The sequence below is a fragment of the Isoptericola sp. NPDC056605 genome (assembly GCF_042792795.1).
Classification (GTDB): domain Bacteria; phylum Actinomycetota; class Actinomycetes; order Actinomycetales; family Cellulomonadaceae; genus Isoptericola.
In genome coordinates, this window is record NZ_JBHTVT010000019.1 from 1 (window position 1) to 57,482 (window position 57,482).

Consider the following 57,482-nt stretch of genomic DNA (forward strand, 5'->3'; position numbering starts at 1 on the left):
GGCCTCCCCTCCGGCCGCGGCCTCCCTCCGCCACCAGCCGCCGGGGCCCCCCCCCTACCCCGGGCCCCCCCCTCCCCGCTTCGTCGGCGCGGTCGCCGTGCCGCGTCAGCCTGCCGCGGGACCGGGCGGGAACTCGGGCCGCTCGAACGCGTCGCGGATGCGCAGGCGGATGGTCGAGTCCATGGCCTGCAGCTTGGCCGACGCGCCACGCTGCGTGACGTCCGAGATGTCGGTCACCACGTAGCCGATCTCACCGCGGGTGGCGAGCATCTGCGCCTCGATGTTGGCGCCGTGGTCGGCGAAGACCTGGTTCACGCGGGCGAGGACACCGGGCACGTTGCGGTGCAGCAGCATGATGCGGCCGACTCCCGTGTGCGCGAGCTGGAGGTTCGGGAGGTTCACCGACAGGGTCGTGGACCCGGTCGACATGAAGTCCCGCAGCTTCTTGGACACGAACTCGCCGATCGCCTCCTGGGCCTCCTCCGTCGAGCCTCCGACGTGCGGGGTGAGGATGACGTTCGGCAGCCCGCGCAGCGGCGACGTGAAGCCGTCGCCGCGCTTTTTCGGCTCGGTCGGGAAGACGTCGACGGCCGCGCCGCCGAGGTGACCGGAGAGGATGTGCTCCCGCAGCGCCTCGACGTCCACGACGAAGCCGCGCGACAGGTTGAGGAAGACCGCGCCGGGCTTCATGCCGGCGAACAGGTCCGCCCCGAAGAGGCCGGCGTTCCCCGGCCGACCGTCCACGTGGATCGTCACCGCGTCGGCCTCGGCGAGCAGCTCCTCGATCGTCTCGACGCGGTGCGCGTTGCCGAGGGCGAGCTTCTCGGCGGTGTCGTAGAAGACGACCCGCATGCCGAGGTTCTCGGCGAGCACCGACAGCTGGGAGCCGATGTTCCCGTAGCCGATGATGCCCAGCGTCCGGCCCCGCACCTCGTGCGAGCCCTCCGCCGTCTTGTCCCAGACGCCGTCGTGCAGCGCCTTGTCGCGCACCGTGAGGCGGCGCGTCAGGGCGATGATCTCCGAGATCGCGAGCTCGACGACGGAGCGCGTGTTCGAGTACGGCGCGTTGAACACGGCGACGCCGTGGGCCGCGGCGGCGTCGAGGTCGATCTGGTTGGTGCCGATGGAGAAGGTGCCGACGGCCTGCAGGCCGGGGACGCTCTGGAGGACCTTGCGGGTCACGGTGGTCTTGGACCGGATGCCGAGGATCTGGAAGTCCTGGAGGGACTCGATCAGCTCGGACTCGTCGAGCGCGCCGGGGCGCGTGACGACCTCGATACCCGCATCACGAAGATTCTGGGCAGCGACGGGGTGGACGTTCTCGAGAAGGAGGGCTCGCAGCACGAGGCCATGGTGCGCTGTGCGGGCCCGCGCCCACAAACGCGTCTCACCGTTGCGGCGTCACGTCCGGTGTCACGCGGCGGCGAGCTCCACGATGCCGGTGGGCAGGGCGCGCTCGTGCACGACGACGAGGCGCTGGGTGGGGCGGGTCATCGCGACGTACAGGTCCGACGCCCCGCCGGGCCCCTCGGTCACGGCCGCCGGCTCGACGAGCACGACGGCGTCGAACTCCAGCCCCTTGGCCGCGCGCGGGTCGAGCACGCTCACCTGGGCGTCCTCCGGTCGCTGGGCGAGCAGTCGCGCCCCCTCGTCCGCCCCGAGCGCGTCCGGCAGGACGGACTCGACGGCGACCCGGAGCGCCTCGACCTGGTCGGCGGCGGCCACCACGGCCACGCGGCCCGCGCCGTCTGCCCCGACGAAGCTGGCCGCGAGGGAGGCGACCTGGTCCACGACCTCCTGCACCAGCACCGGGCGCGCCGGTCCCGACGGGGTGACGGGGGTGAGCTCCAGCGCGTCGTCGACCTGGCGGGCGGCGGTGAGCGGCGAGACGGGGAGCGCGGCCTCGGCGGCCATCCGCTGCGCGGCGTCCGCGACCGCGGCCGGGGTGCGGTAGGAGACGGTCAGCTCCTCGAGCCGCCAGGAGTCGCCGAGCACCGGGTCGAGCGCGCGGGCCCACGACCGGGCGCCGGCGGGCGACGACGTCTGCGCGACGTCGCCGACGATCGTCATCGAGCGCGTGGGCACGCGGCGCACCAGCATCCGCCACGCCATGGGCGACAGCTCCTGCGCCTCGTCGACGACCACGTGGCCGTACGTCCAGGTGCGGTCCTCCGCGGCGCGCTCCGCCGTCGTCAGCCGCGGCCCCGTGGACTCGAACCGGGAGGCCAGCGTCTCGGCGTCCACCAGCCCGCCGCCCGCGCCGGTGGACTCGAGCACGGACCGGGCGTACTCCAGCTCCGCGGCGCGCTCGGCGGCGCGTGCCCGGGCCTCCGCGCGGGCGATCGAGCCGTCCTCGCCGAGCAGCTCGGCGGCCTCGTCGAGCAGGGGCACGTCGGCCTCGGTCCAGGGCGCGTCCGGGTCGCGACGCAGCGCCGCTCGCTCGCTCGCGGACAGCTCGGGGGCGGCCTCCGCCAGCCGGTGCGGCTTGGCGAAGAGGTCGGCGAGCAGCTTCTCCGGGCTGATCGGGAACCAGGCCAGGTTGAGCGCGACCCGCACGTCCCGGTGGGAGCGCAGGTCCTCGGTGACCATCGCGACGTCCTCGGGAGCGAGCTCGGTGTCGGCCGCGGCGCGGTACTGGTCCACGAGGCGGGCGAGCATGTCGCGGACGAAGGCGGCGCGGGCCTCGTTGTGGGGCTTGTGCGTGCGACGGGCGCGGCCGATCGCGTCGCGCACGTCCCGGCGGCGCACGACGAGGTCGTACCCCTCGAGACGGAAGCGGACGTCCCGCTCCGGGACGCGCTCGCGGGCGCGCACGGCGCGGCGCACGACGTCCCGCCACAGCAGGCGGCCCTTGATCGCGGTGGCCGCGGGGGTGTCCGCCACGTCCGCCCGGATCCCGGGAAGCAGCTCGCCCACCGTGGTCGCGACGACCCCCGTCTCGCCCAGCGAGGGCAGCACCTGGTCGATGTACCGCAGAAAGGCGCGGCTCGGCCCCACGAGCAGGACGCCGCTGCGCTCGAGCACGCGCCGGTGCGCGTACAGGAGGTAGGCGGCGCGGTGCAGGGCGACGGCGGTCTTGCCGGTGCCGGGTCCCCCCTGCACGACGAGCGCGCCGGCGAGGTCGGCGCGGATGATCCGGTCCTGCTCGGACTGGATCGTCGCGACGATGTCGGTCATGCGGCCCGTGCGGCGCGCGGCCAGCGAGGCGAGGAGGGCTCCCTCGCCGGAGAGGGTCGACGCGGCGAGGGAGCCGTCGGCACCCTCGGCCCCGTCCGCCAGGGCGTCGAGGTCGAGCACCTCGTCCTCGAGCCCGGTGACCGTGCGTCCCGTCGTCACCAGGTGCCGACGACGGCGGACGCCGGCCGGGTGGAGGGCCGTGGCCCGGTAGAACGGCGTCGCGGCGGGCGCCCTCCAGTCCGTGAGCAGCGACCGGTGCTCGGCGTCCGCGAGACCGAGGCGGCCCACGTACCGGGTGTCGCCGTCGTCGAGGTCGAGGCGACCGAACGCGAGCCGGTCCTCGACGGCGTCCAGCTGCGCCACCCGGTCCTCGTAGAGGGTGGCGAAGGCGTCCCGCTCGCTCCGGTTCTGCGGCGACCCCGACGGTCCTGAGCGCCGGACCTCCGCGAGCCGGTCGCGCGTCGCGCGTCGCAGCTCGTCCAGTCGGGCGTAGAGGCCGTCGACGACCCCCTGCTCGCGTGCCAGCTCGTCCTGCCTGCCTGCCACGCATCCTCCCAGCGTCCTTCGGGCCGCGCTCTCACGACGGCGCGGTCCCGGCGGCGGACCATCATTGCAGATGCCGGGAGCACCCGGGCGCACCGTCCGGCGCCGGGCGGCGACGCGCCGGGCTCCCGGCACCTGCCCGGAGCGGGGGGCCGGGGCTAGGATCAGGCCCATGAGCAGCGGCGACGTCCTGCGAGCCGGGTCCGACGGACCCGCCGAGGACGCGGCCGCCACCGTTCTTCTCGTGGAGGACGACGACGGGGACGCGCTGCTCGTCACGGAGCTGCTCGAGGACGCCGAGGTCACGGTCGTGCTGCGTCGGGCCCGGTCCGTGGCGGAGGCGGTGGACGCCCTCTCACGGCCCGGCGGGACCCCGGGGGTCGACTGCGTCCTGCTCGACCTCGGGCTGCCGGACGCCGTCGGGCTGACGGCGGTGTCGCGGCTGCGCGAGGTCGCCGAGCGCGTGCACGACGTCCCCGCGCTCGTGGTGCTCACGGGCCTGACCGGCGGCGACCAGGGGCTGCAGGCGGTGGCCGCGGGGGCCGACGACTACCTCGTCAAGGGCGAGACGGACTCCGGGCTGCTCGGCCGGTCGCTGCGCTACGCGCTCCAGCGGCGCCGGTCCGCGGCCCAGCAGCGCGCGCTGTACCGCAGCGCGGTGCGGGCGGAGGAGACCGCGCGGCTCGAGCGCGCCCTGCTGCCCAAGCCTCTCGTGGGCGACGAGCGCATCTCCGTGATGGTCGGCTACCTGCCGGGCGGCGGGGGCCTGCTCGGAGGCGACTTCTTCGACACCGTGGAACGGCCCGACGGCTCCGTGCTGTCCGTCGTGGGCGACGTCGCCGGCCACGGCCCCGACGAGGCGGCGCTCGGGGCGACCCTGCGCACCGCCTGGCGCACCCTCGTCCTCACCGGGACGCCGCCCGAGCACGTCCTCGAGCACCTGGAGCGCGTGCTGCTGACCGAGCGGGCCCGGCCGGAGGTCTTCGTCACGCTGTGCCAGGTGGTGGTCGCCCCGGACCGTTCCGGGATCGACCTCTACCTGGCGGGCCACCTGCCGCCGCTGCTCATCACCGGGCCGGTGGGAGACCTGCGCTGCGAGCTGCTGCCGCCCACCGGCAGGGGCCGGGCGCTCGGCGTCCCCGTCGACGGCGGGTGGGAACCGCGGCGGATCGGCCTCGACGGGCCGTTCGCCCTCATGCTCTACACCGACGGGCTCGTGGAGGCGGAGGTGCGCCTCGGTGCACCCGGCCCCGACCCGACGAGCGGCCGGCCGGCCGGCACGGTGATCGACCCGGAGCTGGACGGGCTCGGCCGGGACGCCCTCGGTCTCGCCGAGCTGCACGGGGAACGGCCCGCGCGCGTGGGCCCGCTGCGGGCGCGGGTGCCCCGGCTCGGGCAGTCCGGGCTGCACGACCTGGTGCGCGAGGACCTCGAGCGGCACGGCATCGTCGGCGTGGTCGAGCGGGTGCTGCGCAACGTGCGCGCGCTGCACGGCGGCCCGCTCACCGACGACGCGGCGCTGCTCGTCGTCGGGTGGACCGGGCACGACACGCCGTACCTGGGGGAGCGGTCCTCGACCCTCGCTGACTCGGCCGAGTGGGCGCGCCCGTGAGGCGCGAACGCCCGCTCCACGACGTCGTCCTGCGGCTGCTGCTCATCGTCGGCGCGGTGCTGCTGCTCGCGCTCGCCGTCGCGCTCGTCGCGATCCAGCGCTCGCTGGTGCTGCTGCGGGTGGGCGCAGGCGACGAGGCCATGGACGCGGCCCACGCGTGGAACCTCACCCTGCTGGTCGTGGTGATCGTGCTCGTGCTGCTCGTGGTCGTCATGGGTCTGTTCATGTGGCGCGCCCTGCAGCGCGGCGTGACCCGTCCCCTGGCACGGCTCGCCGACTCGGTGCGCGCCGCCAGCACGGGCGAGCACGAGCACGAGATCCAGGTGGAGGGCACCGGCGAGGTCGCGGCGCTCGCGGCCGACGTTGAGCACATGCGCCGCGAGCTGGTGCAGCAGGTGGCGGAGGTGCGCGCGTCGCACGCCGAGACCGAGCGCACCCACGCCCAGCTCGCGGAGCAGGCGCGCGAGCTGGCCCGCTCCAACCAGGAGCTGGAGCGCTCGAACCGCGACCTCGAGCAGTTCGCCTACGTGGCCTCGCACGACCTGCAGGAGCCGCTGCGCAAGGTGGCGAGCTTCACCCAGCTGCTCCAGAAGCGCTACGGCGAGCAGCTGGACGAGCGGGCCGACCAGTACATCGCCTTCGCCGTCGACGGCGCGCGCCGCATGCAGCGGCTCATCCAGGACCTGCTGAGCTTCTCGCGGGTCGGGCGCTCGGGCAGCGAGCCCGAGGACGTCGACCTCGAGCGGGCGCTCGAGCAGGTGCGGCACGACCAGGAGGGCCGGATCCTCGAGGCGGGTGCGGAGATCACGCACGACCCGCTGCCGGTCGTGCGCGGGGAGAAGGCGCTGCTGACGATGCTGCTGGCGAACGTCGTGGGGAACGCCGTGAAGTTCCGGGACCCCGAGCGCCCGCCGCGCGTGCACCTGTCGGCGCGGCGGGTCACGGGGCCGGAGCCCGGCTGGGAGCTGTCCTGCACCGACAACGGGATCGGCATCGACCCCCAGTACGCCGAGCGCGTCTTCGTCATCTTCCAGCGGCTGCACCCCAAGGACGTCTACTCGGGCACCGGCATCGGGCTCTCGCTGGTCAAGCGCGTGGTCGAGCACCACGGCGGGCGCGTCTGGCTGGAGCCCGCGCCGAGCGGCGGGACGTCGGTGCGATGGACCCTGCCGGACCGCGACGAGGCGTCGGACGGCATCGTCGGTTAGGCTCGGTAGACGTCGCTGACCTGCGACGATGCTGCAGATGGAATGGCAGGGGCACGCCCCGACCGGGCGTTCGACGACGAGGGAGCGGGCATGACGGACCAGCAGACGGGGATCGAGGTCCTGCTCGTCGAGGACGACCCGGGCGACGTGCTCATGACCCGCGAGGCGTTCGAGGAGCACAAGGTCGCCAACCGGTTGTCCGTGGTGGCGGACGGCGTGAGCGCGATGGCCTTCCTGCGCAAGGAGGGCGAGCACGCCCAGGCGCCGACGCCGGACCTCATCCTGCTGGACCTCAACCTGCCGCGCATGGACGGCCGCGAGGTGCTCGCGGCGGTCAAGGCCGACGAGCGGCTGAAGCACATCCCCGTCGTCGTGCTCACGACGTCCGAGGCGGAGGAGGACGTGCTGCGGTCCTACTCGCTGCACGCGAACGCCTACGTGACGAAGCCCGTGGACTTCGACCGGTTCATCCAGGTGGTCCGACAGATCGACGACTTCTTCGTCACCGTGGTGCGGCTGCCGCACCACTGATCGGGGCCGGCGGGGCGCGGGAAGGATCCGGGGCGCGGCACGGTTGTCACTCCTGCGGGCGCGAGCCCGCCGGCACGAGCCGGAGAACCGAGGAGGAGACCCTTGCTGGACCCGCAGAGCATCTACGAGGTCGACGAGGCCGCCGTTGCGCGCGTCCTGCCCCACCAGGGGCCCGACGCGGCGCCGACCGGTACCGGACCCGTGCTGCTGCACGCGCTCGACGGTTTCGTCGACGCGGGCTCCGCGGGGGAGATCGCCGTGGAGCACGTCACCGAGGAGCTGACGACCACGCGCCTGGTGACCTTCGACGTCGACCAGCTCCTCGACTACCGCTCGAAGCGGGTCGGGATGACGTTCGACGCCGACCGATGGTCCGCCTACGACGAGCCCTACCTCGCGATCGACCACGTCGCCGACCGCGAGGGCACCGGCTTCCTGCTGCTGCACGGCTCGGAGCCCGACCTGCAGTGGGAGCGGGTCGTGGCGGCCGTGAAGGGACTGGCCGAGCGCTTCGAGGTCTCCCTGACGGTCGGCTTCCACGGGATCCCCATGGGGGTGCCGCACACGCGGCCGCTGTCGCTCACGGCGCACGGCACGCGTCCGGGCCTGGTCGAGGACTACACCTCGTTCTTCGGCACCGTGCGGGTGCCCGGCTCGCTCGCCGCGCTCCTGGAGTACCGCCTCGGCGAGGCGGGGCACGACGCGATCGGCTTCACCGTGCACGTGCCGCACTACCTCGCGCAGTCCCGCTACGCGCCGGCGGCGGTCGTCGCGCTGCGGCACGTGGAGCGCGCCACGGGCCTGGACCTCGCGACGGGCCTGCTCGCGGAGGCCGCGGCGGACGCGACGATCGAGGTCGAGAAGCAGGTGGGGGAGTCGGGCGAGGTCAAGGCCGTCGTCAAGGCGCTCGAGGAGCAGTACGACGCCTTCACGAGGTCGGTGGGGCGGCCGAGCCTCCTCGCCGAGCAGGCCCCCCTGCCCACGGCCGACGAGCTCGGCGCCGAGTTCGAGCGCTTCCTGGCCCAGCAGGACGACGACTGACCCGGACGCCCCCGGGTGCCGCTCGTCCGCGGTGCGCACTCCGCCCGTCCCGAATGGCCGATGCGCGGCTTCCGCGGCTTATCCGTGGCACGTCGGTGTGGTCCGTGCCACACTGACCGCGTTGCAGAGGCGCTCCTTCGCACGAACCGGCGGTGCGGCCTGCAGCGACGGGTGGCCGCCCGGCCCGCTCGTGCCCGTTGTGACGGAAGGTCGAAGGATCAGCATGGCGCAAGGTTCTGTGAAGTGGTTCAACTCGGAGAAGGGCTTCGGCTTCATCGCGCAGGACGACGGCGGCGCCGACGTCTTCGTGCACTACTCCGCGATCCAGACGCAGGGATACCGCACCCTCGACGAGGCCCAGCGGGTCGAGTTCGAGATCACCCAGGGCCCCAAGGGGCCGCAGGCGGAGCAGGTCGTGCCGCTCTGAGCACCCGGCTCGCCTGACGACGGCCGCGTCCCCGGGAGGGGCGCGGCCGTCGTCGTGCCGGGCGCGACCGGCGCTCGCCAGGTGCTCGCCCTGTCGCCCGAACAGTGCTCGACCGGCGGACGTCAGGCCCCGGCGAACCTCGTGAGCTCGTCACCGACGAGGAGGCGGGTCGGGACGGGCAGGCTGCGCAGCCGTCGCGCGAGGCCGGCGTCGTGCAGGTCCACCACCTCGCCGGTGTCGTCGGGCGCGGCCCGCACCGCGACGAGCACCACGTTGCCGTACCGGCGGCCCTTGAGGACGGCGTGCTCCGCGACGACCCCGAGCCGGCCGTCGGCAGCCGCGCCCGGTCCGAACGCGGCGGCGAGCGTGGCGGTCTCCCGGCGCGCGAGCGACAACGGCGGGCGGTCCGCGCAGTTCGCGAGCAGGACGCCGCCGGGGCGCAGCACCCGGTGCGCGGCCGCGGCGAACGCGTCGTCGGCCAGGTGGTCGGGCGTGCGGTCGCCCGCGAAGACGTCGCGCACGACGACGTCGAACGAGCCCGGCGCCAGCGACGCGAGGGCGTGGCCGGCGTCGTCGGCCCGCAGCCGGAGCCGGGGCGAGCGCGGCAGCGCGAACCAGGACCGCACGAGCTCGAGGAGGCGGGCGTCGACGTCGACGCCCAGCTGGCGCGAGTCCGGTCGCTCGTGCTCGACGTGCCGCGCGAGGGCGCACCCCGCCGCCCCGAGGTGCAGCACCCGCAGCGGGCCGTCGGGCAGCCCCGCCAGCACGGCGGCCATCTGCTGCATGTACTCGAAGGCGAGGAAGCCGGGGTCGGCCAGGTCGAGGGCGGAGCTCGGCACGCCGTTGACGTGCAGCGTCACGCGGTCGGGGTGGTCCGGGTCGCGCTCGACGCGTGCCGTGCCGGTGTCGATCGGCACCTCCTCGTCGGGGAGTGTCGGTGCGTCGGAGGATGCTGGGTGGCGTCGACCGGACCGGCGCTCGGGGCGCGATCCACCTCGGGAGGAGCGGGACATGCGACCAGTCTCCCCGCTCCGGAGGGTGGGGAGGGCCCGGGCCGGCGGTTGACAGGTTCGAACAGGTGTTCGACACTGGACGGGCGCGGGGAACCGCGGAGCACGGGAGGTGCAGGATGTCGGCTCGCACGAGATCTGCCGGTGCGACGGGCGGTCGTGGTCAGGCGGGCCGAGCAGGTCATGGCGGCGCGGGCGCGGCGCTGCCCCCGAGCCCCGAGGTGACCCGGCTGCTCGACCGCTCCGACGCGGAGCTCGCGGCGGCCGCGACGGCGACGGACCCGGCCGAGCGCTTCGTGCACGCCCACCTGGCGGCGCTGCGGGCGGCCGCCGCCGTCGTCGCGCTGCGCGGCCGCCCGTCGGCCCGGAGCCGGGCGCGTTCGGTCTGGGACATGCTGGCCCTCGTGGAGCCCGACCTCGCCGCGTGGTCGGGCTACTTCGCCTCCGGGGCCCGTGTCCGGGCGGCGGTCGAGGCGGGGCTCGAGCCCGACGTCGACGCCCGGCGGGCGGCCGAGATCGTGGCGTGCGCGGAGGACTTCCGGGACGAGGTCGGCCTCCTGGTCGACCCGGGCGCCGGGTTCGCGCGACCGCTCGCCCTCACGCCGGCGGCGTCGTGAGCCGCGGCCCACGGGCAGCGGGGGCGTTCCGGGACTGGGGCAGCGACGAGTCCGGCACCTCCGTGCTGCACGTCGACATGGACGCCTTCTTCGCGTCCTGCGAGCTCGCCCGCCGCCCCGAGCTGCGCGGTCGTCCCGTCATCGTCGGGGGGCGGGAGCGGGGCGTGGTGCTCGCGGCGACCTACGAGGCCCGGGCCTTCGGGGTGCGCTCCGCGATGTCGATGGCCGCGGGACTGCGCCTGTGCCCGCAGGCCGTCGTGGTGCCGGCCGACCACACGCTGTACCACGAGGTGTCCGAGTCGGTGATGGCGATCCTTGCCACGATCACCCCGTTGGTCGAGCGCGTCTCGGTCGACGAGGCCTTCCTGGACGTGAGCGGGGCCCGGCGCCGGCTGGGCGCGCCGACGGCGATCGGGGCGCGGCTGCGCGAGCAGGTCCGGGCCGAGCACGGGATCACCTGCTCCGTCGGGGTCGCGCGCAACAAGTTCGTGGCCAAGCTGGCGTCCACCCACGCGAAGCCGGACGGGATGATGCTCGTGCCGGCGGACGCGACCGTGCCCTTCCTGCGGACGCTGCCGGTCGGTGCGCTCTGGGGGGTGGGTGAGAAGACGGAGGCCGCCCTGGCGCGCTGGGGCATCACGACCGTCGCCCAGCTCGCGGACACCGACGTGCCGACGCTGCAGGCGGCGGTCGGGTCGGTCTCCGGGGCGCACCTGCACGACCTCGCGTGGGGGCGTGACCCGAGGCCGGTCGTCCCGGGGCACGAGGAGCGCAGCGTCGGGGCCGAGACGACGTTCGAGCGTGACCTGTGGGACCTCCGCGCGGTGGAGCAGCGTGTCCTCGAGCTCGCGGACCGGGTCGCGGCCCGGCTGCGGCACCAGGGCGTGGTCGCGCGGACGGTGTCGATCAAGGTCCGCACCAGCGACTTCCGGACCCTGACCCGGTCCCGCACCCTCGACGGCCCCACGGACGTGGCGCGCGCGATCTTCCTGGTCGCGCGCGAGCTGCTGGGTGCGGCGGACCTCCGCGGTCTGCCCGTGCGCCTGGTCGGCGTCCGCGGTGAGAACCTGCAGGTCAGGTCCGGTCTCGCCGAGCAGGTGACCCTCGACGAGGCCGTGGATCCGCGTCAGGAGGCGCGTCGGGAGGCCGAGCTGGCGCTGGACGCCGTACGCGAGCGGTTCGGGCGATCCGCGATCAGCCTCGGTGCGGCGCCGGGCCGTCGCCGAGGTTCACCCCCGCCGACTACCATGCCGGGCGGCTCAGGCATATCCTGAGGGCGTTACCGTTCCACCGCGAGACCCGGGGGGACTCGATGCCACTGTCCGAGTACGAGCAGCGAGTGCTGGAGCAGATGGAGCGCGCGCTGAGCAGCGACGATCCCCGTCTGGCCAACACCCTGCAGCAGGCGCGCCGCCGGTCGCCCCTGCGCTATGTCCTGGCCGGCGTAGGAGTCGTCGCAGGGTTGCTGCTGCTCGTGGTCGGTGCCGCGACGTCGCAGGCCTGGGTCGGAGTCGCCGGCTTCGTGCTGATGTTCGCCGGGGTGGCGTACGCGTTCGCGGCTCCCCGCAAGAAGGGCCCGACGGGAGTCGTCCGGCCGGACGGGACGATCGACCCCCAGACCAACCCCGATCGCTCGCGCCCCGGGCAGACGGCGACCCGTCCCAGCACGGCCGCCAAGAAGGAGGGGTTCCTCGCGAGGCTGGAGGAGCGCTGGGAGCGCCGACGGGACCAGGGCCGCTGAGGTCCGGAGCGTCACGCTCGACCGAGCCCGCCCCGCTCTTCCCGAGCGGGGCGGGCTCGTGCGTTCACACCGTGGGCCACCCGCGCGACACGCCCCGCCCGCGACCCGCACGCGCCCCCGACGCGGCCGCAGCGGTCAGCGCGTCGACAGGGTCTCGCCGAGCCCAGAGGTCACCGCCGTCGCGAGCCGTTCGAGCTCGTCGGGCTCGGGTGGCACGGACTCTCTCGCGTACCGGCTCGCCTCGGCCGCCCGCGCGAGCGCGCCGAGGTCCTCGCGCACCTCGGGGCTGAGCTCGCGGCCGGTCCGGGTGGTCACGGCGGACGCGATGGCGTCCGGGGCACGGCGCAGCGTCGTGGCGGGCGGCAGCCGGACGCCCTCGGCGGCGAGCGCGGCGAGCACCTGCTGCCAGGCGAGCTCGGGGTCGAGCTCCAGCGAGGCGCGCCGCCGCCTGGCCAGGAGCAGCACGAGGCCGCCCACCAGGACGACGACGAGGCTGCCTGCCGTGATCCACACCCATCCGGGGAGGCCGGTGTCGACGACGGGCGTGACCGCGGCGGCGGTCGAGGCCGAGGGCGTCGCCTCGTCGTCGGTCGAGGTGCTCCCCGCCGAGGGCTGCCGCTCGCGGAGGTCGTTCGACGTGGGCACCGCGGCCGGGTCGCCCTGGACGCGCGGCATCGTGTACGCGGGCGGGCTCCCGGTCTGCTGGGCGGGCGTCGGCTCGAAACGCACCCACCCCGTGCCGGGGAAGTAGATCTCCGGCCAGGCGTGCGAGTCCTGGCCCGTGATCTGCCAGGTGGTCTCGCCGGTGCGGTCGCCGGGCAGGTACCCGACCGCCAGGCGCGCGGGGATGCCGAGCGACCGCGCCATGACCACCATGGTCGTCGCGAACTGGATGCAGTAGCCCGTGCGGTGCTGCAGGAAGTCCCAGACGGGGTCTCCCGTGCCGCCGCGGGGGATGGTCGTCGAGTAGGTGAAGCGGGTGGGGTCGCGCAGCCAGCGCTGGAGGGCGACCGCCTGGTCGTAGGCGGTGTCGGCCTCGCCCACGGCTTCGCGCGCGGCGGCCTCGACGTCTCCCGCGTGCGCCGTGTCGGGGACCTGGGTGTAGACCTCGTCGAGGTCGGCCGCGGGTGCCTCCCGGAGGGCGGCGGGGTCGAGGTCCCGCTCGTGCACGGTGAGGGTGTAGGAGTCGCCCGCCGCCGTCAGCCCACCGACCACCTCGTCCCGGGCGGGGTCGTAGCCCCACCCGCCGCCGTCCGTGGCCACCTGGCGAGGGTCGATGCTGATGGGCAGCTTGTCGTCGCGGAGCTCGCCGACGTCGAGGGCGACGCTGCGGACGTCGCCGCCCGACGGCGGGTCGTCGGGCCACAGGACGTCGCGTTCGGCGAACTCGCGGCCGCCGCGCTCGTCGCCGCGCTGCCACCGGCGCCCGTCGAAGGCCGTGGCGGTGTAGCTGCGCAGCGGACCGACGTCCGCCTCGGAGCCGGTGTCGTAGGACAGCACGACGGAGCGGGACCGTTCGGTCAGGCTCCGCAGGATGTCGAGGTCCTCGGCGAGGCGGATGGTGTCGCCCGTGGTCGTGAAGGTGCGGTACCAGCCCGCGGGACCTCCGGGGAGCGCGGCGGACGCGGTTCCGACGAGGCCGGCGACGACGGCGAGGACGACGGCGCCGGCGGTCGTCGCGACGGCGCGGGACCGCTCGGCGCGCCGCACCGGCGCGGGCGTGCGCTCGGCCCGTCTCGTCCGCGCGACCAGGGGACCGTCGAGGGTGAGGAGCAGCAGCAGGGCCGTGACGGTCACGACGAACACGCCCCACGGCACTCGTCCCGTGAGCACGAGCGGCGGGGCCCAGAGGGCGAGGAGCGGCAGGCCGACCGCCGCGGGGCGGCGCAGCGCGCCCGCCAGCGCGTCGGCGAGCAGGAGCACGAGCAGCGTGCCGCCGACGGTGAGCAGCCCCATGGGGACGCTCCCCGTCACGGGGGCGACCTCCGACCGGGCGATCTCACCGGCCTCGCCGAGCCGGGCCACGACGCGTGCCACGTGCTCCGGGGTGACCAGGAAGGTGGGATCGGCGGTGGGGCCGCCGTACCGCGCGAGGACGAACCAGGCGGCCACGACGCCGCCCAGCACGCTGGGCCATGCGGAGCCCGACTCCTTGGTGCGCAGCCCCCGGGCGCGGGCCCGTCGCTCGATCACCACCCGGGAGGTGACCGTCGTCGCGCTGACGAGGACGATGCCGAGGAGGGCCGCGCGCGTCCAGCCGCCCGGGAGCACGATGCTCGAGAGCGAGAGCATCGACGCGGCGACCGCCACGGCGACCAGGACCCCGGAGGCGATGGTGCGGGCCGTCGGGCCCGCGTGGGCGGGGATCATGCCGCCCCCTCGGCGAGGAGCGCCCAGGCGCGGTCGGGCGCCGTGCCCGGGGGGCAGGTGGCCACGCGCCAGCCGGCGGCGCGCAGCGCGCCGACCGTGACTCCCGCCGTGCCTCCCGCCGTGCCACCCGCCGGCGTCGGACCCGCGCCCGGGGCGTCGGCCGGCGCCACGACGAGCGCCCAGCAGATGCCCTCGACGCCGAGCTCGGCCATCTCGCGCAGCGCGGTCTCCGCCTGGGGGCCCAGCACGGCGACGACGATCTCCTCCTGCGAGCGCGAGGCGCGCAGGGCGCGGACCGTCTGCAGGACGGCGCGCTCGGCGTCGGCGGACCCGCGGTGCCCGCGCAGGTCGACGGTCCCGTCCAGGATCGTCGCGCGGCCGGTGCGTGCGCCCGCCGCGAAGGGCACGGGCGCGGGGCCGGAACCGGTGGGCACCAGCCGCGCGGGGTGGCCCGCGTCGAGGAACGAGGTGGCGACCGAGGCGGCCAGCTCGACGGCGAGCTCGCCCTCCGCGTGCGTGCGGGAGCCGCGGGCGGACGGCCAGACGCCGGTGCGCGGGTCGACGGGCGGCGGCAGCAGCGACCGGTCGAACAGCACGGTCACGGGCCGCACGCCGGCGCTCTCGTCCGCCCGGACCATGAGCCGGCCCTGGCGCGCCGAGCCCGCCCAGTGCACCCGGCGAGGGTCGTCGCCGGAGACGTACTCGCGCAGGACGGAGTCGTCCGTGGACGCCAGCCGTGCGCCGGTGGCCGCCCGCTCGACGTCGCCGAGCACCCGCGTGCGCGTGGGCAGCCCGACGGTGCGGGGCCACACGGCGACCCGGGTCGGGGCGCCGAGCGGCTGCGTCGTGCGGACCAGCCCGAAGACGTCGGTGCGCGTGGTGAGCAGGGGGCCGAGGGCCCAACGGCCCCGGCGGGACGGGGTGAGCGCGTAGGAGACCGCGATGCGGTCCGCGTGCGCCGTCACCCGGGCGCGGATGCCGTGCGGCCCCGCCAGCTCGTGCGCGGCCTGCTCCGACAGCCGCAGCCGGGCCAGCCGCTCGTAGGCCGCGCCCGTGCGCGCGCGGGCTCCGACGACCAGGCGCACCGCTGCGGTCTGGTCCCGCACGACGGGGTTCGGCGTGAGCTCGCGCGTGACCACGAGCGCCCCGCGACCGGCGTCGAGGCGTTGCACCCCCATCAGCACCCAGGAGAGGAGGACGGCCAGGACGGCCGCGGCGCCGAGGCCCACGACGTCGGGCAGGTCGAGCAGGGTGCCGACGGTCGCGAGCACCAGGCCCGCGACGAGCAGGGCCAGACCGCGGCGGGTGGGCCGGACGCGGACGACCCGTCGCAGCGCCGGGTGCCGGGTGTCGTGCGGGCCGCCCTTCCCGGCCCTGCGCTCGGTGGTGGCCGGGACCGCGCCGGACTCGTCGTCGCCGGACATGGTCGGTCCTACCGGCCGCGTTCGCGGGAGGGCCGCGCGAACGACCCCGCGGGCGGGGCGACCGCGACGCGGACGCCGGGCACGGCGGTGCGCTGCACGATCTCCTCGATGACGTCCTCGGGCGTCACGCCGCCGAGCCGCGCCTCCGTGCTGAGGATGAGGCGGTGGGCCAGGACCGCGACGGCGAGGGACTGCACGTCGTCGGGCAGCACGTGCTCGCGGCCCGCCATGGCGGCCGCGGCCTTGGCGGCGCGCAGCAGCTGGAGCGAGGCCCGCGGCGACGCGCCGAGCCGGACCCCCTCGTGCTGCCGCGTCGCGCCCACGAGGTCGAGCACGTACTGCTTGACGGGTCCCGCGGCGTAGACGGCGCGTACCGCACGGGCGTACCGCACCATGTCGGCGCCGGTGGTGACGGGGGACAGGTGGTCCAGGGGATCGGCGGACTCCTGGCGGTCGAGCATCTGCAGCTCGGCGTCCGTGTCCGGGTAGCCGACGGTGAGCCGGGCCATGAACCGGTCGCGCTGCGCCTCGGGCAGCGGGTACGTGCCCTCCATCTCCACCGGGTTCTGCGTCGCGACGACGAGGAACGGCCGCGGCAGCGTGTGCGTGGTGCCGTCGATCGTCGTCTGGCCCTCCTCCATGCACTCGAGGAGCGCGGACTGCGTCTTGGGCGAGGCGCGGTTGATCTCGTCGCCGATCACCACGTTGTTGAACACCGGTCCGGGCCGGAACTCGAAGTCGTGCGTGGCCGTGCGGAAGATGTTCACGCCGGTGAGGTCGCTCGGGAGCAGGTCGGGGGTGAACTGGATGCGGCCCACGCGGCAGTCGATGCTGCGGGCGAGGGCCTTCGCGAGCGTCGTCTTGCCGACGCCGGGGACGTCCTCGATCAGGAGGTGACCCTCGGCGAGCAGGACGGCGACGGTCACCTCGGCGAGGCCGGGCCGGCCCAAGACCACGGAGTCGACCGCCTCCCGCACCCGCGTGGTGGCGGCGACGAGCTCGTCGAGATCCCTGGCCAGGGCGTCGAGGTCGGCCCCCGTCGAGGGGGTGGCGCCGTCCCTGCGGTCCTCCGTCTCCGTGCGTGCGCCGGCGAGCGTGGGGGAGACGGGTTCTGGGTGCACGGGTGACCTCCGGTTCACGTGCTCGTGACGGTTCTCGCAGCCTAGTGGAATCGGGGCCGGACGTGACGACGATCACCCGCTCCACCGCCCTCCACGACGCCCCCCGCGGGCGGTGGGCGCGTGCCCGCGGCGCCTGCCTGACCCGGAGGTGCGCCTCGTGCGACACGCGTCGGAGGGCTCCTGCTCCACCGCCCTCCACCGGCGCCCCGTTCCCGCCCGACGCGCTGACCTGCGGCGATGTGTGGGGACTGTGGGGGGAGGGGGTGAGATGGGGAGAACTGCCCATCGTTGGCCGCGCCCGGTGGAGGAAAGTGGAGTAGCGTGGAGGCTGCGGGAGCGCGAGGGGAGGTGCGAGCCGTGGCAGGTCTGGAGGACACGTTTCCGGGGGCCGGGCTGCTGCTCGGCACCTACACCCCCAAGCTCGACGAGAAGGGCCGGCTCATCCTCCCCGCGAAGTTCCGTGCCCGACTCGCTCCCGGCCTCGTCATGACGAGGGGACAGGAGCGCTGCCTCTTCCTCCTCCCGATGGACGAGTTCGGCCGCATGTACGAGCAGGTGCGGCAGGCCCCCGTGACCAGCCGACAGGCGCGCGACTACCTGCGCGTGTTCCTGTCGGGTGCCAGCGACGAGCTGCCGGACAAGCAGGGGCGGGTCGTCATCCCGGCCGCCCTGCGCGCGTACGCCGGCCTCGACCGGGACGTCGCCGTGATCGGCGCCGGCACCCGCGTGGAGGTCTGGGACCGCACCACCTGGGAGACCTACCTGGCCGAGCAGGAGTCGTCGTACTCCGAGACGTCCGAGCAGATCTTCCCGGACCTGCAGTTCTGAACCAGCAGCACCGATGGACGACCAGCACCGATGGACGACCAGCACCGATGGACGACCGGCAGCACCCACAACCGCACAGCAGACGAGCAGCAGCAGGGCCCCGCACGACGAGGCCTCCTCCCGCGAGGGTCTGGCGCACTTCCCCGGCGCCAGAACGGCGCGGAGGGAGACCTGGCCGGGCGGGGCCCCGCCGACCACGTGGACCGAGCACGTGGACCGAGCACGACACGAGCAGGACGAGCACGAGACGAGCACGAGAGGAGAGGCACCGATGAGCACACCGGACGACGCGCGATCCGCGGGCGACCGCCACCTGCCCGTGCTGCTGCAGCGGTGCGTCGACCTCCTCGCTCCGGCGCTCACCGAGCCCGGGAGCGTGCTGGTCGACTGCACGCTGGGCATGGGCGGGCACACCGAGGCGGTGCTCGAGCAGGTTCCGACCGCCCGCGTGGTGGGGATCGACCGCGACACCCAGGCGCTGCGCCTCGCCGGCGAGCGGCTGGCCCGCTTCGGCGAGCGGTTCACCCCGGTCCACGCGGTCTACGACGAGATCGGTGAGGTCGTCGCGGAGCTCGGGCTGGACGGCGTGCAGGGCGTCCTCATGGACCTGGGGGTCTCGTCGCTGCAGCTCGACGAGGCGGGCCGGGGCTTCGCGTACGCCCAGGACGCGCCGCTCGACATGCGCATGGACCAGACCCGGGGTGCGACCGCGGCCGACGTCCTCAACACCTACGACGAGCGTGCCCTCGCCCGGGTGCTGCGCGAGTACGGCGAGGAGCGGTTCGCGCCGCGCATCGCCAGGGCGATCGTGCGGCGCCGCGAGGAGCGGCCGTGGGAGCGGACGGGCGAGCTCGCCGACCTGGTGCGCGCGTCCATCCCCGCCGCCGCGCGGCGCACGGGAGGCAACCCGTCGAAGCGGACGTTCCAGGCGCTGCGGATCGAGGTGAACGGCGAGCTCGAGGTGCTCGAGCGCGCCGTGCCCGCCGCGATCGAGGCGCTGGCCACGGGCGGGCGGATCGTCGTCGAGTCCTACCAGTCGCTGGAGGACCGGATCGTCAAGCGGGCCATCTCCCGCGGGACGACGTCGAGCGCCCCGGCCGGCCTGCCCGTCGAGCCGGAGACGCACAAGCCCTACCTCGAGGCCCTGACGCGGGGCGCGGAGGAGGCGGACGAGGCCGAGCTCGAGCGCAACCCGCGGGCGGCGTCGGTCCGCCTGCGGGCCGCCCGGCGCGTCCGTCCCACCCCCGACCACATGCGCTCGGCGGCGCCCGCCCGCCAGTCCACCCGCCACGCCACCCAGCAGCCTGCCCGCAAGCACACCAAGGAGGACCGCCGATGAGCGCCCTGCGTGCCCCCGCCACCCCCGGGACCCGTCCCGCCGCGGCGCCGCGTCGTGCCCCGCTCACCTCGCTGCCGGGCGGTGCCGCGGACCGCGGGCGCCGCCTCGACGCGGTCCGTGCGCCGCTCCAGGCGACGTCGGGCGTCCCGTTCCTCGTGCTGTGCGCGGTGATCCTCGTCGGCGCGCTCCTCGCGGCGCTGCTGCTCAACACGTCGATGGCGCGCGGCTCGTACGAGGCGTCGCGGCTCCAGGCCCAGGTCGGTCAGGTGGCGCAGGACGTCCAGACCCAGCAGGAGAAGCTGCGGGCCGCGGAGGCGTCGCTGGCGGAGCGCGCCACGAAGCTCGGCATGGTCCCGGCCGAGGACCCGACGATGATCAGCGTCGAGAAGCGCGCGAAGGTCGGGATCGGCGACACGGAGACGCCGTGACCGGGCGGACGCCGCCGGCGCGCGGCGGTGCACGGAGCGGTGGCGCGGGTGCGGGCTCGGGAGGCCGCTCGGCCGGCGGGCGCGCGACACGCCCGGGTCCGGCCCGCACGACCCGGACCCCGGCCCCGCAGACTCGAGGGGTGAGCACCTCCCGCACCACGAACGGCTCGACGCCGCGGTCGAACCCACGATCGACCCCACGATCGACGCCACGGTCGAACCCACGGTCGACGCCGAGCTCGTCGGGCCGTGGCACCACGCCCCGGTCCGGCTCGGGGCGTGGAGCCACGGCGGTCCGCTCCACGGGCCGGACGCCGGTGCGCGGCGGGGGCGCTCCGCCGCGCCCGCGGGGCGGGGCCGCGAGCCGGGGACGTCCGGGCGACCCCGGGCGACGGCAGCGGTGGATCATGGTCGTCGCGGCGCTCGTGCTCACCGTCTTCGTCGGCCGGCTGGTCCAGGTGCAGATCTTCCAGGGGCCGGCGCTCGCGGCGAAGGCGCAGGAGGCACGCACCACGCACGCGGTCGAGCTCGCGCACCGCGGCGACATCGTCGACACCAACGGACGCGTGCTCGCGACGTCCGTCGACCGGTACACGATCTCCGCCGACACCCTCGCCATCCAGGGGTTCCAGGGCGGCCAGCGGGTGGACACCGCCACTGGCAGGGCCGTGCAGGACGGCGCGCTCGGCATCGCTCAGCTCCTCGCGCCGATCCTCGACGCGCAGCCCGCGGAGCTCGCCGCGAAGCTCAACGGCGACGACCGGTACGTGATCCTCAAGCGCAACGCCGTGCCCGAGGTGCAGCGGGCGATCGCCAAGCTCGACCTCCAGGCCTACGTCCGCACCGAGCTCACCTCCCGCCGCACCTATCCGGCCGGCGTCGTCGCGGGCACCCTCGTCGGCTTCGTCGACCGCGACCAGGTGGGCCAGGGCGGGCTCGAGCGCGCCTACGAGGACGTGCTCGCGGGCGCCGACGGCAAGGTCACGTACGAGCGCGGGCGCGACGGCGTCCCGATCCCCAACTCGGAGCGGGACGCCACCGAGGCGGTCCCCGGCAGCAACGTGCAGCTCACGATCGACCTCGACGTCCAGTGGAAGGCGGAGGAGCTGCTCGACGACGCGGTCTCGAAGACCGGGGCGAAGTACGCCATGGCGGTCGTGGAGGACGTGCGCACGGGCCAGGTGCTCGCGGTGGCGGACTCGGGCGACGTCGACCCCAACGACCGGTCGACGTCCGCCGTGGCCAACGGCTCGCGTGCCGTGAAGGACGTCTTCGAGCCCGGCTCCACGGGCAAGGTGATCACGATGGCGGCGGCCCTCGAGGAGGGCTACTGGACGCCCGACAGCCAGTTCCGCGTGCCGTACCGGTACACCACGCCCAACGGCGAGTCGTTCAAGGACTCGCACGAGCACCCCGACCAGCAGCTGACGCTCGCCGGCGTGCTGGCCCACTCGTCGAACACGGGCACGGTGCAGATCGGCGAGAAGATCCCGCTGGACGTCCGCTACGACTACCTCGGCAAGTTCGGGTTCGGCCAGCCCACCGGCCTCGGCCTGCCGGGCGAGTCCGCGGGCATCCTGCCCTCGCAGCAGACGCTGGCGCACGACGCCCGCACCCCGTACACGATCCTGTTCGGGCAGGGCGTGGCCGTGAACGCGATGCAGGCGACGCAGGTCTTCTCGACGGTCGCGAACGGCGGCGTCCGGGTGGAGCCCAGCCTGGTGGCCGGCACCCGCGCGCCCGACGGCACCTTCACGCCCGCCGAGGCTCCCGAGACGGAGCGCGTGGTCTCGGAGAAGACCGCCGACTCGGTGATGCGGATGATGGAGTCGGTCGTGGGGGAGGAGGGCACCGCCGCCAACGCGCGGGTGCCCGGCTACCGCGTGGCCGGCAAGACCGGCACCGCCCAGATGTGGACGGGGGCCGGGACCACCTACATGGCGTCCTTCATCGGCGTCGCGCCCGCCGACGACCCGCGCTACACGGTGTCCGTCTTCCTGCGCAGCCCGCAGTCGTCGATCTACGGCGGCGTGGTGGCCGCGCCCGTCTTCAGCGACCTTATGGGGTACACGCTGCAGAAGATGGACGTGCCGCCCAGCTCGACGCCGTTCAAGCCCTACGACCTCACGTGGTGACCACGGGGCGCGCGCCCGGTGAGGACCGCCCGAGGTCCGTGACGGTTCTCATGCCGGGCGCCCTGGGTGCCGGGCCCGCAGCACGCAGACGGTAGGTTCTTCTCCGTGACATCCCCGCTTCCCCGTATCCGGCCCGCGGGCACGACGCCCCGGCGGGTGCGGGACCTCGCCCTGACCTTCGGGCTCGAGGTGACGACACCGGTGGCACCGGACGAGGGCGGCCCCCGGCCGCAGGTCCCCGCCGACGTCGTCGTCACCTCGGTCGCGTCCGACAACCGCGTCGTCGCAGGTGGCGACCTGTTCGTCGCCCTTCCCGGCGCGCACGCCCACGGCGCCCGGTTCGCGGCGGACGCCGTGGCCCGCGGGGCCCGTGCGGTGCTCACCGACGAGGCCGGGGCGGCCACCCTCGCGACGGGACCGGACGCCCTCGACCCGGCCGTGCCCGTGCTGGTCGCCGGTGACCCGAGGGCCGTGCTCGGTCCGGTCGCGGCCTGGGTGTACGGCGAGCCCGCCGAGCACCTCATGACCTTCGGCGTCACCGGGACCAACGGCAAGACGACGACCACCTACCAGGTGGACCACCTGCTGCGCGCCCTCGGCTGGACCGGTGGACTGATCGGCACCGTCGAGATGCGCGCGGGCGACACGGTGCTGCCGAGCCGGCTCACGACCCCGGAGGCCGCGGACCTGCAGGCGCTGCTCGCCGCGATGTGCGAGGCGGAGGTGCGCACGCTGGCGATGGAGGTGTCCTCCCACTCGCTGTCGATGCACCGCGTGGACGGCATCGAGTTCGGCGTGGTCGGGTTCACGAACCTCAGCCAGGACCACCTCGACTTCCACGGCGACCTGCAGTCGTACTTCGACGCGAAGGCGTCGCTGTTCACGCCCGAGCACGCGCGCCGCGGCGTCGTCGTGGTGGACGACGTGTGGGGCGAGCGCATGGCGGCGGCCGCGCAGGTGCCCGTCGCGACGCTGCGCACCCGCGCCCCGCGGGACGGCGAGGCGGCGTCCGACTGGACCGTCACCGACGTCGCACCGCACGGCACCGGCTCCGCGTTCACGCTGACGCACGTCGACGGCCGCTCCCTGCGCACGTCGACGTCCCTGCCGGGCGGGTTCAACGTGGCCAACGCCGCGCTCGCCGTCGCGATGGTCCTCGAGGGCGGCGCGCACGTCGAGGACGTGGCAGAGGCGCTCGCCGCGGCCGACGGCCTCTCGGCCGTCGTGCCCGGCCGCATGGAGGTCGTCGGCGCGGGCGGGGAAGGCCATCCGCGCGTCGTCGTGGACTTCGCGCACAACACCGAGGCGCTCGAGCTCGCGCTCGCCGCCCTGCGCCCGACGACGGCCGGCCGGCTCGTCGTCGTCTTCGGGGCCACGGGCGACCGGGACAAGGGCAAGCGTCCGGCCATGGGCGCGGCCGCCGTGGCGGGCGCGGACGTCGTCGTCGTCACGGACGACGACCCCCACGGCGAGGACGCCGCCGTGGTGCGCGCCGCCGTGCTCGAGGGGGCCGCCGCGGCCCGCGACTCGGCCCGCGAAGCGGGCCGCGACGTCGCCATGACGCAGGTGGCGCCGCGGGCGGCCGCCATCGAGCGGGCCGTGCTCGACGCGGGGGCGGACGACACCGTCCTCGTGGCGGGCCGCGGCCACGAGACCATCCAGGAGGTCGCGGGCGTCGACCTCGAGCTCGACGACCGGGACGAGGCCCGCCGCGCGCTGCAGCGGCGGCACGAGAGGACCACCGCATGATCGCGCTGACCGCCGCCGACGTCGCCGAGGCGACCGGGGGACGGCTGCACGCCGACGCCGCCACGCCCGTGACCGGGTCCGTCGTCGTCGACTCCCGCCGTGTGGAGCCCGGGGGGCTGTTCGTCGCGCTGCCCGGCGAGCGGGTCGACGGGCACGACTTCGCCCGCGGCGCCGTCGAGGCCGGCGCGGCGCTGGTCCTGGCCGCCCGCGAGCTCGAGGGCGTGCCGACCGTCGTCGTGGACGACGTCCAGGCCGCGTTGGGGGAGCTCGCCCGCGCCGTCCTGGCGCGCGTGCGGACGCGCGGCGACCTGCGGGTCCTCGCGGTGACGGGCTCGGTGGGCAAGACGACGACCAAGGACCTGCTCGGCCAGCTCCTCGGCGACCTGCTGCCGGACGACGTCTCGCCCGAGGACGGCCTGGTCGTGCCCACCGGGTCGTTCAACAACGAGGTCGGCCTGCCGCTGACCGTGCTGCGCGTCACCGAGGCCACGAGGTTCCTGGTGCTGGAGATGGGCGCGGACGGCCCCGGCAACATCGCCTACCTCACGCGGATCGCGCCGCCCGACGTCGGCATCGTGCTCGCCGTCGGCGTGGCCCACGTGGGCAAGTTCGGCTCGGTCGAGGCGATCGCCCGCACCAAGGCCGAGATGGTCACCGGGGTCGTGCCGGGCGGCACCGTCGTGCTGAACGCCGACGACCAGCGCGTGGCGGCGATGGCGTCGCTGGCTGCCCCCGAGCACACCGTCGTCACGTTCGGCACCATCTCCTCGGCCGACGTGCGCGCCGCCGACGTCGAGGTGGACGCCTCCGGCCGGGCGACGTTCCGGCTCGCCGTCGCCGGCGCCCCGGACCTGGGCGGACCCGTGCCCGTGGGGCTGCGCCTCGTGGGCGCGCACCACGTGAGCAACGCTCTCGCCGCCGCCGCGGCGGTCCTCGCGCTCGGCGGCACCACCGCCGACGTGGCAGCGCGACTGGCCGAGGGCCTGTCCCGCGCGACCCCGGTCAGCCCGCACCGGATGGCGGTCACCGAGCGCCCGGACGGCGTCACCGTGGTCGACGACGCGTACAACGCCAACCCGGACTCCATGCGCGCCGCGCTGCGGGCGCTCGCCGTCATGGCGGGCCGCACGCGCCGTTCCGTCGCCGTGCTGGGCGAGATGCTCGAGCTCGGGGACGGCTCGCGCGCCGCGCACGACGAGATCGGCCGCCTCGTGGTCCGATTGAACGTCAAGCTCCTCGTCGTCGTCGGCGACGGGGCGTACCACATCCACGAGGGGGCCCTGCAGGAGGGGTCCTGGGGAGAGGAGTCGGTCTTCGTGCCTGACCTCGACGCCGCACGCGCGGTGCTCGCCGAGGCGCTCGAGCCGGGCGACGTCGTCCTCGTGAAGTCCTCCCTCGGGTCCGGCCTGTGGCGGCTCGGCGACGAGCTCGCGGCGGGCGGCCCCTCGACCGGACCCACGACCGGCCCCGACGCGTCGGGCGAACCCGCCACGGAGGTCGCCCCGTGATCGCGATCCTCGTCTCGGCCGGTGTCTCCGGGCTGGTCGCCCTCTTCGGGACGCCCCTGTTCATCCGGTTCCTCATCCACCGGAACTACGGCCAGTTCGTGCGCCAGGACGGGCCGACGGCGCACTTCACCAAGCGCGGCACGCCGACGATGGGCGGCGTCGTGATCATCGCGGCCGCCCTGGTCGGCGTCGCGGTGTCCATGCTGGTCGCGGGGAGGCCGCCGAGCGCGTCGGCGCTGCTGTGCCTCTATCTCATGACCGGGCTCGGGCTGGTCGGCTTCCTCGACGACTTCACGAAGATCCGCAAGCAGCGGTCCCTCGGCCTCACGCCGAAGGCGAAGATCATCGGCCAGGGCTTCGTCGGGATCAGCTTCGCGGTGCTCGCCCTGCAGTTCCCCAACGCCAACGCCCGGACGCCCGCCTCCACGCGGATCTCCTTCCTGCGCGACACCAACCTCGACCTGGCGTTCGCCGGGGTCACGGTGGGCCTCATCCTCTTCGTGATCTGGGCGAACTTCCTCATCACCGCCTGGTCCAACGCGGTGAACCTCACGGACGGCCTGGACGGCCTGGCGACCGGCGTGTCGATCATCGTCTTCGGCGCGTACGTCCTCGTGTGCATCTGGCAGCTCAACCAGTCGTGCCAGCGGCTCGCCGCGGCCGGTCCGCGCTGCTACGAGGTGCGCGACCCGCAGGACCTCGCGATCGTCGCCGCCGCCATCGCGGGCGCCTGCATCGGCTTCCTGTGGTGGAACGCCAGCCCCGCGAAGATCTTCATGGGCGACACGGGCTCGCTCGCCCTCGGTGGCGCCCTGGCCGGCATCTCGATCCTGTCGCGCACCGAGATCCTCGCCGCGATCATCGGCGGTCTCTTCGTCGTCATCGTCATGTCCGACGTCATCCAGATCGGCTTCTTCAAGATGACCGGCAAGCGGGTGTTCAAGATGGCGCCGCTGCACCACCACTTCGAGCTGTCGGGGTGGGGCGAGGTCACGATCGTCATCCGGTTCTGGCTCATCGCCGGCCTGTTCGCCGCCCTCGGCATGGGCGTGTTCTACGCCGAGTGGGTGGCCACGTGACCGTCGCCTCCCTGCCCGACGGCGCGCGCGTCGTCGTGGCGGGCCTCGGCGTGACCGGGCGCGCCGTCGTCGCGGCCCTGTCGGCTCGTGCGGCCGGCCGGGCGTCCTCGGTGGTGACGGTCGACGGCCGTGCCCCCGACGCCGACGTGCGCGACGCCGACGATCCCGCCGTGGCGGAGCGCGTCGTCGCCGGCGCGGACCTCGTCGTCGCCTCCCCGGGGTGGGCGCCGAGCACGCCGCTGCTGGCCGCGGCCCGCGCCGCCGGCGTCCCCGTCTGGAGCGAGGTCGAGCTCGCCTGGCGGCTGCGGGTCGAGCGCACCCCCGGGCCCGACGGCGCGCGGGGCCCCGCCCCGTGGCTCGCCGTCACGGGGACCAACGGCAAGACGACGACGGTCGAGATGCTCGCGTCGATCCTCACCGCGGCGGGCCTGCGCGCCGCCGCGGTGGGGAACGTCGGGACGCCCGTCGTCGAGGCCGCGCAGGACCCGTCGCTGGACGTCCTCGCGGTGGAGCTCTCCAGCTTCCAGCTGCACCACACGCTCACGACGTCCTTCGAGGCGGCGGCCGTGCTCAACGTGGCCGCCGACCACCTCGACTGGCACGGGTCCCTCGAGGCGTACGCGGCGGACAAGGGGCGCGTCTACACCCGCGCGCAGGTGGCGTGCGTGTACAACGCGGCCGACCCGCGCACCGAGCAGCTCGTGCGCGACGCCGACGTGACCGAGGGCGCACTTGCCGTCGGGTTCACGCTCGGTGCCCCGGGCCCCGGACAGCTGGGCGTGGTCGAGGACGTGCTGGTCGACCGCGCCTTCCACGCCGCGCCGGGGGCCCGCGACCGGCAGCGCACGGCCGCCGAGCTCGGCACCCTCGCGGACCTCGCGCACCTCGCTCCCGGGCACGGCGCCCCGCCGCCGCACGTCGTCGCGAACGCCCTGGCGGCGGCGGCGCTCGCGCGCGCCCACGGCGTGCCCGCCGCCGCCGTGCGCGACGGCCTGCGGGCGTTCCGGCCCGGCGCGCACCGCATCGCCCGCGTCCGCGAGCTCGACGGCGTCGCCTGGGTGGACGACTCGAAGGCCACCAACGCGCACGCGGCGGCGGCCTCGCTCGCGGCCTACCCGCCCGGCAGCGTCGTGTGGGTGGCGGGCGGCCTCGCGAAGGGGGCGTCGTTCGACGACCTCGTCGCCGACCGGGCCGACCGCCTGCACGCGGCGGTCGTCATCGGCGTCGACCCGGAGCCGGTCCGCGGGGCCCTGGCCCGACACGCGCCCGAGATCCCCGTCGTCGTGGTCGATCCCGGCGACACTGGGTCGGTGATGCGTCGCGCGGTCGCGGCGGCACGGGACCTCGCCCGTCCGGGCGACACCGTGCTGCTGGCTCCTGCAGGCGCCTCCATGGACCAGTTCGCCTCCTACGCCCAGCGGGGGGAGGCGTTCGCCACGGCCGTGGCGGAGCTGTAGGCGCCCGCGTGGCGCCACGAGGACGAGCGAGGGGTGTCGGATGGCGGTCACGACGGGCACCCGACGCGGCCCGGGAGGGTCGACCGGCCGTCCGTCGAGGGACAGGACGACGCGCGACAAGGGTTCGCGGGACAGGACGTCGCCGCGACCGTCGCCGAAGCGGGCCGAGCGGCCCTGGCTCGGCCAGTGGAACAGCACCGTCACGAGCTACTACCTGCTCGTCGGGGCCACCGGGCTGCTGCTGGTCATCGGTCTCGTCATGGTGCTCTCCAGCTCGACGGTGACGTCCATCGCCGAGGGGGACTCGCCGTTCGCCGCCTTCCTCGTGCAGGGCCGGTACGCCCTCATCGGGCTGCCGCTCATGCTGGTCGCCGCGCGGCTCCCCGTGCGCTGGTACAAGCGGCTGGCCTGGCCCGCGTTCCTGGTGGCGCTGGCGCTGCTGGTCGCGGTGGTCTTCTTCGGCAGGTCGGTGAACGGCAACCAGAACTGGCTGCCGCTCGGGCCGGTGCAGATCCAGCCGTCGGAGCTCGCCAAGCTGGCCGTCGCCGTGTGGCTCGGTGCCGTGCTGGGCCGCAAGCAGCACCTGCTCGGTCGCTGGGGCCAGGCCATCATGCCCGGCGTGGTCGGTCTCGCCGCCGTCCTCGGGCTCGTCATGGCGGGGCACGACCTCGGCACGGCGCTCATCCTCGCGCTGCTCGGCCTCGGCGCCTACTGGGTCTCGGGCGCGCCCGCCTCGCTGCTCGCCGTGGGCGGCGTCGGAGCGGCGCTGATCGTCGGCTGGGCGTTCATCCTCAACCAGGGCAGCTCCGACCGCCTCACCCGCATCCTCGCCGCGTACGGCACCTGCACCGACACGCAGGGGCAGTGCTACCAGTCGATCCACGGCATGTACGGGCTCGGCACCGGGGGTCTGTTCGGCGTCGGCCTGGGCGCCAGCCGCGAGAAGTGGAAGTACCTGCCCGAGGCGCACAACGACTTCATCTACTCCGTGATCGGCGAGGAGCTGGGGCTGCTCGGCACCCTGCTGGTGCTCGCGCTGTTCGCCGTCCTCGGGATCGCGATGGCGCGGGTGGTGCGCCGGCACCCGGACCCGTTCGTGAAGATCACCACGGCCGCGATCGGCTGCTGGGTCGTGGGCCAGGCCTTCGTGAACATCGGCGTGGTGATCGGCGTCCTGCCGGTGATCGGCGTCCCGCTGCCGCTGGTGTCGGCGGGCGGGTCTGCCCTGGTCACGACGATGGTGGCGCTCGGCGTGGTGATCAGCTTCGCGCGCAGCGAGCCGGGCGCCGCCGAGGCCCTGGCCGCGCGCCGGAGCGTCGTCAAGCGCTCGGTCGCGGTCCTGTCAAGGCGCGGCCGGGCCGGCGGCGCCGGTGGGGGCGCGCGGCGCCGCGGGGGCGACGGCGGCCGATAGGGTCCTGCCTGTGAAGAGCTCTGCAGTCACGTCCGTCGTCCTCGCCGGGGGCGGCACCGCCGGCCACGTCAACCCCCTCCTCGCCGTCGCGGACGAGCTCCGCGCGCGAGAGCCGGAGGCCAGGATCCTCGCCCTCGGCACCACGTCGGGGCTGGAGGCCGACCTCGTCCCGGAGCGCGGCTATCGGCTCTGGCCGATCCCTCGCGTCCCGCTGCCGCGGCGCCCGAGCGTCGACCTGCTGAAGCTGCCGGGCCGCCTCAGCGCCGCCGTGAAGGCGGCCGAGGCCGCCATCGACGAGATCGGCGCCCAGGCGGTCGTCGGGTTCGGCGGGTACGTCTCGACCCCCGCGTACCTCGCCGCCCGGCGCAAGGGCGTCCCCGTGGTGATCCACGAGCAGAACGCCCGTGCGGGCCTGGCCAACAAGCTCGGTGCCCGCTGGGCGGCGGCCGTCGGGGCGACGTTCCCGGGCACCCCGCTGCCGGGGGCCCAGGTCGTGGGCCTTCCGCTGCGGGCCGAGATCGCGGACCTCGTCTCGGCCCGTGAGGCGGACGCCCTGGCCGCGCGGGTGCAGGCCGCCGACGCGCTGGGCCTCGACGCCGGCCTCCCGACGCTCGTCGTCACGGGGGGTTCCTCGGGGGCGGCGTCGGTGAACGCCGCCCTGGCCGGGTCGGTGGAGGTGCTGCTGCGCGCCGGCGTCCAGGTGCTGCACCTGACGGGCAAGGGCAAGGACGGACCCGTCCGGGCCGCGGTCGACGCCGCCACGGCCGCGGGCGGGCACGAGGCCGCGCGCTACCAGGTGCGCGAGTACCTGTCCGAGATGCAGCTCGCCCTCGCCGTCGCAGACCTGGTCGTGGCCCGCTCGGGTGCCGGCACGGTGTGCGAGCTCGCCGCCCTCGGCGTGCCCGCCGTCTACGTGCCGCTGCCCATCGGCAACGGCGAGCAGCGGCTCAACGCGGCGCCCTTGGTGGAGGCGGGCGGTGGCCTCCTCGTCGACGACGCCGACCTCACGCCCGCCTGGGTGGCCGAGCACGTGCCGGCGCTGCTGGCCGACCGGCTGCGGCTCGACGCGATGGCGTCCGCCGCCCGGGCGACCGGGGTGCGCGACGGCGCCGCCCGCGTGGCCGACCTCGTCGCCGCGGCGGTCGCGCAGGCGGGCGCCGGCTCGGGCGCCGGGCGGCAGGCATGAGCGCCACCGGGTCGGCGCGGCCGCCGGCGCTGCCCGTCGAGGAGCTCGGCCGCGTGCACCTGGTGGGTGTGGGCGGCGCGGGCGTCTCCGTCGTCGCGCGGCTGCTGGCGGCCCGCGGCGTCGACGTCCAGGGCTCCGACGCCGCGGCCGGCCCCGCCCTCGAGGCGCTGCGCGCCGACGGGGTGCGGGTCTGGGTCGGGCACGACGCGGCGCACGTCGTCGGACCGGACGGCGCACCCCTGGTCGACACGCTCGTCGTGTCCTCCGCCGTGCGGGAGACCAACCCGGAGCTGGCCGCGGCCCGCGCGGCCGGGGTCCGGGTGCTGCACCGCTCCCAGGCGCTCGCGTCGCTGATGCTCGGGCGCCGGGCGGTGGCCGTCGCCGGCGCGCACGGCAAGACCACGACGTCGGCGATGGTCGCGACCGTGCTGCGCGCGTGCGGCGTCGACGCGTCGTTCGCGATCGGGGGCACGGTGCGGGTGCGGGACGCCGAAGGCCACGAGAGCGCGGTGCCCGGGGGGCATCTCGGCGCCTCCGACGTGCTGGTGGCCGAGGCGGACGAGTCGGACGGCTCGTTCCTCAACTACGCCCCCACGGTGGCCGTCGTGACGAATGTCGAGCCGGACCACCTGGACCACTACGGCTCGCAAGCGGCCTTCGAGCGGGCCTTCGAGGAGTTCGCCGGACGGATCGTCGACGGCGGCACGCTCGTCGCGTGCGCCGACGACGCCGGGTCGGCGGCCCTCGCGGACGCGCACCGGGCCGCGGGAAGGGCCGTGGTGACGTACGGCGAGGCCGCGGGTGCCGACGTGCGGGTGCGCGACGTCGTCGTCGGGGCGGGGACCGTCGAGGCGGTCGTCTCCGGCGGCCCGCTCGGCGGCGAGCCGCGCGCGCTGCGCCTCGCCGTGCCGGGGGCGCACAACGCGCTCAACGCGACGGCCGCCGTCGTGACCGCGGTGCTGCTCGGCGTCGAGCCGGGCGACGCGGTGCGGGCCGCGGGCACGTTCGTCGGCACGGGCCGGCGGTTCGAGCCCAAGGGGGAGGTCGACGGGGTCCGCGTGTTCGACAGCTACGACCACCACCCCACCGAGGTGGAGGCGCTGCTACGGGCGGCCCGGCCGGCGGCCGGGGACGGTCGCATCGTCGTGCTCTTCCAGCCGCACCTGTACTCGCGCACGCGGATCTTCGCCGACCGGTTCGCCGCGGCGCTGGCGCTCGCGGACGAGGTCGTCGTCACCGGTGTCTACCGGGCCCGCGAGGACGTCGACCCGACGGTCGGGCCGCGCACGATCACCGACCTGCTCGGCCGGACGTCGTCCGGCGGGGGAGTGCGTGCCGTCGAGGACCGGCTGGAGGCCGCGCACGTGGCCTCCGCTCTCGCGCGCCCCGGCGACCTGGTGCTCACCGTCGGCGCGGGAGACGTCACCGAGCTCGGTCCGGTGATCCTGGCGGACCTCGCCGCGCGCACCTCCGGCGTGGCGTCGCCGGGCGGCGGCGCCCCCGACGCGACCATGGGGTGATGCGACCGCCAGCCCGCCCGCGCCCGACCAGCACGACGTCGGGCCGCACGACGTCGGGACGATCAGCGGCGACCGCGCCGACCGGCACGCCCTCGGTGGGCGCCGGGACGCCGCCGGGGACGCGCGGGACGAGGGGAAGCCCGCGGGGGCCGGCGACCGGAGCCTCCAAGTCGGCCTCGAAGGCGGCCCCCAAGACGGCCCCGGCGGCGCCCGCCGAGCCCCGGCGTCCCGGCGCCCGCACCGCGGCGACGGCGGTGGTCCCGGCCGGGCAGGTGGTCCCTCCCCGCGTGTCGACGGCGATGGCGGACCGCCTCGCCGAGCGCACCGCGATGCGCCGGCACCGCGCCTGGCGGCGCGTGCTCGCGTGGGTCCTCTCGCTGGCGCTCGTCGTGGGCCTCGCGTGGGTGGCGCTCTGGTCGCCGGTGCTCGCCCTGGAGAAGGCGGAGGTGAGCGTGACCGGCGCGGGGCGGTACGTCGACGAGGCCAGGGTGCGCGAGATCGCCGAGGCCCCGGACGGCACCCCGCTGCCCCGCCTGGACACCGTGGCGATGCGGGAGCAGGTGCTCGGGCTGCGCGGGGTGAAGGACGTGCGGATCGCGCGGGCCTGGCCCCACGGGCTCGCGGTGGAGCTCACGCCGCGCGTCCCGGTCGCGGCCGTGCCCGACGGCGACCGCCTGGCGCTCCTCGACTCGGCCGGGGTGCGCGTGGCGACGCGCGACGCGGCGCCGAAGGGGCTGCCGCAGGTGGACGTGCCGCTGGACGACGCGCTGGCGCTGCAGGCGGCGCTCCACGTGCTGGCGGCGCTGCCCGCCAAGCTCGCCGGCCAGGTGGACCACGTCAGCGCCGACACGCAGGACGCCGTCGAGACGGTGCTGGAGGACGGCACCACGGTCCGCTGGGGCGGCAGCTCGGACCTTCCGCTCAAGGTCGAGGCGGTGCGCACGCTGCGCAAGCTCGACGACGGCGCGCCGACCATCGACGTCTCGTCGCCCGAGCTGCCGGTGACCCGATGAGGGGGGCGGGGAGGGCGCAGCAGGCGCGGGCGGGTGAGGCAAGCACCGGGCGCGCGCGACACGCCGAGAGACGTCCGGCGTCGCGCCCACCGCGCCGCCTACCGTCGATCGCAGCAGCAACCTGACATAACTCTAACCCTCAACTCGAACCTTAAGGTTAGACCCGCGGGTCGGCCGGTCGGGGCGACGGGGGCGCGAGGACCGGACGTCGGGACAAGGAACGACCCGAGAGGCAACGACGTGGCAACTCCGCAGAACTACCTGGCAGTGATCAAGGTGGTCGGTATCGGCGGTGGCGGCGTGAACGCCGTGAACCGCATGATCGAGGTCGGGCTCAAGGGTGTCGAGTTCATCGCCATCAACACCGACGCGCAGGCGCTGCTGATGTCGGACGCCGACGTCAAGCTCGACGTCGGTCGCGAGCTCACCCGTGGCCTGGGCGCCGGCGCCGACCCGGAGGTCGGCAAGAAGGCGGCCGAGGACCACGCGGAGGAGATCGAGGACGTCCTGCGCGGCGCCGACATGGTCTTCGTGACGGCGGGCGAGGGCGGTGGCACCGGCACGGGCGGCGCCCCCGTGGTCGCCCGGATCGCCCGGTCGCTGGGTGCCCTGACGGTGGGGGTCGTGACGCGGCCCTTCACGTTCGAGGGCCGCCGCCGCTCCGTGCAGGCCGAGCAGGGGATCGACGCCCTCCGCGAGGAGGTCGACACCCTCATCGTGATCCCCAACGACCGGCTCCTGTCCATGTCGGACAAGAGCGTCTCGGCGATCGCGGCGTTCCACTCGGCCGACCAGGTGCTGCACTCCGGCGTCCAGGGCATCACCGACCTCATCACGACGCCGGGCCTCATCAACCTCGACTTCGCGGACGTGAAGTCCGTGATGCAGGGCGCGGGCTCGGCGCTGATGGGCATCGGCTCGGCCCGGGGCGAGGACCGCGCGGTGCAGGCGGCCGAGCTCGCGATCTCGTCCCCGCTGCTCGAGGCCTCCATCGACGGCGCGCACGGCGTCCTGCTGTCGATCCAGGGCGGCAGCGACATCGGCCTCTTCGAGGTGCACGAGGCCGCTCGCCTCGTCCAGGAGGCGGCCCACTCCGAGGCGAACATCATCTTCGGCACGGTCATCGACGACGCGCTCGGCGACGAGGTGCGGGTCACCGTCATCGCGGCCGGGTTCGACGGCGGCGTGCCGCAGGCCCGCAAGGACGGCCGCGGTCTCGGCCAGATCGCCGGCGCGCCGGCCAAGCCGACGGTCACCGTCGGTGAGGGGGGCACGACGGCGACGTCCGTGCCGCAGCCCGGCGTCCAGACCGCCCCGCCGCGCCCGCCGCAGCCGGCCACCGCGTCGGTGCCGGCGGCCCCCGTGCAGCCGCGACCGATCCCGGCGGAGCCGGACGACGTCCCCGTGAGCCTCGACGCGCCGCCGGCCCCGCCGGTCGGGGCGCGGCCTGCGGAGCAGCGCCGCCCGTTCACGGTGGTCGAGGACGCCGAGGGCGAGGGCGTCACCGTGGAGCGGCCGGTCGAGGTGCCGCGCCTGTTCGACGAGCCGCGCCGTCCGGCCGAGGAGCTCGACGTGCCCGACTTCCTCAAGTGAGCGCCGGGTGAGCGGGACTCACGGAGCGGTCGGCTGGGCCCAGGAGGCGTTGTTGCCGGACCAGTTCGGTGCGGGGCTGCTGCGGGTGGACCTCGGGGAGGGCGTCGTGGCGGGCTTCACCACGCGTCACGGCGGGGTGTCGCCCGCCCCCTGGTCGTCGCTCGACCTGGGCACCTCGACGGGCGACGACCCCGTGCGGGTGCGGGAGAACCGGGCCCGCGTCGGGGCGTGGCTCGGTGCGCCCGTGGCCTTCTCGGCCCAGGTGCACGGCGACCAGGTCCTGGACCTGGGCTCCGCCGAGCTCGCCGAGTGGTCGTCGACGGAGCCGCCGGTCGCGGCGGGCGAGGCCGACGCCATGGTCACCGCGGAGGCCGGTCTGGCGCTCGGTGTCCTGGTCGCTGACTGCGTGCCCGTCGTCCTCGCGGACCCGGTGGCCCGCCTGGTGGCGGTCGCGCACGCGGGCCGGGGCGGGGTCGCCCTGGGGGTCGTGCACCGGGTGGTCGAGCGGCTGCTCGCACGCGGGGCCCGGGCCGAGCACCTCCGGGCCGCCGTCGGCCCGGCGGTCTGCGGCGCCTGCTACGAGGTGCCGGCTGCGATGCGCGACGAGGTCGCCGCCGTCGTCCCCGAGACGTGGGCGACGACCACGGCGGGCACGCCTGCGCTCGACCTGCCGGCCGGCGTGCTCGCGCAGCTGGCGGCGCACGGCGTGACCGCCAGCCGGGTGGACCGGTGCACGCTCACGGACACCGACCTCTACTCCCACCGTCGCGCCACCGCCCAGGGCACGACGACCGGGCGGCAGGCGGGGGTCGTCGTCCTGACCTGACCCGCCGGCCCGGCGTGCCGAACTGACGCGGTCGTGACCTGACACGCCCGCGACGCGCGACACACCGGCGTGTCGTGCGCCGATGCCGCCGCGGGCGTGGTTAACGTCGTGACACCGTCCGGGACGGAGGGCGGGACGTGGCGACGAACGGAGCAAGGCGATGGGCGGAGCGCTTCGCAAGACGATGCTGTACCTGGGGCTCGCCGACGACCAGGGTGAGTCGGAGGATTACCTCGACGAGTACGAGGAGCTGGAGGCACCGGTGCGCGACCGTGACGACTACCAGGCGCAGGTCACCCCGCTGCACCGTGGCGGAGGGAGCGAGTCGGTGATCGCCTCCGACCTGCGACGCATCACGACCATCCACCCGCGCTCGTACAACGACGCCCGCACCATCGGCGAGGCCTTCCGGGGCGGCACGCCGGTGATCATGAACCTGTCCGACATGGACGACGCCGACGCGAAGCGCCTCGTGGACTTCTCGGCGGGCCTCATCTTCGGGCTGCGCGGGTCGATCGAGCGCGTGACGAACAAGGTCTTCCTGCTCTCGCCGGAGCACGTGGAGATCGCGGGCGAGGAGCCGCCGGCGGAGAAGGCCGCCCCCGGACGCGGGGCGTTCTACAACCAGAGCTGAGCGCGCGCCCGAGAGCGCCGATCGCACCGTCCGGCAGGGGCCGGGGCAGTCCTGCCCCGGCCCTGCGTCGTGCTCGGGTAGGTTCGTCCCGTGAGCCTCGTCTTCAACCTGGTCTACCTCGTCCTGTGGCTGTTCCTGCTGTGCCTCATCATCCGGCTCGTCTTCGACTGGGTGCAGTTCTTCGCGCGCGACTGGCGGCCGAAGGGCGTGCTGCTGGTGCTGGCGGAGGCGGTCTACACGGTGACCGACCCGCCCCTGCGCTTCCTGCGCGGGCTGATCCCGCCGCTGACCCTCGGTCAGATCCGGCTGGACATCGCGTTCCTCGTGCTCTTCATCGGCACGGGCATCCTCATGCGGGTGGCGTCGTTCCTGGCCACGATGTGACCGCCGCCGCGGCGGCTCTGCTGTGACCTCGGCCGGGTTCGCGCCGGCTGGGGACGAGCGCCCTGGTGCTGACCTGTGAAGACGTCGTGTGGGCGGGACGACCCGACCTCGCCGGGCAGGTCGCCCGCCGACACGTCCGCTACCGTGGTCATCCAGACGGCCCGGGAACCGGGTCCCACCGACCCTGCAAGAACGATGAGGTGAGACGATGGCGCTGCTGACGGCAGAGGACATCCTGAACAAGAAGTTCGCCGCGACCAAGTTCCGCGAGGGCTACGACGTCGAGGAGGTCGACGACTTCCTCGACGAGGTCGTGCGGACCCTCACGGCGGTCCAGGAGGAGAACGACGACCTGCGCTCCAAGCTCACCGCGGCCGAGCACCGGGTCGCCGAGCTGAGCCGCTCGGACGCTGCGCAGCAGGCGCAGCCCACGCCGACCCCGGCGCCCGCCCCGGCGCCGGCGCCCGCCCCGGCCGCCGCGAAGCAGCAGCCCGCGGAGCCGGAGTCCGCCACCGGGATGCTCCAGCTGGCCCAGAAGCTGCACGACGACTACGTGCGGTCCGGCCAGGAGGAGGGCGACCGCCTCATCTCCGAGGCCAAGTCCGAGGGCTCGCGCATCGTCCGCGAGGCCGAGGAGACCAGCCACCGGACGCTGTCGCAGCTCGAGCAGGAGCGGTCGCTCCTCGAGCGCAAGATCGACGAGCTCCGCCTCTTCGAGCGCGACTACCGCACGCGCCTCAAGAGCTTCCTGCAGAACCTGCTGGGCGACCTCGACGCCCGCGGCTCGGCCCTGCCGCCGCAGCGGCAGAACGCCGCTGCCGGTCGCGGCTCGGAGCTCTGAGCGGGGGGCCGTCACCCCGCGCACCCCGCTCCCTCGTCACGCCTCACGCCGAGCGGCCCGCACGACACGCACGCGTTCACCGCGCGTGCTGTTGTGCGGGCCGCTCGGCGCACTTACGCTGCGGTGACTCGTCGTCGACGCACCAACGAAAGGGCACCGATGGCCAAGCTCTCGACCACCACGCGCGCGGCACTGCGCGAGAACTTCCCGCACCTCGCGCGCGACGTGAAGACGTTCCCGGTCCGCGACGGCGAGGAGCCCTGGACCCTGCACGAGGTGGAGGAGCTGGCGGCCTTCCTGCTCGAGGAGAAGGAGCGCCTCGAGCACGAGCTCGCGGCCGCCGACCAGGAGTTGTCGGACCTGCTGCGCAACTCGGGCGACGGCGCGGGCGACGACCAGGCCGACTACGGGTCGAGCGCCCTCGAGCGTGAGCAGGAGCTCACCCTGGTCAACAACATGCGCGACCTGCTCGCCCAGACCGCGCACGCCGTCGACCGCATCCGCAAGGGCACCTACGCCACCTGCGAGATCACCGGGCTGCCGATCGGCAAGGCACGCCTGCAGGCGTTCCCGCGCGCGACGCTCTCGGTCGAGGCGAAGGCGCGCGAGGAGCGTCGCTGACCGGGCGGCCCTGCCCCGGCGACCGGCCCGGTCCGCCTACACTTGCGGACGATGTCGACCACGCCCGCCGGCTCCGCCCCGGCCCCTGAGCCCGCGCCGCGCGACGGCGCACCCGAGTCGCCCGTCTCGGACGCGCCCGACGACGCCGTCCCCACCGGGGACGCAGGTGCTGTCGCCGAGGAGGCCGCGGTGCCCGAGGCGCGTCGTCGCCGGCTGATCGGGGGGACCTTCGTCCTCGCCGCTCTCGTGCTGCTGGTCGACCAGCTCACGAAGTGGTGGGCCGAGTCCGCCCTCGTCTGGGGGGACGACCCGAAGCCCCTGATCGGCGAGCTGCTGCAGCTGCGCCTCATCTACAACGACGGCGCGGCGCTGTCGATCGCCACCGGCATGACGTGGATCCTCACGATCGTGGTGTGCGTCGTGGTGGTCGTCATCGTGCGGGCCATCCGTCGGATCGGTTCCACCGGCTGGGCGGTGGCCCTGGGCCTCCTGCTCGGCGGCGCGCTCGGCAACCTCGGCGACCGCTTCTTCCGCGAGCCCGGGTTCGCCCAGGGGCACGTGGTCGACTTCATCGACTACGGCGTCTTCGTCGGCAACGTCGCGGACATCGCCATCGTCGCCGCCGCGGTGCTCATCGTCGTCCTGTCCTTCCGGGGGATCGGCCTGGACGGCCGACGGCACGTCGAGGGCGGGGACGCCCCGGCGGAGCCCGGCGAGCCGGCCGGGCCGACGGGGGAGCGCTGACGATGTCGGCCGGGTCCACCCGCACCCTGCCCGTGCCCGACGGCCTCGCGGGCGAGCGGGTCGACGCCGCGCTCGCGCGGATGCTCGGCTTCTCCCGCACCCAGGCGGCGGAGCTCGCGGCCTCCGGCGCGGTGCTCCTGGACGGGCGCCCGGTCGGCAAGTCCGACCGCGTGGTCGCCGGCGGCTGGCTCGAGGTCACCGTCCCCGACGCGCGTCCGGCGGCGCCGGTGGTCGCCGAGCCGGTGCCCGGCATGGGCATCGCCTACGAGGACGACGACGTCGTCGTCGTCGACAAGCCGGTCGGGGTCGCCGCCCACCCGTCGCCGGGCTGGACCGGCCCCACCGTGGTCGGTGCGCTGGCCGCGGCCGGCTACCGGATCGCGACCTCCGGCGCGGCGGAGCGGCAGGGCATCGTGCACCGGCTCGACGTCGGCACGTCGGGCCTCATGGCCGTGGCGAAGAGCGAGGCGGCGTACAGCGGCCTCAAGCGGGCGTTCAAGGAGCGCACGGTCGAGAAGGTGTACCACGCGCTCGCGCAGGGTCATCCCGAGCCGACGACGGGCACCATCGACGCCCCGATCGGGCGGCACCCGAGCGCCGACTACCGGTTCGCGGTCGTCGCGGACGGCAAGCACTCCGTGACGCACTACGAGGTGCTCGAGATGCTGCCGGCCGCGTCGCTCGTCGAGGTGCACCTGGAGACCGGCCGCACCCACCAGATCCGGGTGCACTTCCAGGCGGTGCGGCACCCGCTCGTGGGCGACCTCACCTACGGCGCCGACCCGGTGCTCGCGTCGAAGGTGGGGCTGACGCGCCAGTGGCTGCACGCGGTTCGGCTCGGCTTCGAGCACCCGCTGACCGGCCGCTGGGTGGAGGTCACCAGCGAGTACCCCGACGACCTGGCGCACGCGCTCGAGGTCGTGCGCGGGGCCTACCGGTAGGGAGCCCGGTGACCGGCCTGCCCTGGTGGGCGGACGCCATCGTCGGTCTGGTGATGGCCGTGCTCGCCCTCTGGGCGCTGCTGGCCGTCGGCCTGCTCGTCGTGCGGCGGCGCACCGGTCGCGGCTCGCTGCGGGGCGCCGTGCGCCTGCTGCCCGACGTGCTGCGCCTGGTCAGACGGCTCGCCGCGGACCGTGCCCTGTCGCGGCGCGTGCGCGCGCTGCTCGTCGTGCTGCTGGGCTACCTGGCGATGCCGTTCGACGTCGTCCCCGACGTCATCCCCGTGCTCGGCTGGGCCGACGACGTGGTCGTGGTCGTGCTCGTCCTGCGGGCTGTGGTGCGCAGCGCGGGGCCCGACGTCGTGCGCCGGCACTGGCCGGGCACGGACGACGGGCTGGCCGTGCTCCGCCTGCTAGTGCGATGGTGACGGCGGTCGCGGCCCTGTGAGGTTCCCCTCGGCGGGGCGGTCGGGAGTGTCGGAGGCGACTGCCTAGACTCGGTCCATGCCCGACGCAGGTTCCCCCATCGCCCAGCCGACCGGTACCGCCGAGGACGACTTCGTCCACCTGCACGTGCACACCGAGTACTCGATGCTCGACGGCGCGACGCGCATGAACGACCTGTTCAGCGAGGTGTCGCGGCTCGGCCAGAAGGCCATCGCGATCACCGACCACGGGTACCTGTTCGGGGCGTTCGACTTCTGGAGCACGGCGCAGAAGCACGGGGTGAAGCCGATCATCGGCGTCGAGGCGTACGTGACCCCGGGCACCAGCCGCCACGACCGCACCAAGGTGCTCTGGGGCGAGCAGCACCAGCGGCGCGACGACGTCTCCGCGGGCGGCGCCTACACGCACATGACGCTCTGGGCGCGCGACAACGAGGGGATGCACAACCTCTTCCGCGCGTCGTCGCTGGCGTCCCTGGACGGCCAGATGGGCAAGTGGCCGCGCATGGACCGCGAGCTCCTCGAGACGTACGGCAAGGGCCTCATGGGCACCTCGGGCTGCCCGTCCGGCGAGGTGCAGACCCGCCTGCGGCTGGGCCAGTGGGACGAGGCCGTGCGGGCGGCGGGCGAGCTGCAGGACATCCTCGGCAAGGAGAACTTCTTCGTCGAGCTCATGGACCACGGGATCGAGATCGAGTCCCGCACCTACAAGGACCTGCTGCGGCTCGCCGAGCACATCGACGCGCCGCTGGTGGCCACCAACGACCTGCACTACACGAAGCAGGAGGACTCCCACTCCCACGAGGTGCTGCTCGCGGTGAACTCCGGGTCGACGCTCGACGAGCCGACCTACGACCAGGGCGGGAGCCGGTTCGCCTTCAGCGGCGACAGCTTCTACGTGCGCTCGGGCGCCGAGATGCGGCGCCTGTTCTCCGAGCTGCCGCAGGCGATCGAGAGCACGCTGCTCATCGCCGAGCGCTGCGACGTCTCGTTCGACACCAAGGCCAACTACATGCCGCGGTTCCCCGTGCCCGACGGCGAGGACGAGGTCAGCTGGTTCGTCAAGGAGGTCGAGGCGGGCCTGCGCCGCCGCTACCCCGAGGGCATCGGCGACGACGTGCGCAAGCAGGCGAACTACGAGGTCGAGGTCATCATCCAGATGGGCTTCCCGGGGTACTTCCTCGTGGTGGCCGACTTCATCAACTGGGCCAAGGAGCAGGGCATCCGGGTGGGCCCGGGCCGTGGTTCGGCGGCCGGCTCGATGGTGTCCTACGTCATGGGCATCACCGAGCTCGACCCCCTCAAGCACGGTCTGATCTTCGAGCGCTTCCTCAACCCGGAGCGCGTGTCCATGCCCGACGTCGACGTCGACTTCGACGAACGACGTCGCGCCGAGGTGATCCGGTACGTCACCGAGAAGTACGGTGACGACCGCGTCGCGATGATCGTCACCTACGGCTCCATCAAGGCGAAGCAGGCCCTCAAGGACGGCTCGCGCGTGCTCGGCTTCCCCTTCGCGATGGGGGAGAAGCTCACCAAGGCGATGCCGCCCGCCGTCATGGGCAAGGACATCCCGCTGTCCGGGATCTTCGACCCGAAGCACGAGCGCTACGCCGAGGCCGCGGAGTTCCGCGCGGTGCACGACGCCGACCCCGAGGCCCAGCGCGTGGTCGAGACCGCGCGCGGCATCGAGGGCCTGAAGCGGCAGTGGGGCGTGCACGCCGCCGGCGTCATCATGTCGAGCCACCCGTTGATCGACATCATCCCGATCATGCGGCGCCCGCAGGACGGCGCGGTCATCACGCAGTTCGACTACCCGACGTCCGAGGGCCTCGGCCTCATCAAGATGGACTTCCTCGGGCTGCGCAACCTCACGATCCTCGACGACGCGCTCGAGAACATCGTCATGAACGGCAAGGAGCCGGTGGCGATCGAGACCGTCGAGCTCGACGACAAGGCCACCTACGACCTGCTCGCCCGCGGCGACACGCTCGGCGTGTTCCAGCTCGACGGCGGCGCGATGCGCTCGCTGCTGCGCCAGATGCGGCCGGACAACTTCGAGGACGTCTCCGCCGTCATCGCGCTGTACCGCCCCGGGCCGATGGGCATGAACTCGCACATCAACTACGCCCTGCGCAAGAACGGCCTGCAGAAGATCGAGCCGATCCACCCGGAGCTCGAGGAGCCGCTCAGCGAGGTCCTGGGCGAGACGTACGGCCTGATCGTGTACCAGGAGCAGGTGCAGCGCGCCGCGCAGATCCTCGCCGGGTACTCGCTCGGCCAGGCCGACCTGCTGCGGCGCGCGATGGGCAAGAAGAAGAAGGAGATCCTCGACAAGGAGTTCGTCCCCTTCGAGGCGGGCATGAAGGAGCGCGGCTACTCCAAGCCCGCGATCCAGGCGGTCTGGGACACCCTGGTGCCGTTCGCCGGCTACGCGTTCAACAAGGCGCACTCCGCCGGGTACGGCGTCGTGTCCTACTGGACGGCCTACCTCAAGGCGAACTACCCGACCGAGTACATGGCCGGCCTGCTGCAGAGCGTGCGGGACGACAAGGACAAGATGGCGCTCTACCTGGGCGAGTGCCGTCGCATGCACATCACGGTGCTGCCGCCCGACGTCAACGACTCCGCCGCCAAGTTCACCGCCGTCGGCGCCGACATCCGCTTCGGCCTGACGGCCATCCGCAACGTCGGCGCCAACGTCGTGGACGCGATCATCGCCGCCCGCGAGGAGAAGGGCGCGTTCACCTCGTTCACGGACTTCCTCGACAAGGTGCCGGCCGTGGTCTGCAACAAGCGCACCATCGAGTCGCTCATCAAGGCCGGGGCGTTCGACTCGCTCGGCCACCCGCGCCGTGCCCTGCTCGTGGTGCACGAGCAGGCGGTGGACTCGGTCATCTCCGTGAAGCGCAAGGAGGCCGAGGGCCAGTTCGACCTCTTCGCCGGCTTCGGCGGCGCGGAGGAGGACGCGGCGATGACGTTCGCCGTCGACGTGCCCGACCTGCCCGACTGGGACAAGAAGCAGCGGCTCGCCTTCGAGCGCGAGATGCTCGGCCTGTACGTCTCGGACCACCCGCTGTCGGGGCTCGAGCACGTGCTGGCGCGCGCGGCGGACACGTCGATCGCGGCGCTGATGGCCGACGAAGGACGCCAGGACGGCTCCCAGGTCACGGTCGCGGGGCTGCTCACCAGCGTGCAGCGCAAGATGAGCAAGAACGGCAACCCCTGGGCGGCCGTCACGGTCGAGGACCTCGAGGGCGCCGTCGAGGTGATGTTCTTCGGCGAGACGTATCTCGCGTACTCGACGATCCTCGCGGAGGACCAGGTCGTCACGCTGCGCGGCCGCGTGCGGCGCCGCGACGACCAGATGCAGCTGCAGGCGATGGAGGTGTCGCTTCCGGACACGTCCGCCGTCGCCGACGCGCCCGTCCTGGTCACCGTGCCGCACACCCGCTGCGTCGAGCCGGTCATGGTGCGGCTGCGCGAGGTGCTGGCCACGCACCCCGGCTCCGCGGAGGTGCACGTGAGCGTCGCGGAGCCGGGCAAGCGGACGGTGGTGCGCGCGGCGGACACGCTGCGGGTGGAGAAGTCGCCCGCGCTGTTCGGCGACCTCAAGGCCCTCCTCGGCCCGAGCTGCCTGTCGTGAGCGCGGACGTGACGAAGGTCGAGGCGGGCCCGGACGACGGCTCGGCGGACCACCGCTTCCGGGTGGTGCCGGCGGCGTACGTGTACCTGCGCCGCGAGGGGCAGGTGCTGCTGCAGCTGCGGCAGGGGACCGGGTACCGGGACGGGCACTGGGCCGCCGCCGCGGCGGGGCACGTCGAGGCGGGGGAGTCGGTGCTCGAGGCGGCGGTGCGTGAGGCCCGCGAGGAGCTCGGCGTCGTCGTCGACCCCGCCGACCTGGTGCCCGTGACGACGATGCACCGCGGACAGCCCGGCGGCCCGGCGCTCGAGCAGCGCGCCGACTTCTTCTTCACCGCGACCCGGTGGTCCGGCAGCCCCGAGATCCGCGAACCCGCGAAGGTCGGCGACCTGCGGTGGTTCCCGTTCGTCGCGCTGCCCGACCCGGTCGTGCCGCACGAGCTCGTGGTGCTGCGCGCCCTGCACGACGAGGGACGGCACGGCACCCGCGTGCCGCCGATCCTCACCGACGGCTTCTGAGGGCGCGACCCGCCGGGAGGCTCTCGCGGCCGGTCAGTGGTGGTGGCCGTGCGCCGCGTGCGGGTCGTACGGCGCGGCCTCGGGCCGGGACCACTGCGGCACGGGGCGCCCGCGGTCCTTCCACCACGTCGCGGTCGGGTGCTGCGGCCAGCCGGCGGGGGAGTCCTCCCACTCCTCCTGCCGCCCGTACGCGGTCAGGTCGAGCAGCTGGGCCTGCGCCATGATCGCCTCGACGCCGCGGTGCGTGGTCTCGTTGGTGAGGAACACCCGGTCGTCGACGCGCAGGTAGCAGGAGATCAGGCCGCGGTCGTCGCTGAGGCCGCCACCCACCGCCTCGTCGGTGACGCCCTGCATCGAGTACCAGGGCACCCGGTAGCCCATGAACTCCACGAAGGGCGCGACCTCGTCCCACGGGCCCTCGCAGAAGACGGCGAACGTCACGCCGCGGTGGTGCAGGTAGGCGGCGTCCTGCACGCTCCAGATGCTGGCCGTGCAGCCCTCGCACTGCCCCTCGACCGGCTGCCCGGCGTGCCACATGTGCTTGTACGCGATCAGCTGGTCACGCCCGTCGAAGACGTCCAGGAGCGGGACCGGCCCGTCGGGGCCGACGAGCAGCGCGCCCGCGTCGACCTCGGTCATCGGCAGGCGCCGCCGCGCGGCGGAGATCGCGTCACCCTCGCGGGTGTGCGCCTTCTCGCGGGCACGCAGCGCCTCGCGGTCACGCAGCCACGTGGCGCGGTCGACGGGGGAGGGGGAGGCGGCGGTCTCGGTCACGGCGGGCTCCTCGGCAGGTCGGGTCCGGGGCAGGGCGGCCCGGCTGGTCCGGTCGGTGGTTCGACCGGCGCGCGCCCCCGGACTCATCGGTGTGCCTCGCGGCCGTAGGCTCGGGGCGTGTTCCGCCTCAACCCCGAGCAGCTCGTGTTCGTCACCGAGCGCCACCTCGCCACCCTGACCACCCTGCGCGCCGACGGGAGCCCGCACGTCGTGCCCGTCGCCTTCACCTGGGACGCCGAGGCGGGCGTCGCGCGCACCACGGCCCGCCGGTCGTCGACCAAGGTGGCCAACGCACGCCGGGAGACCTCCGCGGGAGGCCGCCCCCGCGCGGCGCTGTGCCAGGTGGACGGCGGGCGGTGGCTGACGCTCGAGGGGACGATCGCGGTGAGCGAGGACGCCGACGAGATCGCGGACGCCGTCGTGCGGTACTCGAAGCGCTACCGGCCGCTGGAGCACGACCCCGAGCGCGTCGTCCTGCGCCTCACCCCGGACCGGGCGATGGCCTCGACCTACATGGCCTGAGCGCCCGGGCCCCCGGCGGTGCTCAGGCGACGACGGCGGTCTCGTCGCCCTCGGGCAGGGCCACCGTCACCCGGTCGCCCCGGATCAGCTGGCGACCGCGGCGGGTCTCGGGTTCCTCGTTGACCCGGACCTCGCCGTCGGCGACCAGGTCACGCGCGTGGGTTCCGGACTCCGCGAGGCCCGCCAGCTTGAGGAACTGCCCCAGCCGGATCATGTCGTCGCGGATGGGGACCTCGATCGGCGCGCTCATGGGACCCATTGTCCGTCCTCGCGGTCGCGGTCCGGGCACCTCGCCGCGTGCGCGTGGCGACGGGGTGTCACGCCGCCAGGTCGACCGCGACGCCACGGCCGGCCGCTCGCGCCCGCTCGAGCAGGACCGCGCCCAGTGCGATGTCGAGGACTCCGAGCCCGACCGAGTCGAAGAGGGTGATCTCGTCCGGGGCGCGGCGCCCCGTCGCACGGCCCGTGACGACGTCGCCGAGCTCGAGGCGGCACTCGTCGGCGTCGATGGCCCCTTCGGCGATGGCGAGGAGCGCGTCGCCCGACTCGTGCAGGGCGGTCCCCACGGAGTCGACCACGACGCGGGAGCGCGCCATCGCGGCCCCGTCCACCTCGCGGTGGTCCGGCCGGGGCGGCGCGCCGACGACGTTCACGTGCAGGCCGGGGGCGAACCACGACCCCTGGACGAGGGGGTCGCGGGCGGGGGTGAGCGTGCACACCACGTCGGCCGTCCGGACCGCGGCCTGGGGAGATCCGACCGCCTCCACGGCGAGGTCCGGGAGGTGCTCGGCGACCTGCGCGGCGAAGGTCGCGACGCGCTCCGTGGTGCGGGACCAGACGAGGACGCGCTCGAGCGGCCTGACCTCGGCCAGCGCCCGCACGTGCTCGAGCGCGAGCGCGCCCGCGCCGACGAGGCCGAGCACGCGGGCGTCCTCGCGTGCCAGCCACCGCGTCGCCACGGCACTCGCGGCGGCCGTGCGCAGCCGGGTGGGGACCGCGCCGTCGAGCACCGCGACGGGCGCGCCCGTGCTCGCGTCGACGAGCACCAGGACGGACCGCTGGGCCGGCAGGCCGCGGTCGCGGTTGCCGGGGACGTCGGCCAGCAGCTTCGAGCCGGCGAGCCCGGCCCGGCCCGACACGGCGGTCATGGGCAGGAAGTGCGCGGCGGGGTCGAGCGCCGCGGCCGTGAGCGGCGCCTGCGCGGCGACGCCGTCCGCGAGGTCGGCGAAGGTCTGCTCGACGAGGTCGACCACCTCCCGGGGCGACACCAGCCCGGTGAGCTCGGATCGGGTGAGGACGAGGGGCACGGGCGCTCCAGCATGGTCGGCGGGACGGGCGGTGGGACGGTCGGTGGGATAGTCGGTGGGACGGGCGGTGGGACGGACCGCGGCGGTGCTCATGCGGTGCGTCCGAGCCGGGCGAAGGGCGTGGTGAGCCCCGACGGCGGGCGGCTGTGGGTGACGAGCCCGGCGACGGCCAGCAGCGCGAGGACGTACGGCAGCATGACGAGCAGCGCGAACGGCACGTCCACCCCCAGCGCGGGCAGCGTGAACTGCAGCGCCTGCGCCAGGCCGAAGACCAGCGCCGCCACGGCGACGCCGACCGGGCGCCAGCTCCCGGCGATCACGGCCACGACCGCGAGGTAGCCGACGCCCGCCGTCATGTTGTCCGTGAAGGTGCGCACCTCCGCGAGGGCGAGCTGGGTGCCCGCGAGGCCGGACAGCACCCCGACCACGAGCACCGCCAGGAACCGGACGCGCAGCACGGGCACGCCCGCACGGTCGGCGCTCGCGGCGTCCTCGCCGACGGCGCTCAGGGCGATGCCCCACGCCGTGCGGCGTGACGTGAGGAGGCCGAGCCCCACGACCACGGCCAGCAGGACGTACGCGAGGCCGGTCTGCTGGAACAGCGCGGGGCCGAGGACGGGGAGGTCGGACAGCCAGGGCACCGCGACCCGGTCGAAGCCCGGGACGACGGTGCCGCGCTCGAGGAGCAGGCGGGCGCCGAAGGTGGTGCCGGCGAGCGCGAGCGCGTTCGCGGCGATGCCGGTGACGATCTGGTCGGCGCGCAGGACGACGCTGAGCAGCGCCTGCAGGAGCCCGGCCAGGAGCCCCGCGGCGGCGCCGCAGGCGACGCCGACGAGGGCCGACCCGGAGGCCGTGGCCCCGACGACGGACGCGAACGCGCCGGTGAGCATCATGCCCTCGACGCTCATGGTCAGGACTCCCGAGCGCTCGCCCACGAGCTCGCCGCTCGCGGCGACGAGGACGGGGACAGCCAGGGCGACGCCTGCGGCGAGCAGGTCGGTGAGGGTGTCGATCACGGGGTCGCCTCCGGTCGGGGGGTCGTCGGGACGGTGCGGTGCGCGCGCCGGTGCCGGGCCGGGCGCACGGCCCAGACCGCGGTCCCGGCGACGCCGAGGATGACGAGGCTCTCCGCGACCTGCGTCAGCGACGCGGGGACGCCGGCGGCGAGCTGCAGGTTGATCCCGCCCGACACCAGGAAGCCGAGCGCGGCCGCGACGACCACGGCGACGGCGCACGACCCGCGCGCCAGCAGGCCGACGACGAGGCCGGAGAACCCGTATCCCGACGAGATGCCGTCGTCGAGCACGTACGGCGCGGACACGACGAGGACGCCGCCCGCGACGCCCGCGGCCGCCCCGGCGGCGGTCAGCGCGGAGAACCGGAGCCGGTCCACGCCGAGGCCGAGGCGGTGCGCCGCGGGCCGGGACAGGCCGACGGCGGCGAGCCGGACGCCGGTGCCGGTGCGGTGCAGGACGAGCGCCACGACGCCCGCGGCGACGAGGGCGAGCACCGCGGCGACGGTCGCCGGCGAGCCCGGGACCCCGAGCAACGGCAGGTGGGCCGCCTCCACGAGGGGGGCGGACTGCGGGAGCGTCTCGGAGCTGGTGACGGGCTGGCGCAGGAGCGCCTCCTCGTGCACGGCGAGGACGAGGACCGCGGCGCCGACGAAGTTGAGCAGCAGCGTGGTGATGACCTCGCTCACTCCGCGCCGGACGGCGAGCCAGGCCGCGATCGCGGCCCATCCCGCGCCGCCCGCGGCGGCGGCGAGCAGGACGAGGGGCAGCGCGACGGCCGGGGGCGCGCCCGGGGGCAGGGCGGTACCGACCGCGGTCCCGGCGACCGCCCCCACGCAGATCTGGCCCTCCCCGCCGACGTTGACCAGGCCCGCGCGGTGCGCGAGCAGGAACCCGGCGGCCACCAGGAGCAGGACCGCCGCCGTGTTGACGGCCGAGCCGATCGCGTACGGGGTGCCGACCATGCCGTCCCAGAGGGCCGCCGCCGCCTCGGCGCGCGGCGCTCCGGCGAGCGCGGCGAGGGCGGCGGCCACGGCCAGGGCGCCGGCGACCGCCGCGGCCGGGACGAGGACGGGCGCCAGGTCGCGGAGCCGGGCCGTCGGTCCGCGCGGCGGCGCCTCCCGACCACCGTCGGCGGGGGAGTTCGTGGGGCCGGGCTGTTTCGGTGTCCCGGTCGGTGTTCCTGTGGGTGTCCCGCTCGACGGCGTGGGCGGGGGCGCCGGCGGCGAGCCCGGCGCGGTGCTCCGCGGGGAACGTGCGGCGGCGAGGGCGCGTGCGGCGAGGGTCATACGGCTGCTCCCGTCATGAGGTGCGCGACCTGGTCGCGCGCGTCCGGCGCGTCGGTGGGCACGGCGTCGCTCAGCCGGCCCCGGTAAGCGACGTGCACGCGGTCGCACATCGCGAGGAGCTCCGAGAGCTCGCTGGAGACCACCAGTACGGCGACGCCGGACGCGGCGGCGTCGCGCAGGCGGGTGACGACGTCGTCGACGGCGCCGAGGTCGAGGCCGCGCGTCGGCTGGGCGGCGACGACGCAGCGCAGCGGGTCGAGGCTGAGCTCGCGGGCCAGCACGGCCTTCTGCTGGTTGCCGCCCGAGAGCGAGGAGAGGGGCGCGTCGAGGTCGGCGGCCCGCACGTCGAACCGGGCCGCGAGGTCGCGCGCGTCGGCGCGCAGCGCACGCCGGTCGAGGAGCCCGAACCTCCGGTAGGCGCCGAGACGCCCGAGCAGGAGGTTCGTCGTGACGCTGAGCGCCGGGACGACGGCCTCGTGGTGGCGGTCCTCGGGGACGACGCCGAGGCCGAGCGCGGTGCGCCGTCCCGGCGTCGCGCGGGTGATGTCGTGCCCGTCGAGCAGGACCTGTCCCGCCGCCGGGGCGCGCGCCCCGGAGAGCGCCGCGACGAGCTCGCTCTGGCCGTTGCCCTCCACGCCCGCGATCCCGACGACCTCGCCGGGTCGGACGGCCAGGTCGACGTCGTCCACCAGCCGCTCGCCGTCCGCGCCCTCCACGACGAGGCCGCGGACGTCCAGCGCGACGGGCAGGGACGCGTCGGGTCGCGGCGGGGCCGGACGGCGGGCCGCCGCCTTCCCCTCCACGTCGACGCTCGCGGCGAGCACCGGGTCGAGCCCCCCGACGTCGCGACCGATCATCAGGGTGACCAGGTCCGCCGTGCCGAGCGCGTCGGGATCGCCACCGTCCTCGGCCGTGGCGTCGCCGTCGCCGGCGCGGGCGATCCGGCCGCCCCCGACGACGCGCCCGCCCCGCAGCACCGTGGCGCGGTCGCCGACGCGCCGCACCTCGGCCAGCTTGTGGGTGACGAGGACGACGGCCGTCCCGGCGGCCGCGACGCGGCGACAGGTCCCCAGCAGCCGCTCGACGTCCTCGGGACCGAGGACGCCCGTGGGCTCGTCGAGCAGCAGCAGGCGCGGCCGGTCGAGCAGGGCGCGCACGATCTCGACCTGCTGGCGCGCGCCGATGCTGAGCTCCCCGGTCACGGCCGCCGGGTCGACACGCAGGCCCAGGTCGTCCTCGATCTCCGCGAGCCGCGTCGTGAGCCCCGCGAGGTCGGGGCGCAGCCGCCGCCCGCGCCCGAGCAGGAGGTTCTCCCGCACGGTGAGCGTGGGGACCAGCGAGAAGTGCTGGTGGACCATGCCGATGCCCAGGCGGATCGCCTCGGCGGGGGACGCGGGGGCGTACGGCGCTCCGTCCAGCAACAGCTCGCCGCGGGTGGGGGGCAGGGTGCCGAAGACGAGGTGGCACAACGTCGACTTGCCGGCGCCGTTCTCGCCGAGCACGCAGTGCACCTCACCGGCGGCGACCGTGAGGTCGACGTCGTCGAGCGCGGTGTGCGCGCCGAAGCGGCGGGTGACGCCGCGGAGCTCGAGCGCGGGCGTGTCGCCCGGTCGCGGTGGGGGCACGGGACCTCCTCGGTCGGTGGTCGGTCCGCCGGGACGGATCCGGGTCGGTACGGGGCCGGGTCGGTACGGGCCGGGTCAGTACGGGGCGACGTCGCCGCTGGCGACGGACTCGGTGAGGGTCGCGAGCGCGTTCGCGGTCTCGGGGTCGTCGCCGCACAGGACGAACTCGGTACCGCCACGCTCGGACGTCAGGCCGAAGGGCACCTGCGCCGCCTCCCACGTGCCGTCCAGCACCGCCTGCACGGCGTACTCGACCTCGGTGCCGATGTCCGTGCGCACGTACCCGGCGTACGGTCCGGTGCACTCGCCGGGGATCGGCCCGCCGATCATCGCGGCGTCCGCGTCGGCCGCGGCCTGCTCGATGCCCTGCTTGCCGAGGTTCACGATCTGTCCGACGACGTCGACCCCGACGCCGAAGTTCGCCGCGGCGGCCTGCTTCGCCTTGGCCGGGTCGTTGAAGTCGCCGAGGAACTGCGGCGTCACCACGGTGGTGCCCGGGACGGCGGCCTCGGCGCCGTTCGCGAAGGCGGCCGAGGCGTTGACGATGGCCGGCAGCTCGACCCCGCCGATGAAGCCGATCTTCCCGGTGGACGACGACAGGGCCGCGACGGCGCCCGAGAGGTACTCGGCCTCCGCCTGCTGCGGGTCGTAGTAGGCGAGGTTGTCCAGCGGCTCGGCGTCGGCCGGCCCGCCGATCTCGACGAACGTGACGTCGGGGAACTGCGGAGCCACCTTGCGGAGGTCGGCGTCGGTCTGCCCGCCCACGGAGATCACCAGGTCGGAGCTGCCCGCGAGCCGCACCAGCGTCTGCTCGTAGTCGGCCGCGGCGACCTCCTCGACGAACGACATGTCGACCTCGTCGCCGAGCTCCTCCTCGACCCGCTGGTACCCGAGGTAGGCCGACTGCATGAACCCCGTGTCCGAGGTCGAGCCGGGGAGGAACACGCCCACGGCCAGAGGCCCGTCGGTCGTCGGGTCGGTGCCGGAGGCGGCAGGGGTGCCGCAGGCCGCGAGAGCGAGGGTCCCCGCGGCGGCGAGCGCGGTGGCCAGGCGCCGGCGGGTCGGTGCGGCGGGAGACGGTCCGGTGCGGTGGGTGCGGGTTCCGGGGCGGGGGCTGCGCATGTCGTCCTCCAGTGAGTTAGCGGTATACCACTAATGGAGGAGTCTCGGGACGTCGTGTTTCCAGGGGGTCAACCGGCCGTAAATGCTGCGTGACCGTGCACCGGTCAGCCGGCGCGCCGGCCCCGGTTGCGCGACCGGGTCGCCTCGACGGGGTCGACGGGGGAGGAGGCCCAGGTCTCGGCGAGCGCGAGGCTCGGCCCGCGTCCCGAGGCCACGTGCCGCTGGGCGAGCGCGCCGACGGTCTCCGCGTCGCGGGCCTCGATCGCCGCGAGCATCGCCGCGTGCTCCTCGCACTGCTCGCGGGTGTCCCGACGCTTCGTGAGGTGAAAGAGCCAGCGCACCCGGGCGTCCAGCGGCGCGAGCATCGACCGCAGCAGCGTGTTGCCGCACGCCTGCACCACCGCCGCGTGGAAGCCGGCGTTCGCCGCGGCCGTCGCGGCGTCGTCGTGGGCGTCGAGGGCCTCGCGCGCGGCCTGCACGGCGGCCGCCATCGTCTCGAGGTCGGCGGCCGTGCGACGCAGCGCCGCGAGCCGGAACGCCAGCACCTCGACGCTCTCGCGGACCTCGAAGAGCTGCTCGACGTCCTCGCGCGTGAAGGGCGCGACCAGCGCCCCCTGCCGGGGCACCAGGATGACCAGGCCCTCGCCCTCGAGCTGCTGCAGCGCCTCGCGGAGCGGGACGCGCGAGACGCCGAGCTCGGCGGCGATGTCCCTCTCGACCAGCCGCTGACCCGGATGGAGGTCGAGGCCGATGATGCGTGCCTTGATGGTCTCGTAGGCGGTCTCGCGCAGCGAGCGGCTGTCGCCGCGGGGCGCGGGGGGCGTGGTCACGCACCGATCCTAAGGAGCGGGCGGGCCGGTGGCCGGACCGGGGCCCGGCCTAGACTGGTCCGGTGATCCGACGCATCGACCTCCGCGGGCAGGACCTGACCCGCACCGAGCTGCTCGGGGTGCTGCCGCGCCCCGAGATCGGGGTGGACGAGGCCGTCCAGGCCGTCACCCCGATCATCGCCGACGTCCGGGCCCGCGGTGCCGCCGCGCTCCGCGACCTGTCGGAGCGCCTCGACGGCGTGCGTCCGGAGCATCTGCGCGTCCCGGTGGAGGCCCTGGCCGCCGCCCTCTCGGGGCTCGACCCGCAGGTGCGGGCGGGGCTCGAGGAGGCCATCCGGCGGGTCCGGGCGGTGCACGCCGCGCAGGTGCCGACGGAGCACGCCACGCAGCTCGCGCCGGGTGCGGTGGTGCGCCAGCGGTGGGTCCCCGTGCAGCGCGTGGGCCTGTACGTGCCCGGTGGCCGCGCCGTGTACCCGTCGTCCGTGATCATGAACGTGGTCGCCGCGCAGGAGGCCGGGGTGCCCGGGCTCGCCGTCGCGTCGCCGCCGCAGAAGGACGCCGGCGGGCTGCCGCACCCGACGATCCTCGCCGCGTGCGCGCTGCTCGGCGTCGACGAGGTCTACGCCGTCGGCGGGGCCCAGGCGGTGGCGATGTTCGCGTACGGCGCCGCCGGCACCGAGCCGCAGGACGGCGACGTGCTGTGCGACCCGGTGGACGTCGTGACGGGCCCCGGCAACGTGTACGTGACGGCGGCCAAGCGCCTGGTGCGCGGCGTCGTCGGCATCGACGCCGAGGCCGGGCCCACGGAGATCGCCGTGCTCGCCGACGAGACGGCCGACTCGGGGCACGTCGCCCTCGACCTCATCAGCCAGGCCGAGCACGACCCGATGGCCGCCTCCGTCCTGGTCACGCCGTCCGTGGAGCTGGCCGGCGCCGTGGAGGCCCGGCTGAGCGACCTGGTGGGCTCCACCAAGCACTCGGCCCGCGTCCTCCAGGCGCTCGGCGGACCGCAGTCCGCCGCCGTGCTCGTCGACGACCTGGAGCAGGGTCTCGCGGTGGTGGACGCCTACGGCGCGGAGCACCTGGAGATCCAGACCGAGGGGGCAGCGGCGCTCGCGGAGCGCGTGCGATCGGCGGGGGCGATCTTCGTCGGCCCGTGGTCGCCCGTCTCCCTCGGCGACTACATGGCGGGCAGCAACCACGTGCTCCCCACCGGCGGCTCCGCGCACTTCTCCAGCGGCCTCGGCGTCCACGCCTACCTCAAGTCCGTCCAGGTGGTGGAGTACACCCGCGACGCGCTCGAGGAGCTCGCCGACCGCATCGTCGCCGTCGCGAACGACGAGGACCTGCCCGCGCACGGCGAGGCCGTCCGCGGGCGCTTCCTCTGAGCGGCCGCACCACGCCCACGACCGGTCCTCGCCGGCGCGCGGAATAGTGTGCCAAGCGGCACGGCCCACGGCGTCGGCCGCGTCGGAGGGCCGTGCGAGCATGGACGCATGCCCGCGCCGCCACCCCGCCTCGACCCGGTCGTGGTGGGCGACGTCGTCGGGAGCGCCGCGTTCCGCCGCGCCCAGGGCTACCAGCGTGCGGGCATGGTGCGCACCTGGCACTGGGACCCCGACGCGCGGGCGCTCACGGCCCGCGTCGCGGGCAGCGGGGCGCAGCCCTACGCCTGTCGCGTGACGTTCACCGTCGGGGCCGACGGGCGGTACGCCTACGACGGGTCGACCTGCAGCTGTCCGGTGCGAGCGGACTGCAAGCACGTCGCAGCCGTCCTGCTGCACGTCGGTGCCCGGCCCGAGGCGGTCGGGACCGCCGTGGCCGCCGTCAGCGGTGACGAGGACGGCGACGAACCCGTGGGCTGGAGGGGGCGCCTCGCCGCGGTGACCGGAGCCCCGGACGCCGGGTCCCGCCGTCCGGCCGCGCACGGCACCCGCGACGGCGGCACCCTGCCGGTCGCGCTGCGGTTCCGGCTCGACGAGGAGTTCGGCGGCCTGCCCCCGGAGCTCTCGGTGCGGCCGGTCGTGCCGGGGCGCACCGGCTGGAAGGTCGCGCCCGAGGCGAGCTGGGAGGCGCTGGCCACCGGCCTGTACGCGTTCGCCGACGTGCGGGCCACGCCCGCGCCCGAGGTGCGGCGCTGGTTCGCCGACCTCGGGTCCGCCCTCGGCGACGGGGGCGGGTTCGGCCGCGGCCGGCGCGCCTGGCGCCCCCTGGCCGCCGGCGGCCGCGGGCTGTGGGCGCTGCTCGCCGAGGCCGCGGACCTGGAGATCCCGCTCGTCGCGCACGGGGCGCGTGACGAGGTGCTCCTGGCGGACGCGGCGGAGCTCCGCCTGAGGGTGGGGACCGCGGTCGGCGCGGCGGACGGCGGGGTGCACCTGGACCCGGTCGTGGCCTTCGACCGCGTCGACGTGGCCCCGGGTGCCCCGCTCGGCACGGTGGGGGACACCGGCCTGTACGCGGTCGAGGCCTCCGGCCGGCGGACCGTGCTCCGGCTGGGGCCCACGCCGCGGCGGCTGTCCGACGCCGCGCGGGAGCTCGTCGTCGTGGGCCGGGTGGAGGTGCCGGGCGACGACGTGGCGGAGCTCTACGCCGAGCACCTCCCCGCGCTCCGTCGCGCCGTGCGCGTCGTCACCGACGGCTCCGTCGCGCTGCCCGACCCGCCGCGCCCGGTGCTCGTCGCCGAGGTCGCCTTCCCGTCGCCGGAGCACGCGCTCCTGACGTGGGCGTTCGAGTACCCGACGCTCGAGCACACGACCCCGGGCGCGGGCAGAGTGCGTCGCGTCGCGCTGGACGGGGCGACGTCGGACCCGGTGCGGGACCCGGAGGCCGAGGCCGAGATCCGGGCCAAGGCGCAGGCGACCGTCCGGGGCGTGCCCGGCTTCGAGCGCTTCGACCTCGCCGCCCGGACGGACGTCAAGGGCCTGGACGCACTCGACCTCGCCCACGGCGTGCTCCCCGCGCTGGCCGCCACGGGCGACGTGCGCGTCGAGGCCGGCGACGTGCCGCACTACCTGCACCTGGACGCCGCCCCCCGCGTGGTCGTCTCGGGCGCGCCCTCGGGGGATTCCGACTGGCTCGATCTCGGCGTCTCGGTGACCGTCGGCGGCAAGGAGCTCCCTTTCGCCCGCCTGTTCACCGCCCTCGCGCGCGGCGACAAGCGGCTGCTCCTCGTCGACGGGTCGTGGCTGCGCCTCGACCAGCCGGTGCTGGGCCGCCTGCGTGACCTCATCACGGAGGCCACCGCGCTGAGCGACCGGCCGGGCAAGGCGCGGGTCAGCCGCTACGACGCGCAGCTGTGGGGCGAGCTCGAGGACGTGGCGGACGTCGTCGAGGCCGCGGAGGCCTGGCGGCGGGCGCTGGCCGGCCTGCGCGCGCTCGCCGCGGGGGAGCGTGTCGCGGAGGCGTTGGACGTGCCCGACGGCGTGCGCGCCGAGCTGCGGCCGTACCAGCGGCAGGCGTTCGAATGGCTGACCTTCCTGTGGCAGCACGGGCTCGGGGGGATCCTGGCCGACGACATGGGGCTCGGCAAGACGGTCGAGACGCTCACGTTCCTGGCGCACGCGCGGACGACGGCGGCGGACGCCCCGCCCTTCGTCGTCGTCGCCCCGGCCTCCGTGGTCGGGAACTGGGTGGACGAGGCGGCGCGCTTCACCCCCGGGCTGCGGGTGGTCGCGATGCCCGCGACCTCGCGCACGCTCGGCACCGACCTGGCCGAGCTCGCCGCCGGGGCCGACGTGGTCGTCACGTCGTACGCCGTCTTCCGTCTCGAGTTCGACGCGTTCGACGCGCTCGAGTGGGGCGGGCTGATCCTCGACGAGGCGCAGGTGGCGAAGAACCCGCGCACGCGGGCGCACGAGACCGCCCGGCTGCTGCGCGCCCCGTTCAAGCTGGCGGTCACGGGCACGCCGCTCGAGAACAACCTCATGGAGCTGTGGGCGGCCCTCGCGATCGTCGCGCCGGGGCTGTACCCGTCGATGCACCGCTTCAAGGCGGAGACCGCGCGGGTGGTCGACGCCGCGGCCGCCGACGACGACCCCCAGGTGGTCGCGGCCGGCAACCGCGCGCTCGCACGCCTCAAGCGGCGCATCCGCCCGCTCGTGCTGCGCCGCACCAAGGAGCAGGTCGCCCCCGAGCTCCCCGAGCGCACCGAGCGCGTGCTGCGCGTGCCGCTCACCCCCGACCACCGCAAGGTCTACGACACCCACCTGCAGCGCGAGCGACAGCGGCTGCTCGGGCTGCTGGAGGACTTCGACGCGAACCGCGTGGCGATCTTCCGGTCGTTGACGACGCTGCGCCGCCTCGCGCTCGACGCGTCGCTCCTCGACGACGCGTACGCGGGCGTGGGCTCCGCCAAGCTCGACGTGGTGACCGACGAGCTGACCGAGATCGCCGCGGAGGGCCACCGGGCGCTCGTCTTCTCGCAGTTCACGTCGTTCCTGCGGCGCGTCGAGCAGCGCGTCACCGCCGCCGGGCTGCCCGTCGTCTACCTCGACGGCGCCACCCGCCGGCGCGCGGACGTCGTGCGGGCCTTCAAGGAGGGCGACGCCCCGGTGTTCCTCGTCTCGCTCAAGGCGGGCGGCGTCGGGCTCAACCTCACCGAGGCCGACTACGTCTACCTGCTGGACCCGTGGTGGAACCCCGCCACCGAGGCGCAGGCCGTCGACCGCACCCACCGCATCGGGCAGACCCGCAACGTCGTCGTGACGCGCCTGGTCGCGCAGGACACGATCGAGGAGAAGGTCATGGCGCTCGCGCGGCGCAAGGCCGCGCTGTTCGACGCCGTGCTCGACGACGCGGCGGGCACGTTCGCCGGGGCGCTCGCGGCCGACGACGTCCGGGGGCTGCTCAACGGCTGACCCCGGTGCGCCGCCGCGGGGCGCCGCCGCGGCGGCGCGGACCCGTCAGCGCACGCCGAGCACGAACGGGTGCACCGCCGCGGCACCGGCCTGGCGCAGCAGCCGAGCGGCCACCGTGAGCGTCCAGCCGGACTCGGTCCAGTCGTCCACCAGCAGCACGGTGCGGCCCGGCAGGCCGCGCAGGGCGGCGTCGCCCAGCTCCGGTCGCAGGCGCCGCGCCACACCCGCGAGGCGCATCGCCGAGTTCACGTCGTGCCGGTCGGGCTGCTCGGAGCCGGCGGCCGGCCCGACCGCGCCGATGAGCGGCACGCCCAGGTAGGCGGCCAGCCCCGAGGCCAGGTGGTAGGTGAGCTGCGGACGGGTGGCCGACCGCACCGCGACCACGCCCTCGATCGCGTGGGACGCGCCCGCGTCGTCCGCCCCGTCGCCGCCGTCGCTGCGGCCGGGGTGGATGGCGTCCCAGTCGTCGAGGACCCGCGCG

The 57,482-nt window shown here is 75.1% G+C and carries 49 protein-coding genes (1 of these 49 running past the window's edge); 34 read left to right on the top strand and 15 right to left on the bottom strand.

The genetic code is table 11. The features are described 5' to 3' along the window. Window positions 1-105: 105 nt before the first annotated feature. Window positions 106-1,344 (bottom strand): phosphoglycerate dehydrogenase, encoded by a 1,239-nt coding sequence (gene serA, locus ACFQ8Y_RS17240; protein WP_430563426.1) that lies wholly within the window; start codon window positions 1,342-1,344, stop codon window positions 106-108. 69 nt (window positions 1,345-1,413) lie between these two features. Further along, complete coding sequence (locus tag ACFQ8Y_RS17245) at window positions 1,414-3,723, bottom strand: HelD family protein (RefSeq protein ID WP_430563425.1); 2,310 nt, start codon at window positions 3,721-3,723, stop codon at window positions 1,414-1,416. Window positions 3,724-3,892: 169 nt separating this feature from the next. On the opposite strand from ACFQ8Y_RS17245, the gene ACFQ8Y_RS17250 reads away from it, so the two are divergent. The 5 genes from ACFQ8Y_RS17250 to ACFQ8Y_RS17270 all read left to right on the top strand — a co-directional run bounded on the left by ACFQ8Y_RS17250 (window position 3,893) and on the right by ACFQ8Y_RS17270 (window position 8,539). Further along, window positions 3,893-5,332: a PP2C family protein-serine/threonine phosphatase gene (locus ACFQ8Y_RS17250; protein WP_430552300.1), complete on the top strand. Its 1,440-nt coding sequence runs from the start codon at window positions 3,893-3,895 to the stop codon at window positions 5,330-5,332. Next, on the top strand, window positions 5,329-6,540 hold the full coding sequence (locus ACFQ8Y_RS17255; protein WP_430563424.1) for an ATP-binding protein: 1,212 nt from the start codon (window positions 5,329-5,331) through the stop codon (window positions 6,538-6,540). The genes ACFQ8Y_RS17250 and ACFQ8Y_RS17255 overlap by 4 nt, the downstream gene beginning before the upstream one ends. A 90-nt stretch (window positions 6,541-6,630) precedes the next feature. Next, window positions 6,631-7,071, top strand: coding sequence for a response regulator (locus tag ACFQ8Y_RS17260; protein ID WP_430552298.1), 441 nt, complete (start codon window positions 6,631-6,633; stop codon window positions 7,069-7,071). A gap of 102 nt (window positions 7,072-7,173) precedes the next feature. After that, window positions 7,174-8,112, top strand: coding sequence for a proteasome assembly chaperone family protein (locus ACFQ8Y_RS17265; protein WP_430552297.1), 939 nt, complete (start codon window positions 7,174-7,176; stop codon window positions 8,110-8,112). Between the two features lie 223 nt (window positions 8,113-8,335). Continuing rightward, the gene (locus ACFQ8Y_RS17270; RefSeq protein ID WP_430552296.1) at window positions 8,336-8,539 is read left to right on the top strand and encodes a cold-shock protein; all 204 of its coding nucleotides are present in this window, start codon (window positions 8,336-8,338) and stop codon (window positions 8,537-8,539) included. 122 nt (window positions 8,540-8,661) lie between these two features. Here the strand turns inward: ACFQ8Y_RS17270 and ACFQ8Y_RS17275 are convergent, their stop codons facing one another. Continuing rightward, complete coding sequence (locus ACFQ8Y_RS17275) at window positions 8,662-9,456, bottom strand: spermidine synthase (protein WP_430586248.1); 795 nt, start codon at window positions 9,454-9,456, stop codon at window positions 8,662-8,664. Window positions 9,457-9,770: 314 nt separating this feature from the next. Here ACFQ8Y_RS17275 and ACFQ8Y_RS17280 point away from each other — a divergent pair, with 314 nt between their 5' ends. Genes ACFQ8Y_RS17280 through ACFQ8Y_RS17290 form a run of 3 tightly spaced genes read left to right on the top strand, consistent with a single transcriptional unit; the run spans window position 9,771 to window position 11,907 of the window. Then, the gene (locus ACFQ8Y_RS17280) at window positions 9,771-10,166 is read left to right on the top strand and encodes an SAV_6107 family HEPN domain-containing protein (protein WP_430586249.1); all 396 of its coding nucleotides are present in this window, start codon (window positions 9,771-9,773) and stop codon (window positions 10,164-10,166) included. Next, on the top strand, window positions 10,163-11,440 hold the full coding sequence (locus ACFQ8Y_RS17285) for a DNA polymerase IV (RefSeq protein WP_430586250.1): 1,278 nt from the start codon (window positions 10,163-10,165) through the stop codon (window positions 11,438-11,440). The genes ACFQ8Y_RS17280 and ACFQ8Y_RS17285 overlap by 4 nt, the downstream gene beginning before the upstream one ends. 38 nt (window positions 11,441-11,478) lie before the next feature. Next, window positions 11,479-11,907 carry a DUF3040 domain-containing protein gene (locus ACFQ8Y_RS17290; RefSeq protein ID WP_430552292.1) on the top strand — a complete coding sequence of 143 codons (429 nt, stop codon included), beginning with the start codon at window positions 11,479-11,481 and terminating at the stop codon, window positions 11,905-11,907. A 135-nt stretch (window positions 11,908-12,042) separates the two neighbouring features. On the opposite strand, the gene ACFQ8Y_RS17295 is transcribed toward ACFQ8Y_RS17290, so the two are convergent. From ACFQ8Y_RS17295 to ACFQ8Y_RS17305, 3 genes are read right to left on the bottom strand one after another with little or no spacing between them, the layout of a single operon-like run. Next, the gene (locus ACFQ8Y_RS17295; protein WP_430586251.1) at window positions 12,043-14,277 is read right to left on the bottom strand and encodes a transglutaminaseTgpA domain-containing protein; all 2,235 of its coding nucleotides are present in this window, start codon (window positions 14,275-14,277) and stop codon (window positions 12,043-12,045) included. Continuing rightward, entirely contained in the window at window positions 14,274-15,701 is a 1,428-nt protein-coding gene (locus ACFQ8Y_RS17300) for a DUF58 domain-containing protein (RefSeq protein WP_430586252.1), read from the bottom strand. The genes ACFQ8Y_RS17295 and ACFQ8Y_RS17300 overlap by 4 nt, the downstream gene beginning before the upstream one ends. Window positions 15,702-15,709: 8 nt before the next feature. After that, entirely contained in the window at window positions 15,710-16,822 is a 1,113-nt protein-coding gene (locus ACFQ8Y_RS17305; protein WP_430586253.1) for an AAA family ATPase, read from the bottom strand. A gap of 393 nt (window positions 16,823-17,215) precedes the next feature. Here ACFQ8Y_RS17305 and mraZ point away from each other — a divergent pair, with 393 nt between their 5' ends. The 23 genes from mraZ (at window position 17,216) to ACFQ8Y_RS17420 (ending at window position 43,663) form a co-directional block, all read left to right on the top strand. Then, entirely contained in the window at window positions 17,216-17,650 is a 435-nt protein-coding gene (mraZ, locus tag ACFQ8Y_RS17310) for a division/cell wall cluster transcriptional repressor MraZ (protein ID WP_429762671.1), read from the top strand. A gap of 271 nt (window positions 17,651-17,921) precedes the next feature. Next, a complete protein-coding gene (gene rsmH, locus ACFQ8Y_RS17315; RefSeq protein ID WP_430552288.1) occupies window positions 17,922-18,989 on the top strand; it encodes a 16S rRNA (cytosine(1402)-N(4))-methyltransferase RsmH in 1,068 nt (355 codons plus the stop codon). Continuing rightward, window positions 18,986-19,417, top strand: coding sequence for a hypothetical protein (locus tag ACFQ8Y_RS17320; RefSeq protein WP_430552287.1), 432 nt, complete (start codon window positions 18,986-18,988; stop codon window positions 19,415-19,417). Before rsmH ends, ACFQ8Y_RS17320 begins: the two co-directional genes overlap by 4 nt. A 407-nt stretch (window positions 19,418-19,824) precedes the next feature. Then, window positions 19,825-21,552 (top strand): peptidoglycan D,D-transpeptidase FtsI family protein, encoded by a 1,728-nt coding sequence (locus ACFQ8Y_RS17325; RefSeq protein ID WP_430552286.1) that lies wholly within the window; start codon window positions 19,825-19,827, stop codon window positions 21,550-21,552. Window positions 21,553-21,657: 105 nt separating this feature from the next. Beyond that, the gene (locus ACFQ8Y_RS17330) at window positions 21,658-23,301 is read left to right on the top strand and encodes a UDP-N-acetylmuramoyl-L-alanyl-D-glutamate--2,6-diaminopimelate ligase (protein ID WP_430586254.1); all 1,644 of its coding nucleotides are present in this window, start codon (window positions 21,658-21,660) and stop codon (window positions 23,299-23,301) included. Then, window positions 23,298-24,809 carry a UDP-N-acetylmuramoyl-tripeptide--D-alanyl-D-alanine ligase gene (murF, locus tag ACFQ8Y_RS17335; protein WP_430586255.1) on the top strand — a complete coding sequence of 504 codons (1,512 nt, stop codon included), beginning with the start codon at window positions 23,298-23,300 and terminating at the stop codon, window positions 24,807-24,809. Before ACFQ8Y_RS17330 ends, murF begins: the two co-directional genes overlap by 4 nt. Beyond that, window positions 24,806-25,888, top strand: coding sequence for a phospho-N-acetylmuramoyl-pentapeptide-transferase (gene mraY / locus ACFQ8Y_RS17340; protein WP_430552283.1), 1,083 nt, complete (start codon window positions 24,806-24,808; stop codon window positions 25,886-25,888). Before murF ends, mraY begins: the two co-directional genes overlap by 4 nt. Next, a complete protein-coding gene (murD, locus tag ACFQ8Y_RS17345; RefSeq protein ID WP_430586256.1) occupies window positions 25,885-27,345 on the top strand; it encodes a UDP-N-acetylmuramoyl-L-alanine--D-glutamate ligase in 1,461 nt (486 codons plus the stop codon). Before mraY ends, murD begins: the two co-directional genes overlap by 4 nt. Before the next feature lie 40 nt (window positions 27,346-27,385). Continuing rightward, the gene (ftsW, locus tag ACFQ8Y_RS17350; RefSeq protein WP_430552281.1) at window positions 27,386-28,756 is read left to right on the top strand and encodes a putative lipid II flippase FtsW; all 1,371 of its coding nucleotides are present in this window, start codon (window positions 27,386-27,388) and stop codon (window positions 28,754-28,756) included. 10 nt (window positions 28,757-28,766) lie between these two features. Next, window positions 28,767-29,942 (top strand): undecaprenyldiphospho-muramoylpentapeptide beta-N-acetylglucosaminyltransferase, encoded by a 1,176-nt coding sequence (gene murG / locus ACFQ8Y_RS17355; RefSeq protein ID WP_430586257.1) that lies wholly within the window; start codon window positions 28,767-28,769, stop codon window positions 29,940-29,942. Next, window positions 29,939-31,462 carry a UDP-N-acetylmuramate--L-alanine ligase gene (murC, locus tag ACFQ8Y_RS17360; RefSeq protein ID WP_430586258.1) on the top strand — a complete coding sequence of 508 codons (1,524 nt, stop codon included), beginning with the start codon at window positions 29,939-29,941 and terminating at the stop codon, window positions 31,460-31,462. The genes murG and murC overlap by 4 nt, the downstream gene beginning before the upstream one ends. Next, complete coding sequence (locus ACFQ8Y_RS17365; protein WP_430586259.1) at window positions 31,462-32,475, top strand: cell division protein FtsQ/DivIB; 1,014 nt, start codon at window positions 31,462-31,464, stop codon at window positions 32,473-32,475. Before murC ends, ACFQ8Y_RS17365 begins: the two co-directional genes overlap by 1 nt. Window positions 32,476-32,715: 240 nt before the next feature. Then, window positions 32,716-34,068 (top strand): cell division protein FtsZ, encoded by a 1,353-nt coding sequence (ftsZ, locus tag ACFQ8Y_RS17370; protein ID WP_430552277.1) that lies wholly within the window; start codon window positions 32,716-32,718, stop codon window positions 34,066-34,068. A gap of 7 nt (window positions 34,069-34,075) precedes the next feature. Next, window positions 34,076-34,894, top strand: a complete 819-nt coding sequence (locus ACFQ8Y_RS17375) for a polyphenol oxidase family protein (protein ID WP_430563410.1) — start codon at window positions 34,076-34,078, stop codon at window positions 34,892-34,894. A 160-nt stretch (window positions 34,895-35,054) separates the two neighbouring features. After that, window positions 35,055-35,528 carry a cell division protein SepF gene (locus ACFQ8Y_RS17380; protein WP_430586260.1) on the top strand — a complete coding sequence of 158 codons (474 nt, stop codon included), beginning with the start codon at window positions 35,055-35,057 and terminating at the stop codon, window positions 35,526-35,528. A gap of 90 nt (window positions 35,529-35,618) precedes the next feature. Continuing rightward, entirely contained in the window at window positions 35,619-35,912 is a 294-nt protein-coding gene (locus ACFQ8Y_RS17385) for a YggT family protein (protein WP_430552274.1), read from the top strand. 208 nt (window positions 35,913-36,120) lie between these two features. Beyond that, the gene (locus ACFQ8Y_RS17390) at window positions 36,121-36,753 is read left to right on the top strand and encodes a DivIVA domain-containing protein (RefSeq protein ID WP_430563409.1); all 633 of its coding nucleotides are present in this window, start codon (window positions 36,121-36,123) and stop codon (window positions 36,751-36,753) included. 159 nt (window positions 36,754-36,912) lie between these two features. Next, window positions 36,913-37,374: a TraR/DksA family transcriptional regulator gene (locus ACFQ8Y_RS17395; RefSeq protein ID WP_430552272.1), complete on the top strand. Its 462-nt coding sequence runs from the start codon at window positions 36,913-36,915 to the stop codon at window positions 37,372-37,374. Between the two features lie 51 nt (window positions 37,375-37,425). Further along, window positions 37,426-38,118: a signal peptidase II gene (locus ACFQ8Y_RS17400; RefSeq protein ID WP_430586261.1), complete on the top strand. Its 693-nt coding sequence runs from the start codon at window positions 37,426-37,428 to the stop codon at window positions 38,116-38,118. Window positions 38,119-38,120: 2 nt separating this feature from the next. Beyond that, the gene (locus ACFQ8Y_RS17405) at window positions 38,121-39,059 is read left to right on the top strand and encodes an RluA family pseudouridine synthase (RefSeq protein ID WP_430586262.1); all 939 of its coding nucleotides are present in this window, start codon (window positions 38,121-38,123) and stop codon (window positions 39,057-39,059) included. Between the two features lie 8 nt (window positions 39,060-39,067). Next, window positions 39,068-39,484, top strand: coding sequence for a YkvA family protein (locus tag ACFQ8Y_RS17410; RefSeq protein WP_430586263.1), 417 nt, complete (start codon window positions 39,068-39,070; stop codon window positions 39,482-39,484). A 76-nt stretch (window positions 39,485-39,560) separates the two neighbouring features. After that, window positions 39,561-43,148, top strand: a complete 3,588-nt coding sequence (gene dnaE / locus ACFQ8Y_RS17415) for a DNA polymerase III subunit alpha (RefSeq protein WP_430586264.1) — start codon at window positions 39,561-39,563, stop codon at window positions 43,146-43,148. Further along, window positions 43,145-43,663, top strand: a complete 519-nt coding sequence (locus tag ACFQ8Y_RS17420; RefSeq protein WP_430563405.1) for an NUDIX domain-containing protein — start codon at window positions 43,145-43,147, stop codon at window positions 43,661-43,663. Before dnaE ends, ACFQ8Y_RS17420 begins: the two co-directional genes overlap by 4 nt. A gap of 33 nt (window positions 43,664-43,696) precedes the next feature. On the opposite strand, the gene ACFQ8Y_RS17425 is transcribed toward ACFQ8Y_RS17420, so the two are convergent. After that, window positions 43,697-44,437, bottom strand: a complete 741-nt coding sequence (locus ACFQ8Y_RS17425) for a DUF899 family protein (protein ID WP_430563404.1) — start codon at window positions 44,435-44,437, stop codon at window positions 43,697-43,699. Window positions 44,438-44,554: 117 nt separating this feature from the next. Here ACFQ8Y_RS17425 and ACFQ8Y_RS17430 point away from each other — a divergent pair, with 117 nt between their 5' ends. Beyond that, window positions 44,555-44,959: a pyridoxamine 5'-phosphate oxidase family protein gene (locus ACFQ8Y_RS17430; RefSeq protein ID WP_430586265.1), complete on the top strand. Its 405-nt coding sequence runs from the start codon at window positions 44,555-44,557 to the stop codon at window positions 44,957-44,959. 22 nt (window positions 44,960-44,981) lie between these two features. Here ACFQ8Y_RS17430 and ACFQ8Y_RS17435 read toward each other — a convergent pair whose 3' ends face one another. The 7 genes from ACFQ8Y_RS17435 to ACFQ8Y_RS17465 all read right to left on the bottom strand — a co-directional run bounded on the left by ACFQ8Y_RS17435 (window position 44,982) and on the right by ACFQ8Y_RS17465 (window position 52,145). Beyond that, window positions 44,982-45,209, bottom strand: a complete 228-nt coding sequence (locus ACFQ8Y_RS17435; protein WP_430586266.1) for an RNA-binding S4 domain-containing protein — start codon at window positions 45,207-45,209, stop codon at window positions 44,982-44,984. A 67-nt stretch (window positions 45,210-45,276) separates the two neighbouring features. Next, window positions 45,277-46,359 (bottom strand): ornithine cyclodeaminase family protein, encoded by a 1,083-nt coding sequence (locus tag ACFQ8Y_RS17440; protein WP_430586267.1) that lies wholly within the window; start codon window positions 46,357-46,359, stop codon window positions 45,277-45,279. Next, window positions 46,356-47,282, bottom strand: coding sequence for an ABC transporter permease (locus tag ACFQ8Y_RS17445; protein ID WP_430586268.1), 927 nt, complete (start codon window positions 47,280-47,282; stop codon window positions 46,356-46,358). The genes ACFQ8Y_RS17440 and ACFQ8Y_RS17445 overlap by 4 nt, the downstream gene beginning before the upstream one ends. Beyond that, complete coding sequence (locus tag ACFQ8Y_RS17450) at window positions 47,279-48,568, bottom strand: hypothetical protein (RefSeq protein ID WP_430586269.1); 1,290 nt, start codon at window positions 48,566-48,568, stop codon at window positions 47,279-47,281. The genes ACFQ8Y_RS17445 and ACFQ8Y_RS17450 overlap by 4 nt, the downstream gene beginning before the upstream one ends. Further along, a complete protein-coding gene (locus tag ACFQ8Y_RS17455; RefSeq protein WP_430586270.1) occupies window positions 48,565-50,193 on the bottom strand; it encodes an ABC transporter ATP-binding protein in 1,629 nt (542 codons plus the stop codon). Before ACFQ8Y_RS17455 ends, ACFQ8Y_RS17450 begins: the two co-directional genes overlap by 4 nt. A gap of 75 nt (window positions 50,194-50,268) precedes the next feature. After that, window positions 50,269-51,315, bottom strand: coding sequence for a BMP family ABC transporter substrate-binding protein (locus ACFQ8Y_RS17460; protein ID WP_430586271.1), 1,047 nt, complete (start codon window positions 51,313-51,315; stop codon window positions 50,269-50,271). A gap of 104 nt (window positions 51,316-51,419) precedes the next feature. After that, on the bottom strand, window positions 51,420-52,145 hold the full coding sequence (locus ACFQ8Y_RS17465; protein ID WP_430552258.1) for a GntR family transcriptional regulator: 726 nt from the start codon (window positions 52,143-52,145) through the stop codon (window positions 51,420-51,422). A 62-nt stretch (window positions 52,146-52,207) separates the two neighbouring features. On the opposite strand from ACFQ8Y_RS17465, the gene hisD reads away from it, so the two are divergent. Continuing rightward, window positions 52,208-53,533 (top strand): histidinol dehydrogenase, encoded by a 1,326-nt coding sequence (gene hisD / locus ACFQ8Y_RS17470; RefSeq protein WP_430586272.1) that lies wholly within the window; start codon window positions 52,208-52,210, stop codon window positions 53,531-53,533. Window positions 53,534-53,641: 108 nt separating this feature from the next. Then, on the top strand, window positions 53,642-57,001 hold the full coding sequence (locus tag ACFQ8Y_RS17475; protein WP_430586273.1) for an SNF2-related protein: 3,360 nt from the start codon (window positions 53,642-53,644) through the stop codon (window positions 56,999-57,001). Window positions 57,002-57,046: 45 nt separating this feature from the next. Here the strand turns inward: ACFQ8Y_RS17475 and ACFQ8Y_RS17480 are convergent, their stop codons facing one another. Next, a protein-coding gene (locus ACFQ8Y_RS17480; protein WP_430586300.1) for a RecQ family ATP-dependent DNA helicase crosses the window boundary here: on the bottom strand, window positions 57,047-57,482 show its 3' portion. 1,799 nt of this gene lie beyond the right edge of the window; only the last 436 of its 2,235 coding nucleotides appear in the window; its start codon lies off the right edge, out of view; its stop codon occupies window positions 57,047-57,049.

Coding starts and splice junctions, on each gene's coding strand:
- ACFQ8Y_RS17250 (WP_430552300.1), top strand. CDS start 3,893: ATGAGCAGCGGCGACGTCCTGCGAGCCGGGTCCGACGGACCCGCCGAG.
- ACFQ8Y_RS17260 (WP_430552298.1), top strand. CDS start 6,631: ATGACGGACCAGCAGACGGGGATCGAGGTCCTGCTCGTCGAGGACGAC.
- ACFQ8Y_RS17270 (WP_430552296.1), top strand. CDS start 8,336: ATGGCGCAAGGTTCTGTGAAGTGGTTCAACTCGGAGAAGGGCTTCGGC.
- ACFQ8Y_RS17290 (WP_430552292.1), top strand. CDS start 11,479: ATGCCACTGTCCGAGTACGAGCAGCGAGTGCTGGAGCAGATGGAGCGC.
- ACFQ8Y_RS17295 (WP_430586251.1), bottom strand. CDS start 14,277: ATGATCCCCGCCCACGCGGGCCCGACGGCCCGCACCATCGCCTCCGGG.
- ACFQ8Y_RS17300 (WP_430586252.1), bottom strand. CDS start 15,701: ATGTCCGGCGACGACGAGTCCGGCGCGGTCCCGGCCACCACCGAGCGC.
- rsmH (WP_430552288.1), top strand. CDS start 17,922: ATGAGCACACCGGACGACGCGCGATCCGCGGGCGACCGCCACCTGCCC.
- ACFQ8Y_RS17320 (WP_430552287.1), top strand. CDS start 18,986: ATGAGCGCCCTGCGTGCCCCCGCCACCCCCGGGACCCGTCCCGCCGCG.
- ACFQ8Y_RS17325 (WP_430552286.1), top strand. CDS start 19,825: ATGGTCGTCGCGGCGCTCGTGCTCACCGTCTTCGTCGGCCGGCTGGTC.
- murF (WP_430586255.1), top strand. CDS start 23,298: ATGATCGCGCTGACCGCCGCCGACGTCGCCGAGGCGACCGGGGGACGG.
- ftsW (WP_430552281.1), top strand. CDS start 27,386: ATGGCGGTCACGACGGGCACCCGACGCGGCCCGGGAGGGTCGACCGGC.
- murC (WP_430586258.1), top strand. CDS start 29,939: ATGAGCGCCACCGGGTCGGCGCGGCCGCCGGCGCTGCCCGTCGAGGAG.
- ACFQ8Y_RS17365 (WP_430586259.1), top strand. CDS start 31,462: ATGCGACCGCCAGCCCGCCCGCGCCCGACCAGCACGACGTCGGGCCGC.
- ACFQ8Y_RS17380 (WP_430586260.1), top strand. CDS start 35,055: ATGGGCGGAGCGCTTCGCAAGACGATGCTGTACCTGGGGCTCGCCGAC.
- ACFQ8Y_RS17390 (WP_430563409.1), top strand. CDS start 36,121: ATGGCGCTGCTGACGGCAGAGGACATCCTGAACAAGAAGTTCGCCGCG.
- ACFQ8Y_RS17395 (WP_430552272.1), top strand. CDS start 36,913: ATGGCCAAGCTCTCGACCACCACGCGCGCGGCACTGCGCGAGAACTTC.
- ACFQ8Y_RS17400 (WP_430586261.1), top strand. CDS start 37,426: ATGTCGACCACGCCCGCCGGCTCCGCCCCGGCCCCTGAGCCCGCGCCG.
- ACFQ8Y_RS17405 (WP_430586262.1), top strand. CDS start 38,121: ATGTCGGCCGGGTCCACCCGCACCCTGCCCGTGCCCGACGGCCTCGCG.
- dnaE (WP_430586264.1), top strand. CDS start 39,561: ATGCCCGACGCAGGTTCCCCCATCGCCCAGCCGACCGGTACCGCCGAG.
- ACFQ8Y_RS17435 (WP_430586266.1), bottom strand. CDS start 45,209: ATGAGCGCGCCGATCGAGGTCCCCATCCGCGACGACATGATCCGGCTG.
- ACFQ8Y_RS17440 (WP_430586267.1), bottom strand. CDS start 46,359: ATGAGCACCGCCGCGGTCCGTCCCACCGCCCGTCCCACCGACTATCCC.
- ACFQ8Y_RS17450 (WP_430586269.1), bottom strand. CDS start 48,568: ATGACCCTCGCCGCACGCGCCCTCGCCGCCGCACGTTCCCCGCGGAGC.
- ACFQ8Y_RS17460 (WP_430586271.1), bottom strand. CDS start 51,315: ATGCGCAGCCCCCGCCCCGGAACCCGCACCCACCGCACCGGACCGTCT.
- ACFQ8Y_RS17475 (WP_430586273.1), top strand. CDS start 53,642: ATGCCCGCGCCGCCACCCCGCCTCGACCCGGTCGTGGTGGGCGACGTC.